Origin of the sequence: Psychrobacter sp. (genome assembly GCF_041554015.1) — a bacterium.
Lineage (GTDB): Bacteria > Pseudomonadota > Gammaproteobacteria > Pseudomonadales > Moraxellaceae > Psychrobacter.
The window spans coordinates 1-57,671 of sequence record NZ_JBFFMS010000012.1 but is presented as its reverse complement, the minus strand read 5'-3'; the positions used below and the strand labels follow the sequence as shown (position 1 = coordinate 57,671).

At 43.4% G+C, this 57,671-nt stretch carries 46 protein-coding genes and 1 other RNA gene (1 of these 47 running past the window's edge); 14 read left to right on the top strand and 33 right to left on the bottom strand.

What is annotated here, in order from left to right; translation table 11 throughout:
* Positions 1-1,544, bottom strand: the 5' portion of a protein-coding gene (locus ABYU67_RS05335) for an inorganic phosphate transporter (protein WP_372843975.1). The gene continues 64 nt to the left of window position 1, outside the view; 1,544 of the gene's 1,608 nt are visible here — the first part of the coding sequence; its start codon is at positions 1,542-1,544; its stop codon lies beyond the left edge, outside the window.
* 646 nt (positions 1,545-2,190) lie between these two features.
* A complete protein-coding gene (locus ABYU67_RS05330) occupies positions 2,191-3,858 on the bottom strand; it encodes an ATPase (protein ID WP_372843974.1) in 1,668 nt (555 codons plus the stop codon).
* 275 nt (positions 3,859-4,133) lie between these two features.
* On the opposite strand from ABYU67_RS05330, the gene ABYU67_RS05325 reads away from it, so the two are divergent.
* From ABYU67_RS05325 to ABYU67_RS05310, 4 genes are all read left to right on the top strand, one after another.
* Positions 4,134-4,844 (top strand): hypothetical protein, encoded by a 711-nt coding sequence (locus ABYU67_RS05325; protein ID WP_372843973.1) that lies wholly within the window; start codon positions 4,134-4,136, stop codon positions 4,842-4,844.
* A gap of 75 nt (positions 4,845-4,919) precedes the next feature.
* Entirely contained in the window at positions 4,920-6,005 is a 1,086-nt protein-coding gene (ubiE, locus tag ABYU67_RS05320; RefSeq protein ID WP_372843972.1) for a bifunctional demethylmenaquinone methyltransferase/2-methoxy-6-polyprenyl-1,4-benzoquinol methylase UbiE, read from the top strand.
* A 128-nt stretch (positions 6,006-6,133) separates the two neighbouring features.
* Entirely contained in the window at positions 6,134-6,829 is a 696-nt protein-coding gene (locus ABYU67_RS05315) for an SCP2 domain-containing protein (RefSeq protein WP_372843971.1), read from the top strand.
* A gap of 56 nt (positions 6,830-6,885) precedes the next feature.
* Positions 6,886-8,547 (top strand): ABC1 kinase family protein, encoded by a 1,662-nt coding sequence (locus tag ABYU67_RS05310; protein ID WP_372843970.1) that lies wholly within the window; start codon positions 6,886-6,888, stop codon positions 8,545-8,547.
* Between the two features lie 230 nt (positions 8,548-8,777).
* Here the strand turns inward: ABYU67_RS05310 and ruvB are convergent, their stop codons facing one another.
* The 5 genes from ruvB to ABYU67_RS05285 form a co-directional block, all read right to left on the bottom strand.
* Complete coding sequence (gene ruvB / locus ABYU67_RS05305; protein ID WP_372843978.1) at positions 8,778-9,758, bottom strand: Holliday junction branch migration DNA helicase RuvB; 981 nt, start codon at positions 9,756-9,758, stop codon at positions 8,778-8,780.
* Between the two features lie 203 nt (positions 9,759-9,961).
* Positions 9,962-10,582, bottom strand: a complete 621-nt coding sequence (gene ruvA / locus ABYU67_RS05300) for a Holliday junction branch migration protein RuvA (protein ID WP_372843969.1) — start codon at positions 10,580-10,582, stop codon at positions 9,962-9,964.
* An 82-nt stretch (positions 10,583-10,664) separates the two neighbouring features.
* Positions 10,665-11,702: a class II fructose-bisphosphate aldolase gene (fba, locus tag ABYU67_RS05295; RefSeq protein WP_372843968.1), complete on the bottom strand. Its 1,038-nt coding sequence runs from the start codon at positions 11,700-11,702 to the stop codon at positions 10,665-10,667.
* A 457-nt stretch (positions 11,703-12,159) separates the two neighbouring features.
* A complete protein-coding gene (locus tag ABYU67_RS05290) occupies positions 12,160-12,546 on the bottom strand; it encodes a hypothetical protein (RefSeq protein WP_372843967.1) in 387 nt (128 codons plus the stop codon).
* 269 nt (positions 12,547-12,815) lie between these two features.
* Positions 12,816-14,018, bottom strand: a complete 1,203-nt coding sequence (locus ABYU67_RS05285) for a phosphoglycerate kinase (RefSeq protein WP_372843966.1) — start codon at positions 14,016-14,018, stop codon at positions 12,816-12,818.
* 338 nt (positions 14,019-14,356) lie between these two features.
* Here ABYU67_RS05285 and ABYU67_RS05280 point away from each other — a divergent pair, with 338 nt between their 5' ends.
* Entirely contained in the window at positions 14,357-14,686 is a 330-nt protein-coding gene (locus ABYU67_RS05280) for a TraR/DksA family transcriptional regulator (RefSeq protein ID WP_372843965.1), read from the top strand.
* A gap of 79 nt (positions 14,687-14,765) precedes the next feature.
* On the opposite strand, the gene ABYU67_RS05275 is transcribed toward ABYU67_RS05280, so the two are convergent.
* On the bottom strand, positions 14,766-15,434 hold the full coding sequence (locus tag ABYU67_RS05275; RefSeq protein ID WP_372843964.1) for a thiamine phosphate synthase: 669 nt from the start codon (positions 15,432-15,434) through the stop codon (positions 14,766-14,768).
* A gap of 152 nt (positions 15,435-15,586) precedes the next feature.
* On the bottom strand, positions 15,587-16,678 hold the full coding sequence (locus tag ABYU67_RS05270; RefSeq protein WP_372843963.1) for a serine hydrolase: 1,092 nt from the start codon (positions 16,676-16,678) through the stop codon (positions 15,587-15,589).
* Positions 16,679-17,076: 398 nt separating this feature from the next.
* Between ABYU67_RS05270 and ABYU67_RS05265 the strand changes: the two genes are divergently transcribed.
* The 3 genes from ABYU67_RS05265 (at position 17,077) to ABYU67_RS05255 (ending at position 21,373) form a co-directional block, all read left to right on the top strand.
* Positions 17,077-17,712, top strand: coding sequence for a response regulator (locus ABYU67_RS05265; protein WP_372843962.1), 636 nt, complete (start codon positions 17,077-17,079; stop codon positions 17,710-17,712).
* Positions 17,713-17,773: 61 nt separating this feature from the next.
* Complete coding sequence (locus ABYU67_RS05260; protein WP_372843961.1) at positions 17,774-19,504, top strand: PAS domain-containing sensor histidine kinase; 1,731 nt, start codon at positions 17,774-17,776, stop codon at positions 19,502-19,504.
* Positions 19,505-19,669: 165 nt separating this feature from the next.
* Positions 19,670-21,373 carry a sigma-54-dependent transcriptional regulator gene (locus tag ABYU67_RS05255; RefSeq protein ID WP_372843960.1) on the top strand — a complete coding sequence of 568 codons (1,704 nt, stop codon included), beginning with the start codon at positions 19,670-19,672 and terminating at the stop codon, positions 21,371-21,373.
* 36 nt (positions 21,374-21,409) lie between these two features.
* On the opposite strand, the gene ABYU67_RS05250 is transcribed toward ABYU67_RS05255, so the two are convergent.
* Positions 21,410-22,984 carry a S41 family peptidase gene (locus tag ABYU67_RS05250; RefSeq protein ID WP_372843959.1) on the bottom strand — a complete coding sequence of 525 codons (1,575 nt, stop codon included), beginning with the start codon at positions 22,982-22,984 and terminating at the stop codon, positions 21,410-21,412.
* 288 nt (positions 22,985-23,272) lie between these two features.
* Positions 23,273-24,931 (bottom strand): 2,3-bisphosphoglycerate-independent phosphoglycerate mutase, encoded by a 1,659-nt coding sequence (gene gpmI, locus ABYU67_RS05245; protein ID WP_372843958.1) that lies wholly within the window; start codon positions 24,929-24,931, stop codon positions 23,273-23,275.
* A gap of 237 nt (positions 24,932-25,168) precedes the next feature.
* Between gpmI and ssrS the strand changes: the two genes are divergently transcribed.
* Positions 25,169-25,364: non-coding RNA, 6S RNA (ssrS, locus tag ABYU67_RS05240), on the top strand.
* A gap of 135 nt (positions 25,365-25,499) precedes the next feature.
* Here the strand turns inward: ssrS and ABYU67_RS05235 are convergent.
* Positions 25,500-26,108: an FxsA family protein gene (locus ABYU67_RS05235; protein ID WP_372843957.1), complete on the bottom strand. Its 609-nt coding sequence runs from the start codon at positions 26,106-26,108 to the stop codon at positions 25,500-25,502.
* Between the two features lie 153 nt (positions 26,109-26,261).
* Here ABYU67_RS05235 and ruvC point away from each other — a divergent pair, with 153 nt between their 5' ends.
* Positions 26,262-26,846: a crossover junction endodeoxyribonuclease RuvC gene (gene ruvC / locus ABYU67_RS05230; RefSeq protein ID WP_372843956.1), complete on the top strand. Its 585-nt coding sequence runs from the start codon at positions 26,262-26,264 to the stop codon at positions 26,844-26,846.
* 109 nt (positions 26,847-26,955) lie between these two features.
* Here ruvC and ABYU67_RS05225 read toward each other — a convergent pair whose 3' ends face one another.
* The 5 genes from ABYU67_RS05225 to ABYU67_RS05205 all read right to left on the bottom strand — a co-directional run bounded on the left by ABYU67_RS05225 (position 26,956) and on the right by ABYU67_RS05205 (position 32,665).
* Complete coding sequence (locus tag ABYU67_RS05225) at positions 26,956-27,843, bottom strand: META domain-containing protein (RefSeq protein WP_372843955.1); 888 nt, start codon at positions 27,841-27,843, stop codon at positions 26,956-26,958.
* Positions 27,844-28,194: 351 nt separating this feature from the next.
* Positions 28,195-28,857 carry a glutathione S-transferase family protein gene (locus ABYU67_RS05220; protein WP_372843954.1) on the bottom strand — a complete coding sequence of 221 codons (663 nt, stop codon included), beginning with the start codon at positions 28,855-28,857 and terminating at the stop codon, positions 28,195-28,197.
* Positions 28,858-29,119: 262 nt separating this feature from the next.
* Positions 29,120-29,758: a peroxiredoxin gene (locus tag ABYU67_RS05215; protein WP_372843953.1), complete on the bottom strand. Its 639-nt coding sequence runs from the start codon at positions 29,756-29,758 to the stop codon at positions 29,120-29,122.
* Positions 29,759-30,025: 267 nt separating this feature from the next.
* Positions 30,026-30,781 (bottom strand): phospholipase D family protein, encoded by a 756-nt coding sequence (locus ABYU67_RS05210; RefSeq protein WP_372843952.1) that lies wholly within the window; start codon positions 30,779-30,781, stop codon positions 30,026-30,028.
* A 144-nt stretch (positions 30,782-30,925) separates the two neighbouring features.
* Positions 30,926-32,665 carry a glutamine--tRNA ligase/YqeY domain fusion protein gene (locus ABYU67_RS05205; RefSeq protein WP_372843951.1) on the bottom strand — a complete coding sequence of 580 codons (1,740 nt, stop codon included), beginning with the start codon at positions 32,663-32,665 and terminating at the stop codon, positions 30,926-30,928.
* 371 nt (positions 32,666-33,036) lie between these two features.
* Between ABYU67_RS05205 and ABYU67_RS05200 the strand changes: the two genes are divergently transcribed.
* Positions 33,037-33,552, top strand: a complete 516-nt coding sequence (locus ABYU67_RS05200; protein ID WP_372843950.1) for a peptidylprolyl isomerase — start codon at positions 33,037-33,039, stop codon at positions 33,550-33,552.
* Positions 33,553-33,625: 73 nt separating this feature from the next.
* Positions 33,626-34,480, top strand: coding sequence for a UDP-2,3-diacylglucosamine diphosphatase (locus ABYU67_RS05195; protein ID WP_372843949.1), 855 nt, complete (start codon positions 33,626-33,628; stop codon positions 34,478-34,480).
* 134 nt (positions 34,481-34,614) lie between these two features.
* Here ABYU67_RS05195 and ABYU67_RS05190 read toward each other — a convergent pair whose 3' ends face one another.
* The 3 genes from ABYU67_RS05190 to surE form a co-directional block, all read right to left on the bottom strand.
* A complete protein-coding gene (locus ABYU67_RS05190; protein WP_372843948.1) occupies positions 34,615-35,919 on the bottom strand; it encodes a lytic murein transglycosylase in 1,305 nt (434 codons plus the stop codon).
* A 93-nt stretch (positions 35,920-36,012) separates the two neighbouring features.
* Positions 36,013-36,816: a LysM peptidoglycan-binding domain-containing M23 family metallopeptidase gene (locus ABYU67_RS05185; RefSeq protein WP_372843947.1), complete on the bottom strand. Its 804-nt coding sequence runs from the start codon at positions 36,814-36,816 to the stop codon at positions 36,013-36,015.
* A 225-nt stretch (positions 36,817-37,041) separates the two neighbouring features.
* Complete coding sequence (gene surE / locus ABYU67_RS05180; protein ID WP_372843946.1) at positions 37,042-37,839, bottom strand: 5'/3'-nucleotidase SurE; 798 nt, start codon at positions 37,837-37,839, stop codon at positions 37,042-37,044.
* Between the two features lie 482 nt (positions 37,840-38,321).
* Between surE and ABYU67_RS05175 the strand changes: the two genes are divergently transcribed.
* Together ABYU67_RS05175 and ABYU67_RS05170 are read left to right on the top strand one after the other, a co-directional pair.
* On the top strand, positions 38,322-38,756 hold the full coding sequence (locus tag ABYU67_RS05175; RefSeq protein ID WP_372843945.1) for an MCR_0457 family protein: 435 nt from the start codon (positions 38,322-38,324) through the stop codon (positions 38,754-38,756).
* A gap of 536 nt (positions 38,757-39,292) precedes the next feature.
* On the top strand, positions 39,293-40,459 hold the full coding sequence (locus ABYU67_RS05170) for a D-alanyl-D-alanine carboxypeptidase family protein (protein WP_372843944.1): 1,167 nt from the start codon (positions 39,293-39,295) through the stop codon (positions 40,457-40,459).
* A gap of 129 nt (positions 40,460-40,588) precedes the next feature.
* Here the strand turns inward: ABYU67_RS05170 and ABYU67_RS05165 are convergent, their stop codons facing one another.
* The 13 genes from ABYU67_RS05165 to ABYU67_RS05105 all read right to left on the bottom strand — a co-directional run.
* Entirely contained in the window at positions 40,589-42,445 is a 1,857-nt protein-coding gene (locus tag ABYU67_RS05165) for a sensor histidine kinase (protein WP_372843943.1), read from the bottom strand.
* Positions 42,446-42,674: 229 nt separating this feature from the next.
* The gene (der, locus tag ABYU67_RS05160; protein ID WP_372843942.1) at positions 42,675-44,117 is read right to left on the bottom strand and encodes a ribosome biogenesis GTPase Der; all 1,443 of its coding nucleotides are present in this window, start codon (positions 44,115-44,117) and stop codon (positions 42,675-42,677) included.
* Positions 44,118-44,533: 416 nt separating this feature from the next.
* On the bottom strand, positions 44,534-45,742 hold the full coding sequence (gene bamB, locus ABYU67_RS05155; protein ID WP_372843941.1) for an outer membrane protein assembly factor BamB: 1,209 nt from the start codon (positions 45,740-45,742) through the stop codon (positions 44,534-44,536).
* A gap of 266 nt (positions 45,743-46,008) precedes the next feature.
* Entirely contained in the window at positions 46,009-46,803 is a 795-nt protein-coding gene (locus ABYU67_RS05150) for a YfgM family protein (RefSeq protein ID WP_372843940.1), read from the bottom strand.
* 51 nt (positions 46,804-46,854) lie between these two features.
* Entirely contained in the window at positions 46,855-48,159 is a 1,305-nt protein-coding gene (gene hisS, locus ABYU67_RS05145; RefSeq protein WP_372843939.1) for a histidine--tRNA ligase, read from the bottom strand.
* Positions 48,160-48,223: 64 nt separating this feature from the next.
* Entirely contained in the window at positions 48,224-49,339 is a 1,116-nt protein-coding gene (gene ispG, locus ABYU67_RS05140; RefSeq protein WP_372843938.1) for a flavodoxin-dependent (E)-4-hydroxy-3-methylbut-2-enyl-diphosphate synthase, read from the bottom strand.
* A gap of 91 nt (positions 49,340-49,430) precedes the next feature.
* Positions 49,431-50,246, bottom strand: coding sequence for a helix-turn-helix domain-containing protein (locus ABYU67_RS05135; protein ID WP_372843937.1), 816 nt, complete (start codon positions 50,244-50,246; stop codon positions 49,431-49,433).
* The gene (gene pilW / locus ABYU67_RS05130) at positions 50,243-51,196 is read right to left on the bottom strand and encodes a type IV pilus biogenesis/stability protein PilW (protein ID WP_372843936.1); all 954 of its coding nucleotides are present in this window, start codon (positions 51,194-51,196) and stop codon (positions 50,243-50,245) included. The genes ABYU67_RS05135 and pilW overlap by 4 nt, the downstream gene beginning before the upstream one ends.
* Positions 51,197-51,298: 102 nt before the next feature.
* On the bottom strand, positions 51,299-52,606 hold the full coding sequence (locus ABYU67_RS05125) for an RNA-guided endonuclease InsQ/TnpB family protein (protein WP_372843935.1): 1,308 nt from the start codon (positions 52,604-52,606) through the stop codon (positions 51,299-51,301).
* A gap of 316 nt (positions 52,607-52,922) precedes the next feature.
* Entirely contained in the window at positions 52,923-54,164 is a 1,242-nt protein-coding gene (rlmN, locus tag ABYU67_RS05120; protein ID WP_372843934.1) for a 23S rRNA (adenine(2503)-C(2))-methyltransferase RlmN, read from the bottom strand.
* A 416-nt stretch (positions 54,165-54,580) separates the two neighbouring features.
* A complete protein-coding gene (gene ndk, locus ABYU67_RS05115) occupies positions 54,581-55,012 on the bottom strand; it encodes a nucleoside-diphosphate kinase (RefSeq protein ID WP_372843933.1) in 432 nt (143 codons plus the stop codon).
* 302 nt (positions 55,013-55,314) lie between these two features.
* A complete protein-coding gene (locus ABYU67_RS05110) occupies positions 55,315-56,604 on the bottom strand; it encodes an adenylosuccinate synthase (RefSeq protein ID WP_372843932.1) in 1,290 nt (429 codons plus the stop codon).
* Positions 56,605-56,788: 184 nt separating this feature from the next.
* Positions 56,789-57,671 (bottom strand): ATP phosphoribosyltransferase regulatory subunit (locus ABYU67_RS05105; protein ID WP_372843931.1); only part of this gene is annotated, 883 nt, incomplete at its 5' end.

Sequence of the window (57,671 nt, the reverse complement as noted above, 5' to 3'; positions counted from 1 at the left end):
ATAACCCATGCCAAACCAATCGGCTTCATCAGCGCCCAGTTGGTGTCTCTATTAACGATACCTATACCAAGTACAGCACCGACTAAGGTATGGGTACTTGATACTGGTAGACCCATCGTCGACGCGCCCATTACAACTGCAGCAGCAGCGAGCTCAGCTGAGAATCCAGACGCTGGATGCATTTTTGCCAAACTGGTACCGACTGTTTGAATCACTTCTTTACCAATAAACCAAAGACCTACAATCAATGCCACACCAAAGGTGAGCATCACAGCAGGCGGGACAGCCGCTTCGGTTGAGATACTATTAGTACGGATGACATCCATAATCGCAGCAAACGGACCAACAGCGTTGGCAATATCGTTCGAGCCATGACTAAAAGCAAACGCTGATGCGGTAAAAACTTGCATCCAGCTAAACATAATAAATGTGGCTTTGGTCAAATCCTCTTTGTGCTTACCGCGGATACTCTTAGTATAAATATAGGTTGCAAGCCATACCAATGCTGCAATCATCCCCATGATTAAAAAGCCTTGCAACGTCGTCATACCATTATTGACGTTTTTAAGACCTTTGAAAATCACCAAAGAGGCCATGACCGCGCCGCCTGCAGCCGCAATGATAGGCACCCATTGCTTAAGTGCTTTTAAGGTATCAAGGCTGCTGCGCTCATTTTCAATCTCATAAAGCTCTTTGTAATAGTTTGTCTCTAGATCTTCAACGACGCAGTCATCATCTTTATAGATTTCTTGGTCGCGGAGCATCGCTGAGGTATAAGCCAATTGCTCAGACTCAGTTAAACCATCCAAATACTCTTTATGGGTTTGCTTTAAGGTTTTCTTATTGTCTTTTAGAGTCGCAATATGCGCCTCTGTTTTATCGTTATACTCGATGATGTTTTTCTTAATCTGTCCATATAACAGATAAGACAAAACGCCTCCTAATAGCGGTGATAAAACCCAAGAGATGGCGATTGTGCCAATCTTGCCCCAATTCACGGTTGATAATGCCATCTCAGTACCACCCAAGGTGATACCCAAGACAATCGAGCTACCAACCACACCGCCAATAATCGCATGCGTGGTCGAAACCGGCAGACCTTTTTTGGTGGCAAACAACAGCCAAAATGCAGCAGCGATGAGCGCTGACAGCATGACATAAATGAACTGGTTGGGCGTAACCGACAGACCATCTAAATCGACAATACCGCTACGAATCGTATCGGTCACTTCACCGCCTGCCAGCACAGCGCCTGATACTTCAAATATCGCCGCAATACCCAGTGCTTGCGGGATGGTTAATGTCCCTGCACCGACTGAGGTACCAAAAGAGTTGGCGACATCGTTACCACCGATATTGAATGCCATAAAAACACCAAAAGCAGTGGCGACAATAAATAGTGTCGTCTGCTGATGCATGGTGTAATCTAGACCCCACCACAAAAAGTAGGCGGTCATTCCAATCATTAAAATGGCAAAAAATAGATTGATTCTCATAGAGCCGACTGATTTTGTTGGTCCTGTAGAGCTGCTGCTAATACCCATACGTTGATACGTCCTGCGTAAGCTGATTGAAATTATTGACAAATGATGACATTGCGCGGCCATGGTTGATGTGATTATCATCAACCAAAATTACAACACTATGCGCGCAACGCTGTTCTTTGAAATACAATTTTAGAATATCGTGTTAAGAGCGCTGTCTAAACGCTCTGACACCTTCTTTACTGTCTTATCTCAGCGATTATAGCCATTTGCCAATAAGCATTTGAGCTGAATAACAACCAAAAACTGGGATAAAACATATAAATGAAATGCCATAAAGCCGCAAGTGGTATTGCCAAATCATCTGATTAAAGCATCTTGCGGCTTACGTTGTTATGATAATAGCGCTCTTTTAGACCCGCTATTTATCGTGCATAATACATTGATATTAAAGATAAATAAACAAAAGACAAAGTTATTTTAATAAATAACAACGCTCATTACGCGCCTATTATATTAAATATAGACGCATAATGCATGATGATATTACAAGATTTGTAACTGTGAATATAAGATCTAAGAAATATAGGCGTTAGCTTAGAAGTGATAGGGATGTTTTCTAGAGTCTGTCATCTACTTATATTTTGTACTATACACACGAAAGGCATAATAAGACTTATATAGCATAGTAATAGCAAAGCTGTGTTTAGCTAGTAGCAAGCAGCGTGGATAGCTGCTCGATAGCATGGTCTAACACCGCTAAACGTGCTTGGCGCTTATCATTATGAGCGACTACACACCACGGGGCATTCTTAGTATCTGTACGTGCCAGCATATCGGCAGCAGATTGTACATATTCTGACCATTTATCACGGTTGCGCCAATCATCGTCGGTCAATTTAAATTGTTTGTATGCAGTCTCTTCACGTGCCTCAAAACGCTTGAGCTGCTCTTTTTTATCAATGGCAAGCCAGTATTTGATGACCAACGTACCTGACGCTGCCAAGGCGGCCTCAAAACGATTGATTTCATCATAAGCACGCTGCCACTCGTTGTCCGTGGCAAAGCCTTCAATACGTTCGACCAAGACCCGCCCATACCAAGTACGATCAAAGATACCAATGCGGCTGATGCGGTCTGTTTGCTCATTCGGAAGCTTTTGCCAAAACCGCCATAAATACGGATGCTGTAACTCATGGAGCATAGGCGCGCCAATATTATAAATTTGATATTCGCGTGGATCAAGGGGTGCCACCAGTCTTTTGATAGCGCCGCCCTTGCCAGCCGCATCCATACCTTCAAAGGCGAACACCACGTGCTGGCCTTGACGCGCACGTAACAGCTCTGCCAAGCGCGCCTGCTTCTTAGCCAATGCCTCATTATAGTCAGATTTATCAATCTCGGAATCTTCGATATCAGTCAGTAGCTTAGGTATTTTTACTGGTTCAAACTTGATTGATTGCGACTTTACTTGGTTATTATGAGTAGCATTTGAATCTTGCGCTTGATCTGCCTCTACATGGCCATCTATCCGGCTACTGACCAGTGCCTTTTGCATCGCCTGTAAGACTTCATGACAAAAATGTATGGCTGCTTGCGACTTATCAGCGCCATCGATGATTACCCAATCGCCTTGCTGGCGTAATAAGTCGGCTGCTACCTCATTAAACTTATTCACTATCGCCACATCATGCCAATCAATCTGGTACAAAAATTTTGGATCTGGCTCATCGTCATTTAGCCTCTCCTGTAAAGTCTCGATATCGACATGAAACCAGCACTTTAGCAGCTGGGTTTGATTTGCCACAAGATCTTGCTCAAAAGCTTGCAGTTCCACCAGCTGCTGGCGTAAATAGTCCTGCCATTGACTAATGGGTAACGCTTCAACATCCGTATTCTTTTTATTTTGTTCTGATTTACCGCCCTCAGCGCTTGCCATGCGCATGACGTTATAAAGTAAGTCCGCATACCAGTTACCAAAATATACCATCACATCACCGTGGCGCGGTATGGCTTTGGTATGCGCCTGCCAAATGGGCTGGTGAGCTAAAGGACAAGAGCCAACGGTTGCTTCAACCTTAAGTAGGCGCGGATCAACCCACTGGCGCAGTTGCGTGACCGCAGTGCCCTTACCCGCCTGCTCCATGCCATTGACCAGTACCAGTAGCCCAACGGCTTTATCAGTGCTAGGTGTTGGCTGGCGCGTCGCTCGCAGCGCAAGCTGAGCTGTAACCAATGCCAATCGCAGCGCGTATTCATCAATGGAAAACTTGCTCAAAGGATTGGGCGTGAGATACTGCTCGACCACTTGCTTATCAAATACCGCGCGCTCATCTTCCGATGATTTATCCCTGTTATCCTTTTTTTTGCTCATGTGTATGCTCGCTATAGTCTTATCAAATAATGGGTTAAAATAACCGTCTAAAATAGCTAAGTTGTTTTATCATAGCACTGCGCCCATTTAGTAAATAACGTGGCTATGTAACAGTTTGGCATTTGTATTCTGCTTTATTTTCTTTTAAGGTGAACAAAATCTTGCGAGCATGCTTTAATAGCTGCCTATAAGTATAAAAACTGCGTGCTAGCTTACCCCATTGCTATCCCTTTTTTATTATCAACCTGATGACTATTTTTATAGGATAACCTGCCATGTCTGCTTTAGCCAATCTACAACAGCACTTAAACCGCTTTTGGGCGCTGCCACATCATGATGATGCTGCCTTAAATAAAAAGCTTAATGAGGTGCAGTCATGGCAACAAGAGCGCATCAAACGCACCCATAGCGCGCTGTTTGAACAACCAAAAAACCAGCTAATGGCAGATTATTTTTTAACACAGCTATATGGCGGTGATGAATTTAAAGTATTGGCAGAGCAATTGGAGCGTATCCTTCCTAAAGCTAAGAAACTTGAGCGTCTTGCCAAAGAGTCCTCTTTAGAAGCTGGCAGTATGGGTATTCAAGCATCTATATTGGCGATTGAGCTTGATTTACATTTGGCCGAGTGGCTGCTTGCGCAAGACTTGGCGGTTAATGAAGAGAATATGCTGCGCGCTTATCGTACCGTTGACGAAGCAGATGAGCGCCGCGTGCAGATTAATAATTTAAAAGAGGTCTGCTATCGTACTGACAAAGACCTAAATTCTTTTATGCTCAAAAAAGCCTTTGCGATGGCTAAAGGCACCGCCTATCGCTATAACTTTCAGCCGCTATATGACTTTATCGATTCAGGCTTTAAAGCCATGAAGCCTCTGAAAAGCGTGAGCAGTTTTATCGAACCGTTTTGTGAGCGTGAGCTTGAGGTGATCGATGAGGTTCATGCCATGGATAATGACGGTAAGCCCGCTGCGTTTGGTGTATGATAAGAGCCATTGTCTCAACAACTATTTGTATTTTATCTGACTAAAAATAATCATAAAAAATTATAGGACACCGCGATGACTGATCATGTGAATAATACAACGACCACTAACGGCCATATACAAGATAAATTGGTTCAAGACAGTATCACCAATAACCAAAATATCAGCGCGCAAGTAAAAGCAGGTCAAACTACTGCTGCAAGCGCTAATAGTGTCAATAACAATGACTTTACTCATGTTGAAGAATTACCCATAGGAACGCCACAAGGGCAACAAACGACTATGCCAAATGCCAATGCTACCAACACTCAAAGCAGCACTATAAACAACGCTGCACAAGCGACTACCCAAACGACCAAGCAAACGCTTTTTAACCAACGTGATGACATCAATAATCCACATACCCCTGAAACCGATGGTCATGAAGAAACCCATTTTGGCTATCAGACTGTCAATAAAGCAGAAAAGCAAGCGCGAGTAGCGGATGTATTTACCTCTGTTGCCAAAAAATACGACATTATGAATGACTTGATGTCCTTTGGTATTCATCGCTTATGGAAGCGTTATGCCATCAGCTTGTCTGGTGTACGCGCCGGTCAACAGGTGCTCGATATCGCTGGCGGCACCGGTGATTTAGCCAAGGTCTTTAGCCGTGAAGTCGGTCGCAACGGTAAAGTCGTGTTATCTGATATCAATGCAGCGATGCTAGAAGTTGGTCGTGAGCGCCTGATTAATGCTGGCTGTAATAACGTTGATTTTGTATTGGCAAATGCTGAAACCCTAGCGCCATTTGATGACAATAGCTTTGATCTGTTGACCATCAGCTTTGGTCTACGTAACGTCACCGATAAAGATGCGGCATTAAAATCTATGTACCGTGTGCTGAAGCCTGGTGGTCGCTTATTAATATTAGAGTTCTCAAAACCTGTCTTTGAGCCATTATCAAAAGCCTATGATTTATATTCATTCACAGCGCTACCGATGATGGGCAAGCTGGTTGCTAACGATTCAGAAAGCTATAAATACCTAGCCGAATCAATTCGTATGCACCCTGATCAGCAGACGCTAAAGCAGATGATGGAACAAGCAGGCTTTGAAAATTGTGATTACCATAATCTAACAGCGGGTATCGTCGCGGTACATCGCGGTTTTAAAGCCTAATTTTCAGCGTTGTATGACAATACCTAGCGACACCTAGCGATAAAAACGCCATTACGTCTAGTGATGGCAACTTATATTTATAAATAATGCGCGTTTTTAAGGCGCTTAACTGACTATGCGAGAGCCTCATGCTGACTGTTCTACTTTTGGCCGGTGCCGAAAAGCTGATTAATATGGCGATTGCCAGTGATGAGATTACCAAAGCGGGGCTCGCGCCGCTTGCTGGCAAGGTGCTGCGTCTTAAGATGGGCATGCCTGAGCTAAATTTAGATGTGCTATTTACCGATGAGCGCTTGCGTTTTGAGCCGGTGACGACTGAGAGCGTGTTTGAGCAAAGTGGCACGATGAATGAGTATCAAAAGGCCAGTATGGAGCGCGCACGTCTTGGTCATAGTCGCCCAGACTGCACCATTATCGTTGATAATCCTGCGCAGCTACTGAACCTTATGCGCGGCACCGAAGGCAATCTGCCTATTGAGGGCGATTACAAAGTGCTGATGCAGCTAAATCAATTAATAGCAGGCTTTGATCCTGATGTTGCTGGACAACTTGAGCCGTTTATTGGTAAACCGATGGCAAGCCAGCTGCATCTACTGATACCACAGCTTAAAGGCAGCTGGCGTCATAGCGCCAAACGCGCTTTTGATGATGTCAGCGACTGGGCAAATGATGTGGCAGGCAGTAGTGTGCCTGATTCCGTTGAGGTAGCAGAGGTGAATGATCTTAAACAGCAACTGTTAAAGCTGCGCGCCGATGTCGAGCGTGAAGAGGCTAGACTCGCCGCCATCAAAGATGAGCAAGCACGTTTGACCAATAGTAGATAAGATTTTTTTCTACAACGCCTATCTTATTTTGACTTTATCTAGAGTACTTATATCACATGCTATTATCCCATCGCGCCCGTTTACTTGAGCTATGGCGTATCGCCGCCACCTATCGTATTGACACCCATTTTCCTGTCGAAGAGGCGCCGCAGCTGCAACCCTTGGTGCGTCTAATCCGTATGCATCCAGCCGCGTGGGGCAAAAAACATCAGCCTAATGCGATCAAATACGCGCTTGAAGATATGGGCACGCTGTTTTTAAAGCTTGGACAATTGCTCTCGACTCGCCGTGACCTTGTGCCACCTGAGATTATCGCGCAGCTTATCCAACTACAAGATAAAGTCAAACCTTTTGACTCTGATGTTGCCATTGCCCAAATCCAAGACCCAAAGTATGGGCTTGGTCAATCTATTGGGGCTTTGTTTGCACGTTTTGACGTCAAGCCTTTAGCCGCCGCCTCTATTGCCCAAGTCCATACCGCCGCCTTACATGATGGGCGCGAGGTGGTAGTCAAGGTGGTTCGTCCTGATATTCGCACGACCATTATTGCAGATTTTGAATTATTGCGTGAGCTTGCTAATTGGGCATCGGCTCGTATTGAAGCGGCACGCGCGATACATATTATCGATATCGTCGAAGACTATCGTCAAGTTATGCTCAATGAGTTAGATTTGACGCTAGAGGCGGACAATACCACCCAGATGCGCAACAACTTTTTGGGCTCAGCATTGATGTATGTGCCAGAAGTCTATGATGCTAATAAAAACGTCATGGTCATGGAGCGCATACAAGGCGTCCCTATCTCCCAAGTTGAGGTATTTGATCAATTAGGCTACGACCGCGCAGCCTTAGCAGAAAAAGGCTTAACGATATTTTTTACCCAAGTGTTTCGTGATAACTTCTTCCATGCTGATATGCACCCCGGCAACGTCTTTGTAGAGACGCCACCAGTCAATACCTTGACTGCAAATATGGCAGCGGTTGACTTAGGGTATGAGCCGCGTTATATCGGGCTTGATTGTGCCATCATGGGTACGCTATCTAAAGACGACCAGCTTATCGTTGCGCGGATGTTATTGGCGGTGATGAATAATAACTTTAGCGCTATGGTTGATATTGTTAGCCGAGCAGGATGGATACCGCCAAATACCGACAAGCATGCCTTGATGCGTGATATGAAACGCACTGTCGGTCCAATGCTACAAAAATCCATTAACGATATCGATTTTGCTGGCGTCTTGATGCAAATCTTAGATATTGCCCGCCGCCACCATATGAGCATCCCGCCACAATTAATGCTACTGCTCAAAACCTTGGTACACGTTGAGGGTCTTGGGCGCGATCTATATCCTGATCTTGATATCTGGTCACTTGCCAAGCCCATCCTTAGCAGCTGGATTAAAGAGCAGCTAGATCCAATGCGTAATTTGCAGCATTTACGCCAGCAGTTGCCAGAGATATTGTTATCGGCAACTGACATCCCTAAGCTACTAGACCAAGGTTTACAAAGCCTTGCCGCGCAGGGGTCTCGTCAAGATACCCAATTGCGCGAGATTCAGCAGATTCGTGCTGATATGTTAAACGATCGTCGCCGAGATTGGCTGGCACTGGCAGGTTTTGCTATTTTTATTGCTATCGCCACGCAGGTTGTTGGCTGGTTGTCACCTGTTTTTTATATCCTAGCTATTTTGGCAGTGATATGGCGTATCCTTGCCTAAACCATGAATATAGTCAGCTTCATATAAAAAGATGCAATGGCACTGAGATGAGTTTTTTTTAGCATTATCCACTTTCTGATAAAGACGGCAATAGCCAATGTCTAAAACATCATAAAAAATGCGCCAACTTTTAATCAAAAGTAGGCGCATTTTTCATAGTGGTTATCTTTATAGGAGCTGTTTTTATAATGGCTGTTATAGCTTTTATAACAACAACTGTAGTTATAGAGCTATAGCATCTGATCAATCGCCATCTGCGTCAGTACGCGTCCACGAGCAGTCCGTAATACATAGCCCTGCTGGATAAGATATGGCTCAATCACATCCTCAAGCGTACCGCGATCCTCAGCCATCGCTGCTGCTACCGCTTCAACGCCAGCGGGACCACCATCAAAACGTTCATGCAATATCTCGATATAACGTCTGTCCAAATGATCAAGTCCGCGTCTATCAACTGCCAGCATATCAAGCGCACTGCTCGCTATGGTGCCATTGATGCTACCGTCGCCCCTCACTTCAGCATAATCACGGACACGGCGTAATAAACGATTAGCAATCCTTGGCGTACCACGAGCGCGGCGCGCAATCTCCACCGCACCATCTTCGCTCATCGGTACACGCATCAAACGAGCAGCCCGGCTGACAATAGTGGTTAAATCTGCAATATTATAAAACTCAAGTCGCTGCACAATGCCAAAGCGATCACGCAGTGGTGAAGTCAGCAGCCCTGCTCGCGTGGTCGCCGCAACCAAGGTAAACGGCGGCAAATCAAGCTTAATAGAGCGCGCAGCTGGTCCTTCCCCAATCATAATATCGAGCTGAAAGTCTTCCATAGCAGGGTACAGTATTTCTTCAATAACCGAACTCAATCGATGAATCTCATCGATGAACAGCACATCACCCTCTTCTAGATTGGTCAGCATCGCTGCTAAATCACCGGGGCGCTCAAGCACAGGTCCTGAAGTTGAGCGCAGGTTACCACCCATTTCACGAGCAATAATATTGGCAAGCGTCGTTTTTCCAAGACCAGGCGGACCAAAAATTAAAGTATGGTCTAATGCCTCGCCTCGTCCACGTGCCGCGCCAATAAACACCTCCATCTGCTCACGTACCACTGGCTGACCAATATATTCAGCCAATAATGCCGGTCGAATATTGGAATCAGGCGCATCGCCTGCCCCTTCGAATGGATTAATCAAACGATCTTGCATCATAGGTTTTATCATTATATTAAAAAAATTATTTTTAAAGACTAGGTAGTAAATAGCATAACCAAACGCTGCGTATAAGTCATGCAAAACATCATAAAGCAGCGACTAAAAAAAGCACAGCCCAAAACGAAAATAAGCGACAATGAATGTCGCTTATCGGTCAAGAATGATGGATACTCATGAATGATAGTAAGGGCAATGAATCAAAATCCTGACAACTGTTGCAATGTGGCTTTGAGCAACCCTTGCGTATCAGCAAAAGTATTACCATGGCTCTTAGCGGCTTTAATCGCTTGCTGAGCTTCTTTTTCTTTATAGCCCAAGCTGATCAAAGCGCCTTCCACTTCAGCCATAATACTGCCTTCAGCAGATACTGACACTGGCTGCATCGCAAATTCTAAATGACTGCTATCAACTTCGATATTTTTCAGCTTGTCTTTTAGCTCAATCAATAAACGCTGCGCAGTCTTTTTGCCAATACCAGGAATACGCATAAGGGCCGTTTCTGAATCTTGCTCGACATGCATTTTTAGCTCAGCTGCTGACATGGCAGACAGCATCGCCAATGCCATTTTTGCCCCAACGCCGTTGATTTTAATCAGTTGACGAAAGACATCACGCTCTTTACGATCGATAAAACCAAACAGCAGCTGCGCATCTTCACGCACATGAAAGTGCGTCCAGATGCTCGCTTGCTGATTCAGTTGCAACTGACAAAATGAGGGAAGCGGTAGCTCAATATCATAGCCTACGCCAGAGGTGGTCATGATACAGGCGGTTGGCGCCATCAAATACTGCACCTGTCCACTAATCAATCCAATCATGATTTATAACCTCTTATACGGACTATTATAAAAAGGGGCTAACCCTCACTTAACGAGCAAACACCTTATGTTACCCTCAAGCCTACTGGTAAAAACTCACCATACCTTCAAGGCTGATTGGGCGAATCTTATGTGCTTGACCCGCAGAACCAAAGGCTTCAAAACGATTGGTACAGATATCTGACATCGCAACCATAGACGCTTTAAAGTATTTGCGTGGATCAAATTCACTCGGATTTTCGGCAAGGAATTTACGGATAGCACCCGTTGATGCCAAACGCAAATCGGTATCGATATTTACCTTACGGACGCCATGCTTGATCGCTTCAACGATTTGCTCAACAGGCACGCCATAAGTCTCACCGATATTACCGCCATTTTCATTGATGACTTTTAGCCACTCTTGCGGTACTGATGATGAGCCATGCATGACCAGATGAGTGTTCGGAATACGAGCATGAATTTCTTTGACGCGCTCAATCGATAAGATGTCGCCTGTCGGTGGACGGGTAAATTTATAAGCGCCATGACTGGTGCCGATTGCAATGGCTAGCGCATCGACATTGGTGTCTTTAACGAACTGTTCAGCTTCATCAGCACTGGTCAATAGCTGCTCGTGATCAAGCACACCCTCTGCACCCGAGCCATCTTCTTCGCCTGCCATACCGGTCTCAAGACTGCCTAGACAGCCAATCTCGCCTTCGACTGAAACACCGCAAGCATGAGCCATTTTGACCACTTCACGGGTGACGCTGGCATTATAATCATAATCCATCGGCGTTTTGCCGTCTGTACCAAGCGAGCCGTCCATCATCACTGATGAGAAGCCAAGCTGGATTGAGCGTTGGCAAATAGCGGGTGACATGCCGTGATCTTGATGCATCACCACTGGAATATGCGGCCATTCTTCGATAGCAGCGATAATCAGGTGGCGTAAAAACGCTGAACCTGCATAATTGCGTGCGCCAGCACTGGCTTGTACAATCACAGGAGAGTCACAGGCGTCAGCCGCCATCATGATGGCACGCATCTGCTCTAAATTATTAACATTATAAGCAGGAACACCATAGCCGTGTTCAGCAGCATGATCCAAAAGTTGACGTAACGATATTAAGGCCATAAAACACTCTCTGGTTATATTTAAAAATAGTATTTTGAAGATGCTATTAAGGCAGCATTTTAGCAATATGACGCTGCCACATCTGCACTGCAGCATAGCTTTACAACATCGCTATGCGACATATATTTGCAGTGGATACCGCATGATAAACCAACAAAAAACACAGTTTCTTGCTGTTCATTATTACGCGGTGATTATAGCAAAAATTACCAGTGCTTCGTAGCGCTTAGCCAATTATTTGTTTGTCTACTTGGTTTTTCTATCTTATTTGAGGGGCTAGATGGTCAATCCTGTTCACAACTAGCCATAAAGTACTTTTTATAAACGAGATTTATAAACAAAATCGATTATTTTTGTCCATAAAAAAAGCCTTGGCTATTGCCAAAGCTTTTTTGTATTTTAGGGACTTACAAAGCAACTGCTGTATATCAGCAATGCTTAAAATTAAAACTACTGATTAGTACTGCTGCTCTGCTTCTACTGCATTTTCACTGGCTTTAGCTTCAACAGCAGCGGCACCGTCGGCAACCACTTCAGCAGTATTAGCAACGGCTTCATTTGCCCCTACCACAACCGCTTCACCAGTATTTTCTAATGCATTTGTAGCAGCAGCGCCAGCAGTTTCAGCGCCTTCGGCAACTTCAGTACCTGCGTCTTGGGCAGCAACTTCAGCTTCAGCAGCAGCAGCTTCGGTATTTGCAGCCGCTTCTTCAGTGTTTACTGCCGCGTCTTCAGCAGCAGAATCAACTGTCGCTTCTGCGTTCTCTTCGGTTTGTTGGCTACATGCAGTGATGGCAAAAGTACCAGCAAGAACACTAGCAAGTAATAAATGACGTTTTAACATAAAAAAATCCCTCATAAATAAAGCATGTCAAATACATGGTTTGCGCTATTTTATATAGTGCAAATTAGACATGCAATAACAATTTTCAGTATAGAAACAAATAATTACCACTTAATAATAATAGACGGCTATACCTACTTGTCGCCCTAAAAAACAAGGAACAACAAGGTTTGTATGATAGCCAAAATATTACTGATACAGCGTACCTTAGATATTGAGGCTAAGTTGTACGCCTAATGTTACTCATCTGCTAGAGTCTCGTTAAGAGGTTATTTAGCAATCTGTAAGGCCGCCACTGCTGGCAAAACTTTACCTTCTACAAACTCTAAGAACGCACCGCCGCCCGTTGACATGTAGCTGACGCCAGCTGCGACTTGATATTTATCAATCGCAGCAAGGGTATCACCGCCACCGGCAATCGAAAAGCCTTGGCTGTTTTTGACCGCTTCTGCCACGATTTGAGTGCCCTGACCAAACGCATCTACTTCAAACACGCCAACGGGACCGTTCCATAAGATGGTTTTGGCATTGGTAATTGCTTGTGCTAATTTCATCGCACTGTCTGGCGCGATATCTAATATCATGTCATTGTCACCGATGGCATTAACAGGCTTGATGGTAGCAGTCGCCTTTTGCAATGAGCCGGTAAAATCTGCAAAATCAATATCATTCTTATCAGCAACGACTACGTATTCAGGCAGTAAAATCTCAGTTTTTTCCATGATTTCACGCGCTGTATCGAGCAGATCTGCTTCATACAGTGATGCACCAACGCTATGACCTTGGGCTGCTAAGAAAGTATTGGCAATCCCGCCACCGACAATAATCTGTGAGCACACTTTGGCCAAGCTATGCAGCACTTCAAGCTTGGTAGAGACTTTTGAGCCACCAACGATAGCAAGCATCGGCTGTGCTGGCGTTTCAAGTGCTAAGCTTAGCGCATCAAGCTCCGCTGCCAATAAAGGACCTGCGCAGGCTATTTTACCAGCTTGGTGCATGGCTTGAGTCACGCCCTCTGTTGAGGCTTGGGCACGATGTGCTGTGCCAAAAGCGTCCATCACAAACACATCACATAAGTCAGCATATTTTTGCGCGAGGGCTGCGTTATTTTTCTTTTCGCCTTCATTAAAACGTACATTTTCTAGCAGTACGACGTCACCTGCTTTGATAGCGACGCCTTGAGTGAGGTAATCACTATTGAGGGTTACAGGCGCTGATAATTTTTCGCTTAAATAGTCAGCCACGGGTGCTAACGAATACATGGTTTCAGGATTACCTTCTGTCGGGCGTCCTAAATGCGAGCAGACGATTACTGCTGCGCCCTTCTCAAGCGCCATCTTAATCGTCGGCAGGCTGGCTTGTAAACGTGCGTCACTAGCGACCTTACCTGCTTTAATAGGGACATTCAGATCTTCACGAATCAACACTACTTTATCGGTCAAACTCAGCTCGCTCATACGCAAAAAATTCATTACCTGCTCCTATGTATCATCTATTATTAATCTGTACGACGGTTAGCTTTTGTTACATCTTTAGCAAATTTATGTCATCAAATCCTATCGCTGCTGGTTTTTTAAAGCGTACCTGGTTAAAAAGTAGCTAGTTAAAGCGTACCTAGCAAGAATTTAAGGCGGTGTATTCTAACAGTTTTCTGATGGGCTCTCATACGTAAGCTCAGATAAATTTTGCCCTAAGCAGTTTTATTAACTTAAAACAGTTTCAGTAACATTTTGTGGTGGCACTGAGCTAATCGGCTATTTATGATAAAGAAGATATTTATAGAATAAAAATAATCTATTAGGAGAAAATAATGAAGATTGACCTTAAAACTGTCAAACAAGAGCTATTAAAACTTAAAGAGGAATATGAAACTCGCATTGCTAAGATCGAGGATCATATCCAAAATCCACAAGATGATCTTAACGAACATTGGGAAGACCAAGCGGTTGTTTATAGTCAAAATGACATGCGTAAGAATTTGATGGTTGAAGCGCAGCAAAGTCTGATCTATGTAAATAATGCCTTAAGTCGTATTGAAAATGGCACTTATGGCGACTGCGAGGTATGCGGCAAGCCTATCGAGCCACAGCGCTTGCAGGCATTGCCTTATGCGACCTTGTGTATGAAACATGCCAAATAGCGTGTAGCCGCTAGTGCCAAATATACCTCTTAACTAATAAATACCTTAGCAAGCAGGCACACTTCGCTATTGCCATGTATTACGCCCATGTATTAAGCGCCTGCTGCCACTCCTTACAACGAGCAGCGATTTTATGTACCGGTAAATCCATGATATCGCCGACGACTGCCACATAAGTAATAGGCAAACCTGTTAGCTCAACCACATTCTCTGCACTCAATCCCCCGATGACACATATATCAATACCTTGCTGACAACCCTCTATCAGCTGCTGGCGCGATATGGTATGAGCATGAGGTTTAGTATTTGACGCAAAGACTGCACCCATGGCGGCGTAGCTTGCACCATCAGTCTTTGCCTTTCTAATTAGCGCCATATCGCCATGACAGGTACGACCAATGATCTGATCGGGTGCTATGCAATGTTTTGCCACGCTGATATCACCGTCTTGCTGCCCTAAATGCACACCAACCCCAAGCTTTTCTGCCAAAGTAATATCATCATTGATGACGACCGGCACATGATAGCTCTTAGCCAAATTGACGATCTGCTGAGCTTCTTGATACAGCATAGATTCGCCATTTGGCAATGCCAGTATTTGTTTACGGCGGATTTGCAATAGAGCAATTATCCCTGTTGCCAGAGCCGCTGCCAGTTTTTGATATAAAAGTGCAAAGTCATCATCATTGGTAAGCAGATATAGCTTGGGTATACTATGAGAAACTTGAGGAATCAAAGTCTGCTCCATGTATTACTCCTTAAAATCAACACAGTTTTTGGCACAAAAAATAAGAAAAAGGCCGTTATATCGCATAACAGCCTTTTTATCAATTTATCAACGTTTCGATATTTCAACGTTTCAATATCTCTTGGTGATACCACGCTAGGTAATGATAAGCTTTATACCGTACGGCGTGTTGCCAAGCTATTTAAGATATTTTTGGCATCGCCCCAGCGCGTTGCTGAGCTATTAGCACCTAAAATAACGATAATAGCAGGACGATTATTGACGCGGGTTTCCATCACGACGCAACGACCTGCTTCATTGATAAAGCCAGTTTTTGAGATACCAATCGGATAGCTACCATCACGAACTAGGCTACTGGTGTTATTGGCTCTATAAGTGCGGTTACCACTTGAGAAGTTAGAAACGAAAAAGTCATAGCTCTTGGTAGTAGAGAAACGACGAATCACATCATAATTACCAGCAGCACGTACCAGTTTTACTAGGTCATTTGATGAAGCAACGTTACGCTTATCTAGACCTGTTGGGTCACCAAAGAAAGCAGTGGTCATACCTAAATCTTGCGCTTTACGGTTCATCGCACGTATAAAGGCGTTATAACCACCTGGATAATTACGGGCAAGACTTTTAGCGGCAGGGTTTTCAGACTTCATCAATGCCATTAACAACATCTCAGCACGGTTTAGACGATCGCCTGACTTAAGATTGGAGCTGGCGCGCTTTGGACCGACGAAATCTTCTGGATCAAGGGTGAGCTCTTCACGCATATCAAGACCGGCGTCCAAGACGACCATCGCGGTCATGACTTTAGTAATACTGGCCATTGGACGAGCAATATCAGCATCTTTTTCGTAAATAGATTCACCCGTTTCTGCATCGATAACCGCAACACTGCGCGAATCGGTGCTGATCGGAATCATATTGCTGCTGCCAAAACTGCCACGATAGGTGGTGTTATAGCTATTGCTAGTATTGTAACTGTTGTTATTACTAGCAAATCTAGTCGTATTGGTAATGTTGGTGGTGCCAGAACCGTTGTCTATTTTTTTAATTGTAGAGCTGCTGCCAGATCTCGACATGATACTGCGCGCTTCTGACAAGCTATCGGCACCGCCCCAACTCAGGCGAGCACTAGACTCGGCACTGGCGCTACCATTAATTGTCAGTGCGGCTTGTGCGACACTGCCCAAACTCAATGAAATCATAGCAGCGATTAATTGCTGTTTGGTTAATGGTAGTTGCTTCATTCTGCCTCCTGCTCACGTGCTATCGTCAGTTGCATACCGACTGACGACAACGACGTACGTAGCCTTTGTAGGTGTGTTTGTAGATACTCACATAGAGTTTTTGTATTTTTAGTGTATCATGGTTTGCATTTAAGTTTAATGTAGTAAATCAATTAGATGGCATTTTAACGTCACATTCAAATTTTACTACACTTACTTGATATTACAGCAATATTACTTAACATTAGCGCAATATAGCATTACATAAGCGCGATTACACTTTATAACGCCTCAGTTATTCCCCTATGGCGCTTATATAGTGGTTTTTTTATATGGAAATGAGTGTGATTAAACAAATAAATTGATTAAGATAATTTAGCAGGGCACCTTTATTCTGACAGATAAAAAAGAGTATGACTATGATTCGAGTATTGGTAGTAGATGATCATGATTTGGTGCGGATGGGTATCAGCCGTATGCTGGCAGATAGTGCGGATATCGAAGTCGTTGGCGAGGCGGACAGCGGTGATATGGCGATAAAGATGGCAAAGCAGCTACGTCCTGATGTGATATTACTAGATGTAAATATGCCCAATATTGGCGGGCTTGAAGCGACCAAACGCTTGATACAGCTGGATATGGGCATCAAAATCTTGGCGGTTAGTAGTATGTCCGCTCAGCCTTATCCCTCCATGCTCATTAAAGCGGGCGTCAATGGCTATATTACTAAAGGCACGCCTTTGGATGAGATGATAAAAGCGATCAAAAAAATCTATCAAGGGGGTCGATATTTTAGCCAAGATGTCGCTGAACAACTGGCTGACGTACTTTTATCTGATAATGCCAGCTCACCTTTTGATTTACTCAGTGATCGTGAGAAACAAGTGGCAATGATGGTGGTCAACTGTCAAAGCCCTCAACAAATCGCCGACCAGTTATTTGTTAGTGTCAAAACCATCAATACCTATCGTTACCGTATTTATGAAAAAGTAAATGTCGATAGTGATGTAAAACTGACCCACTTAGCCATTCGCCATGGTCTTATTCAACCTTAATGCTCAAGCACCCCCTTTATGCTCAAGCATCCCCTTTATCAAGTAAATTAGTTATCAATCCATGAATGCTGCCAAAACTGCCTCGACGCTTATTGCTGCGATTACTGACTATCTGAAGCAAGATGATATCTTGCCTGTGCCGCAGTTACACAAGCTTGGGCTCATCTATAGCAGTTATCGTTTTATCGTCAGCTTGTTTTTTATGCTGATGGTCTATATTACGGTTCGCACTGATGGCAACCAATCATTGCCAAGTTTCTTACAACAAACCGTGCTCAGCTTTTACGTGCTACTGAGCTTGATTTTGCTCGGACTGTTTTATACCGTTAACAGACATATGCGCCGGCAGCTGGCATTTGGACTGGCCTTAGATGTCATTATTCTAAGCCTCCTACTCTATACCGCGGGCGCACCCGATTTGCAGCTGACCATGTTATATATGGTGGTTGTCGCAGCAAGTTTTATGCTATTGCATAGCTCACAGGCGTTAATTATTACATTGCTTGCCATTATTTTTGTGATTTATCAGCAGTTTTTTTATGCCATTGCCAATAGTATGAGCTTGGCAAATTTGGGTAATGCGCTACTGATGTCAGGCAGCTTTTTGGCAGTCGGCGGTCTAAGCTGGTCAATATCTCAGCGCTTGGTACAGCTTGAAAAAGTAGCGGTTCGCCATGCCAAGGAAGTTGAGCGCTTAAATAGCATCAATCAAGAAGTCATCTCTCAAATGGTCAATGGTGTCATCGTCATTGATGATAAACAAGTGGTCTTAGCTAACCTTGCAGCTTATCAGTTACTTAGCATTCCAAACCGTCATAACATACAGTCAAAACCAGTAGCCGCCTTTGAGCAGCAACTGAGCGAACAACATCTGCAGTTGTTGAATGCGTGCTTATCAGTAGCAGCAGGGCTCACGCGTACTTTTATTTATGAGCTGCCAGCTGTTGCCAATTCTTCTATCATTGGCAAGCTGCGTGTCGATATTATTCCGTTAAAAGATGACAGTAAGCTCATTATATTAGAGGATTTACGCCGTGAACAAGCCAGTGCACAACAATTAAAGCTTGCCTCACTCGGACAACTGACCGCCAGTATCGCTCATGAAATCAGAAACCCTTTGGCGGCCATCTCCCAAGCAAGTCAGCTATTGATAGAAGAGGTTATGGAAAGTGAGATAAGTACTGACAACCTTCTAACCCCTGCCGCTAGCACTGATATAGGCAGCGATATGACTGGCAATTATGAGCTTTATAAAATGATATTTTCGCAAACAAAACGCGTCAATCGCATTATCGAAGACGTCTTAAAGCTGTCGCGCCAGCAGACCGCCAATCAACAAACCATTGTCCTTGCTGATTGGATGCCTGTATTTTTAGACAATTATTTTAAAGGACACGATGTCTTTTTACATATTCTGACCCAGCCTAGCATCTCTTTTGATACCCATCACTTAGAGCAGGTACTTATCAATTTAATTAACAATGGTCTACGCTATAGTAGTTATGCTCACCCTCATGCCTTTGTGGAAATCGAAATTTATTGTGCCGATAACGATGTTATAATCGATGTTTTAGATGGCGGTACGGGCGTTAATACTGATGATCTGCCCTCTTTATTTAACCCATTTTTTACTACCGAACAATCAGGTACCGGGCTTGGGCTATATTTGTCACAAGCCTTTTGTGAGGCCAATCAGGCGCGCTTACTGTACATTCCTGAGCATCAAAAAACCTGCTTTAGGCTGATTTTCCCTGCTATTCATAGTGACGTCGTCAGCCCAACTTTTATCTAAAGGTTCAGCACTGGCTTATAAAAAACATTCCAACAAAATATAACGTAAAAGGATTTATATAATTTATTAAAAAATACCTATAACCCATGCCGTTATTAAAGTTAATAAATCCCTAAAGAGTTATTTTTAATACTTTTGTAGCACTTGAAAACAATGAGATGACGTATGACAACCACCGCACTAGTCGTCGATGACGAAGTAGATTTATGCCGTTTGATGCAAATCACCCTAACCAAAATGGGTATCAAAAGTGATGTTGCTTATACGTTGTCGCAAGCGAAATCGTACTGGCAAGAAAATGACTATGACTTTTGTCTAACCGATTTAAAGCTCCCTGATGGTTCAGGACTTGAGTTGGTCAAATATATCAGTGCCAACTCCAGTAAGCCCATTGCGGTGATTACGGCACATGGCAGTATGGATCTCGCAATTGATGCACTAAAGCTCGGCGCTTTTGATTTCGTTAATAAGCCGCTTGAGCTACCCCGCTTACGGCAGTTAGTCGAAAACGCGCTAAAGGTTATACAACAGGACCTGACTGCCAAATCCACGCCGCAGCGCTCACCTGAACAGCAGATGCTTGATCAGCGCCTGATTGGTGATTCAGCGGTCATGCATCCTTTAAAAAATACTATTTTAAAATTGGCGCGCTCACAGGCACCCGTATTTTTATCAGGGGCCTCGGGCACGGGTAAAGAAGTGGTTGCGCGGCTGATTCATGATTTAAGCCCGCGGCGTGATGGCAGTTTTGTGCCGGTCAACTGTGGGGCGATCCCCTCAGAGCTGATGGAGTCAGAATTTTTTGGTCATAAAAAAGGCAGCTTTACGGGTGCTGTTGCCGACAAACAAGGACTGTTTCAACAAGCCAATGGCGGTACGTTGTTTTTAGATGAGGTAGCAGATCTGCCTTTGGCGATGCAAGTAAAACTCCTGCGGGCTATTCAGGAGAAGACAATACGCGCAATTGGTGATACCAAAGAGGTGCCTGTTGATATTCGCATCTTGTCAGCCACGCACAAAGATTTAAACCAGCTGGTGCAGTCAGGTTCATTTAGACAGGATTTATATTACCGTATCAACGTGATTGAGCTTAAATTACCCACACTCAATGCACGCCGCGATGACATACCAGTATTAGCCGCGCATTTTTTAACGCTGATTGCTGAGGAGTGGCAGTTAGAATCGCCGCCTTTATTGACTGCAGAGGCGTGCATGCGACTCCAACAGCATGACTTTGCGGGCAATGTCCGTGAGCTGCGTAATGTACTTGAACGTGCCGTCACTCTAGCAGAAACTTCAAGCATCGATATCAATCATCTTGGCTTATCTGATCTTGATACTCATCAACAAGCTCCTATACCTCAAGGAATCAATAACACATCTGACTTAATAGAAACTATAGATAAGAATAATCATAAACCCTCATCTATTAAAAACGATTACAATCAGCAAGTAGCGTCTAATCTGCATCCTTATCGTACGATGACTCATCATTATGCGGCAGTAAAGCCGTCTTCGACAGCTGCTACGTTAGCGGATTCATCGCCCTCTGTAATAGGTGTGCAGCAGCCATCAGTAAATAAAGATGCAGATAGTGATAAGATCAATGCGGTGAGCAATCTTGATGAGAGTATTGTTAGTAATACTGATTCGTTAAGCGGTAGCGCGATAAAAAGCGCCGTCAATGCTCAGCTACCAGCACAGGGATTAGAGCACTATCTTCAAGAACAAGAAAGACAACTTATTATCACGGCGCTCAAGCAAACTGGCTGGAATAAAACCCAAGCCGCTGAACTACTAGGAACAACCTTTCGCTCCTTACGTTATCGGATGAGCAAACTTGAGATTGCAGAAGATCAAACGGAATAAAGCGCTTTGCATTAGGACTGCCACCAAACCATCAAATTAGGGCTTTTCCTTAGTTGTCGGCTTTTCAGTCACGTTCTCTATGATATTATTGTTGTTAATAACCGTATTTTTAGGATCAGGATTTTTTTCAGGACGTACAAATCGAATACCTGAGCGAAGCGCTTTCTTGCGTAATAGATCAAGCGCTTGCTGCTCCCACATGCTTTCACTGCCCGATAGCGCAATATCAGGCTCTACCCCAATACCATCTATCTTTTTACCTGAAGCAGTCATGTAATTGGCAACCGTGAGCTTGACTGCTTGCTCATCGTTAAGCGGTATCACTGACTGTACCGAGCCTTTGCCGTAACTGACTTCACCTAAAACGGTCGCACGCTTTTGCGCCTGCAAGCTACTGGTCAACACCTCGGCCGCTGACGCCGAATAGCGATTTTGCAGCACCACCACTGGCAGTGCCTCAAGTAATGCAGCCCCTCTAGTCGACAATGTACGCGAATCCGATTGGCGACTCTTTATCTGTACGACATCCGTATCTGACATAAATAGGCTGGCAACGCTCACAGCGGATGCCAATACCCCGCCTGGGTTGTCGCGTAAATCTAATAATATTCCTGTCACAGGCTTATCTAAATCAATCAAACTTTGCAGCAATTTTTCACGGCTGTTATTTTGGAACGCGGGCAAGCGAATAATGGCCATACCGTCTACAAAACGAGTCTCAATGATTTGAGGATGGCTATTGTTACGCTGTAACGTAGTGACATGTTTACGTCGCCCTGCTTTCGACGTTACGACATCTACCTGCGTCCCTGCAATCCCTGTTAAGAGCTGCTCAATATCATTGCTTTCTTCATCTTCCCCAAGCTTAAACTCATCAACTTGGTGTAAATAATCACCGACGGTGATGCCCTTTTTATCAGCAGGTGAATCATTAAGTACCTCAGTGATGACCCAGTAGCCCAAGGCGGATTGATACTCAACTTTGATGCCAATATCGCCGACATCACCTTCTGTAAAAGCCCGCAGATTCTCATAAGATTCAGCATCCAAAAACTCCGCATGGCTATCAAGCTTGGTCAACATGCCGCTCATGGCATTATTAAACAGCTCTTCATCATTGACCGTATCCACATATTCGCGGCGCACCAAATCAATCAAAGCCACAAATGTCTTTAACGTTTCAGGAGAAATCGCATTTAATGATACTTGAGCCACGTCTGCCGGAATGTCGGTATTAATAACAGCTGATCCATCGTTGAGCACGCTCTCATCCGCCACACTATCGATCAAATCATCAGCTTGGTCAGCAGATTCAAGCATATCAGCAATATCTGATAAATCGTCTGCGCCGTTATTTAAGGGCACAGTATCTGTATTTAAGCTGATGAGCTGTAAGCTTGCCGTATGACTTGGGTTGTGCACTGCCACCGTATTTTTGACAGCCGCTTGCGCTGATATAGCCATCATACTTAAGCCCAGAGCACCTACCATAAGCATCGGCTTTAAAAGGCTAGCATCAGTAGATACCCTATCTAATGGCAGCTCTACTCTATTAGAGTGCAATAAAAAAGGACGACGATTAATAGCCCTGATAGGATTGTTAAAATGCATAAAAACCACCTGAAAATTTGTCCAAAGTTAAGCCATCATTATTATAAAATTGTTATATGGTTATTATTGAATAATAGCCCACAGGATAGCATCAAGCATTCTTGTAATAATAGGAGAGTATTGCAAGTAACTTAGGTGAAATGTTAGACAAAATGTAGCAACAAAAAAAGGGAGAGCTTATCAATAGCCTTCCCTTTCGGTATCACTCGTTCCGCGCTGACATATAACGTAGCGACTTTCGTGGCAATCGCCTATGTTAGAGATTTTCAGTGCTTGAATACAGTTTAACTATTCAGCGCTAACCAACAGACTTTCGCCTGTCATCTCTTTTGGCGCTGCGACATCCATCAATGCCAAAATAGTTGGTGCGACATCGCTCAGCTTACCGCCACTACGGACTTGCATTTTTTTCTCACCAATATAAATCAGTGGCACATGCTCAGTGGTATGCTGAGTATGAACTTGACCACTTTCATAGTCTTGCATCTGCTCGCAGTTGCCATGATCGGCTGTAATCAGCATATCACCACCCGCAGATTTTACTGCCTCTGCCACGCGCCCAACGCAGATATCTAACGCCTCTACCGCTTGCACTGCCGCATCAAAAATACCTGTATGACCGACCATATCGCCATTAGCATAATTGACAACTAAGACGTCGTATTTACCAGATTCAATCGCTTCAACCAATTTATCAGTCACCTCAGGCGCACTCATCTCAGGCTGCAAGTCATAAGTCGCCACATCCGGTGACGGTACGAGAATACGAGTTTCGCCTTCATACTCTTCTTCACGACCACCGCTAAAGAAGAACGTCACATGAGCGTACTTCTCAGTTTCAGCGATACGCAGCTGGGTTTTACCTTGATCTTGCAAATACTCGCCAAGGGTATTGGTCAACGAGGTTGGATAATAAGCGATGCTAGTCTTAGTACTGTCTGCCAAAACATCAGAATATTTGGTCAACATCACAAATGATGCAAGTTTTGGCTGTTTATTGCGGGCAAATCCTGAAAACTCGTGATCAGGCAATACAAAAGCTTGCGCAAGCTCACGGGCACGATCAGCACGAAAGTTCATAAAGATAAGCGCATCATTATCATCAACGGTATAAGGCACCTCGTCACGCCCAATGACGACCGTTGGATTGACAAACTCATCAGTTTCACGCGCTTTATAAGCCGCTTGTACTGCGCCATCTGCACGAGTGGCTAAACGATCGGCTTTACCTTCCGTAATCAGCTCATAGGCTTTTTGCACGCGATCCCAGCGATTGTCACGATCCATCGCATAATAGCGACCGATAATACTAGCAATCTGTACGCGACCGCCTTCATAATGGGCATTAAGCTTTTCGATATGATCACGCAGACGATTGATATATGTATCCGCCGATTTAGGCGGTGTATCGCGTCCATCTAAAAAGCAGTGTACAAAGACATTTTTGGCACCATGTACCAACGCTGAATGACACATCGCTTCGATATGGTCTTGATGAGAATGAACGCCACCATCTGATAGCAAACCCATAATATGTACATTACCACCAAGCGTATTGGCAGCTTTTACTGCATTGACCAAAGCTTCATTTTTATAAAAATCACGGTTGGTAACCTCACTTGAGATACGGGTTGAGTCTTGATAAAGGACACGCCCTGCACCCAAATTCATATGCCCAACTTCTGAATTACCAAACTGACCATCTGGTAAACCCACATCTTCTCCTGATGCTGATATCAATCCGTGCGGATATTGCTCATAAATCTTGTCTAAATTTGGCATATTAGCCGCAGCGATGGCATTGTCTTTGTCGTCTTCACGATGCCCAAACCCATCTAATATCATTAAAACACGCGGCACTTTTTTATTGTTTTCGCCATCTTGCTGCTTGTTTGACTGCGCCTGATTGTCATCAATAGATTTTGATTGTTGCTGGGTGTTGGTCATGAATTACCGCTCCTCAAGTGAATGAACGCCTATAATGCTGTATTAGGATGTATAAAGTCCCCTATATTAGCACACATCTTGAAATAGCTGAAAAATGAGCCTGTAAGTCAACAATTGATTACTTTATAAGCAGATAGCTCTTTAATTAAACATTCATCACAATATTACCAATTCATAAAACCACGTAGTAATCTGTAATTCTGGCTTGCAATCACTCAAACCATTGGTTAAGATAATTATATTCTGAAGTGTTGGCTAGCAGATGTTTATTCCCTGAGCCGATAATGCTTTACTAGGATGTGGTACCTATTGCTTCATTGTGTATGCCTGCACCGCTTGCGGTGTATCAGGAAACCTGCCGAGGCAGTGACGCATCCGCCCTGAACTTCACGGTTCATGGGTCACCATCTTGCGGCGGCACTTCGGTTGTTATATTCGGTTCATTGCGATTTGCTCTTATAGGCAATACCTATTGATACATAAGCAATAACCACTAAAAAGCCCCTTTTGTCATTGACGAAAGGAGCTTTTTTTATGTTTAATTATTTAGCTAGTTATCGAAAAATAATTATTCATCATTGGCAGACTTGGTGATTTTCTTCACATCTTTAGGAACCGTTTTTGCCGTACCATCAACGGTGGTATGCTGTTTAAACACATCACCGAACGGGTTTTGCTGCTGACCAAACGGGTTCTGATTATTCATACCACCAGCGCCGCCAAAGGGGTTTTGACCACCCATTCCGCCAAACGGATTTTGTCCGCCGCCCATCTGCTTTGCCATCATCTCCATCATCTTTTGCTGATTGTTCATGACATAGTTATTGGCAAAGTCTTTGAGCTTTTTCTGTACGGGCGGCAATATCACCAGCAATGCCAGCAAGTCACTAAGCACACCTGGGATCAGCAGTAAGATACCAGCGGCTGCCATAGCGACACTTTTAATCATGGTTGATTCTTGTGGGCGCATCGCAGGATTCATCATACCACCCGCTTTCATCTGCTGTGCCATCGGGTTAAGAGCCGCCATGCCTTTACGCAGGAACGAGATACCGATAACGGCGGCGATGATAAACCACATAAATACCCACCAGCCACTCGTAAACTGAGCAAGCAAATACCAAAGTAGCATCTCGATAATAAACCATACGATGGCAATACCAACTATCTGACCCATAAAGTGTCGTCCTATAAGATAAAATCTAAAAAATTGAGCGCCATGCAAATTAAGATGGCTAACATATGATGTATATGGGGATTGATTGCTATACTATCAAACTTACGGCTAATTTTTAAGCCATAAAACAAAATGTAAGCAAGACGGAATACTATGGCAATTATTATTGGGATTGATCCGGGTTCACGTATGACCGGCTATGGGATCGTCCAGCAAACAGGTGATAAGCTCACCTATATCGATGCAGGTACCATACGTACCGATACCAAAGAGATGCCAGAACGCCTAAAGCGTATTTTCAATGGTTTAACGCGTATTACCCAGCACCATCTAAAATATGCCGACGAGCCTATTTATACTGCTATCGAGCAAGTATTTATGGCAGAAAACCCTGATTCGGCGCTGAAACTTGGGCAAGCGCGCGGCGCTGCTATCGCGGCGATGGTAGCATTAGATTTGGAAGTATCAGAATATACGGCACGTCAAATCAAACAAGCGGTCTGCGGTTATGGAGCAGCAGCAAAAGAGCAAGTGCAAGAGATGGTCTGCCGGATACTGGCTTTAGACTTTGTACCACAGCAAGATGCTGCTGACGGTCTTGCCTGCGCCATCTGCCATGCGCACTCAAGCCATTCAATGAACAAACTCATATTAAATAGCGCCATGCGCGGGCGCGGTGCTTCCAAGAAAAAGGGGCGCTGGCGTTTGACAGAAGAAGATTTGGGCAACTTGCGTTAAAACGCTTATTGGATAGGCACAAAAAACACGCGCCTTTTTAGACGCGTGTTTTTTTATGCCTATCTCATATTACTATTGAACATGGGTGGTTAATAGTAAGCAGTCAGCCCTACTCTACGACTGAGCTTTCGATCACAGCATCCAATACATAAGCATACTCTTCATCTGCTGATGTCTGGTCGCTGTCTAACTGATAGCGTTGTAAGCGTAGTACTTCATTATGCTCACCATCATGCTCATAGCCATCGATCTCACCATTAAATATTGACCACTCGCCTTCACCTGTTTTGATACCTTGGTCATCATATGTAATTGGCTTTACTTGCAAACACATTTTTGAGCTACTGTCGGCACAGGGTAGCATTTTTGCATTCACTGCCCAAAATAAGGTTTCGCCTTTGGTATTGTACTTGGCTTGGGAGGTCAGTCTGCCTTTCCAAGTCAATGTGACATTATTGCTGGTCACCTGCGTTAGTATTGGGTTTTCGCCCTCAGTAACACTTAGCTCACTAGTACCTTGCATCAAGGAATCTAAACGATTCTCTGCTTTATTTAGATTCTCGCATAGCATTTTGGTACTCATGATGTCTTCAGTGGTTATTGTATGACCTTGCAGCTCATAACCGGCACTCATCGTGTTACAGCCCACACCGTAATTTAGCGTATTATTACCTTGGTTTTGTTTAAACGATAAGACTACCTGATTTTTGATATCGACAAGCGTCGTGATGACAGGTCCACCACTTTTGTCATCGATATCAAGTAATGTCCAGCGATAACGCGCAAGATTTTCAATCATTTTATCTTCAGCACTCATCTCGCTTACCTTAGCTAGCGGCTCACTATCATTCTCTATATCAGCCTTTTCAGTGCTGATATTCGTCTCAACTGACTCACTACTTGTATCTGTTGGAACAGAAGCCTCTTGGCAGGCAACTAATGCCAGACTGAGCGCTAGCATACTTGGCAATAGGGCAGATTTAAAAGAGAGTGTCATGAAGATCATACCTTACAGTGATAACAGTGATACTTTTTGGTGCAACTTTTAACCCATTTAAGCTACAACATCTAACGATCACAACTAAAAAATAGAGATGAGTTAGGCTGTTTAAAGGGCATTTAGAGCGATAATAGTAGATAGTGATAAAAGGAAGATAATCTGACCACTATAGCCCTCGTATCTGATAGAGGTGTAACGAAGTGTTTAATTTTATAGATTCATAGTAAATATTACATATAGTCTAATGCTATTTTTGATATTGATTATAACAAAACAGCCTTACGTTGTTAGCAATTATCCTAATAACGTAAAGCTGTAACTCACGACATGTTCAAAAAACTGACGGTTTTAATCTTCTTCATGCACAGGTTTGGCTTTGGCCATGTTTTTGAGACTAAAACGCTCATTCATTCTCTGGTAAAAACGCGCCAGATTGTCACCTTGCTCGTTGGGGTTAACTTGCAGAACCTTGCCAAAATCTAAGCCCAAATACAGCACAATATCCGCAAAGCTCAACTGATCACCGACCAAATACTCATGACCTTCTAACATGGTTTCAAAATAAGGCAATGCTTTAACAGCGCGCGCGATAGAGGGCGCGACAAACTCTGGTACTTGTTCAACGCGCTGCGCTTTAGACGGATGGCTGTGCTGAAAGGCTAGCATAAAGTTATATAATACCTCAAACTCTGCGATACGGCGCATCGAGCATACTTGCGCACGCTGTACCACATCATTGCCCATCACCGAGCGCTCACCATAGACACGGTCTAGATATTCGCACACTGCTTGCGAGTCATTGAGGACAGTACCATCATCTAATGTCAAAACGGGTACAGTTTGCATAGGATTTATTTTGGTGAAGGCCTCTGACATTTGCTCATTGGCAGCAAAATCAATATCAATCACATCGAGGTCATCCATATCATCAACATCAATACCTTTTGACGCTAGCAAAATAAGTGCTTTACGTGGATTGGGTGCTGTACGGGTGACATATAATTTTTTCATAAAAAACTCCTTGTAAAGTGGGCTTAAGAGTAACTCGGCACTGCTATCCTTTATTATGATTGTTGTCTCATCAAGTATTAACGTGAATGATTCCTCTCTAAAACATCCATACTTAATTTAATAGTTATAGCGTACTCTGCTTATCATAGCAAAGCCTTATTTAGCTCATGCTGTAATGTTAAGCCAAATAGCAGAAAGCCCCACAATTTTGCATTACGGGGCTTTTTAAATCAGCTCTGAATCACGCTCATGCTCCAGCTTATTACTTATTAGGTGCAGGCGTGGTACGCAGATACGGCTTGATTTCTGTATGACCTTTTGGATATTTGGCAGCGATATCTTCGTTTTTTACACTTGGCGGAATGATAACGTCATCACCATCTTTCCAGTCTACTGGCGTTGCGATGTTGTATTCATCAGACAGCTGTAAGGCGTCAATCACACGGATAATTTCGTCAAAGTTACGACCACAGCTGGCAGGATAGGTCAGCGTTAGGCGAACCTTTTTGCTTGGATCAATAATAAAGACGCTACGTACGGTATGGGTACTGTCCGCATTTGGATGCATCATGTCATACAGCTCAGCAACTTCTTTATTCGGGTCAGCGATGATAGGGAAGTTCAGTTCAGTACCTTGAGTCTCCCCGATGTCTTTTGCCCATGCATGATGGTCATCAATACCATCAACAGAGATACAAATAGGTTTTACACCGCGCTTTTGGAACTCGCCATTTAACGCAGCAGCACGACCTAGCTCAGTGGTACATACGGGGGTAAAATCAGCTGGGTGTGAGAAGAAAACCACCCAATTGTCACCCGCCCATTCGTGAAAATTGATATCACCGTCGGTGGTCGTGGCGTCAAAATTTGGTGCGGTATCGCCTAAACGTAGATGTGCCATGCTTGATTCCTTATTTATGATTTATGATTGTGATGAGCGCTATTATCAAATGCTATCGACGCGCCCTCTTATTATCAACGACATACTTAGTGATAAAAAGTCATACTAAACATATCAGAAAAAACTGACTTTATCTTAACAAACTGGTTATGAATGTCTTGTGACGGATTGTAATGCGGTTATTCCTTTTATTACTAATACCGGGATAGCAAAACTATCCTTTGACAATAGAGTAAAAGCTTAAACAGTAATAAATTAGATAGACAGTTATATCACCATTCCTGAATCCCACAAGCAAAACTCGCCAAACTTTCCACGCTTACTCGTCCCGCCTGCGGCACGTCCAGCATCTGTTAATAACAGCTCCCCTTCTTGTTCTTGTAGATAACCAACTGCCAATAACTTATCATTTAATTCTTGCGTCTTAAAGCCTAGCTCTTTGGCAAGCTTTGCCGTCGTTAACTTAGAATAATTAGGTGCTGCTGCTTCTGTAGGTCTAACAGAATTAGTTCCTGTAGCGGTTTGAGAAACGCGCTCAGAACTAGGGTTGTTATCAACATTATCATTAGGCTCAATTACTTTTTCAAGTGACATTCTGACTTCATCACTGATACGGATAATACGCTGGGCTTCCTCATAAGTATCGGCATAGAGTTTGGCATCTTCATTACGATAAATTAGCACGCCCATCTCATTATTATTGACTTGGCTAAATTCATAAAGGTTTAAGCTGGTAATAATGCACTCATTTTCATTTAGGTAGCACTTTGCATGTAGGTTTTTGCAAAAACTGGTACGAATAAAAGTTAGATTTTTGAGCCAGTTTATCTCTTCAGGGTGTAGGTCGTTTTTACCATAAACAATACGAATATCAATTTTAAGACGATTACGGTCTTCTAGTAGCTCTTTGATACGTTCATTCAGCTTTAGATAGGGACTAATAATAATCAATCTGTCAGACGCATTTTTAATCAACTCTTCTAAATGATAAGTTGTACCACTGCTGTTTAAAAACTTTGCCATTTTTACTACCCTCACTATCTAATATTACCATTTATGCTTATTCACAAAAAAGCCCATCCCTAGCGTACTAGAAATGGGCTGCATTGCAAACTACTATTGTTCAGTATTTTCTTACAAATACTTATCCACCATGCTAATGATATATTAAGCAGGTTTATAACTATCACGTAAGCTTACGATTTGGTTAAATACTGGCTTATCACTGCTGTGATCTTCACTATCAGAGATAAAGTAACCTTCACGCTCAAACTGAAAACGCGTGCCAGCATCAGCATTGACCAATGATGGCTCAACCACTGCATTTAGCTCAGTCAATGAGTTAGGATTTAATGCTTGATGGACATCAGCGACGCTGCTTGGGTCTTCAGCGCTAAATAGCTGCTCATACATACGTACGGTCGCTGGTACGCCTTGGCTGGCTGATACCCAGTGAATGACGCCTTTTACCTTGCGACCTTCAGGGTTGGTGCCCAAAGTAGCCGGATCAATCGTGGCTTTTAGCTCAATAACATTACCGCTATCATCTAGGATGTGCTCAGTTACAGCCAATACATAGGTATTACGCAGACGAATCTCGTTTTTTTCTGGTGACAGACGCTTATAACCTGCTGGCGGCTCAATTTCGTAATCGCCTTGATCGATATACAAGGTTTCAGTGAAAGGAATCTCACGCTCGCCCATATCGACGTTAGGATGGTTTGGCTGAGTAAGCCATAGCGTTTGAGTTGTATCATCAAAACGCGCTTGGACGCTATCTGCCTTTTGCGATTCCCAGTTGCTAACGGCATCGCTAAAATTAGTAATCGTCACTTTTAATGGCTTGAGTACTGCCATACCACGCGCTGTGGTGGTCTCTAACGACTGACGGATGCTAAATTCTAATAAACGAAAATCAACGACGCTGTCTACCTTGGTCACACCTACGCGCTCACAAAAATCACGTAAGCCTTCTGGTGTATAGCCACGGCGACGCATGCCAGCGATCGTCGGCATACGTGGATCATCCCAACCGCTGACGATATTTTCATCAACCAGCTGCTTTAATTTGCGCTTGCTGGTTAAGGTATGGTCAACATTTAAGCGGCTAAACTCATACTGATGCGGCGGCTGCTCAAAACCCACTTTTTCTATTGCCCAATCATAAAATGGACGATGATCTTCAAACTCTAACGTACATAGCGAATGAGTAATGCCCTCGAGCGCATCAGAGAGCGGATGAGCAAAGTCATACATCGGATAAATACACCATTTATCACCGGTTTGGTGATGGGCTTGATGCATAATGCGGTAGATAACAGGATCACGCATATTCATATTAGGGCTTGCCATGTCAATCTTGGCGCGCAGAACCGCTTTGCCTTCAGCATATTTGCCCTCTTTCATATCATCAAAGAGTTGCAGGTTTTCTTCAACACTGGCATCACGATGCGGCGACGCTGTGCCCGCTTCATTAAATGAGCCACGATTTTCTTTAATTTGCTCAGGTGACTGCAAATCTACATACGCATCACCTTGCTTGATAAGCTGAATGGCCCAGGCATGAAGTTGGTCAAAATATCCTGAGGCATGGTACGCCTCTCCTGCCCACTCAAAGCCGAGCCATTTTACGTCGTTCTCGATGTTATCTATGAAATCCTGCTTTTCAGCGGTTGGATTGGTGTCATCAAAACGCAAATTACAAATACCGCCAAACTCTTTTGCTATCCCAAAGTTTAGGCAGATAGATTTAACATGACCCAAATGCAAGTAGCCATTTGGCTCAGGCGGAAAACGGGTGACAATCTGTTGGTACTTTTGCGCATTAACATCATCACGAATGATATTACGTATAAAGTCGTTTTTTTGTTCGTCTTTTTGTACATGGTTGCTTGAGTGCTCACTCATCGGGCATTGCTCCTAACGCAAAGGGTCCATTCGTGCGACGTGCTATCACGCCTCACGGAAAGTTCAAAGTATGTCGTAAAATAAAATGGTCTGTTAAAATAACAATCAGTCAGAACAATACATCTGGCTAAAGAGAATCTTAACCATAAAAACAGTGGGTTATCACATTAAGCGCTGAAGAGCGTTTAATAAATAGGCTTAAAAATCGGTAAAGTTGCGTTATTCTATCAGCTTTTGCAAAGGCATTAACAGCCTGATACATGACACAGGATAAAAAAGCCGTTAGACTAGCCATAACTTTTTATCCACCAACTTTTTATCCACCACTTAACAGCGCCATTTGAGGCGCTATAATCAAAAAGGAATATCTCATGGTAGACATGCCACCAGTAGTAGAACTTGACACCAGTATGGGTGCAATCACCATCGAACTCAACGAAGAAAAAGCCCCAAAAACTGTTGAAAACTTTTTGAACTATGTAAAATCTGGTCATTATGACAGCACGATTTTCCATCGCATCATTGATGGCTTTATGATTCAAGGCGGCGGAATGGACGCTGACATGAATGAAAAAGCGACCAATAAGCCAATAGAAAACGAAGCGGACAACGGTCTAAAAAATGACAAAGGCACCATCGCAATGGCGCGTACGCAAGACCCACATTCAGCGACCAGTCAGTTTTTTATTAACGTAAAAGATAACGACTTCTTAAACCACTCTGGCAAAAACATGCAAGGTTGGGGTTACACCGTATTTGGTAAAGTAACCAGCGGTATGGATGTGATCGAAAAAATGAAAGGCGTTCCAACCGGTCGTTTTGGTATGCATGCAGACGTACCAACAGAGCCAGTCGTTATCAAATCAGCGACCATTATCACTCAGTAATCGTTATTTAATAGCCATTACTCAGTAAACGCTTATAATATGTTACTGCTTAACATTATAAGGATACAGGTAAATGCAAACTTTTAATCATCTGATAACGACCCGCCCTCATGAGGTACGGCAAGTTTTGATTAGCGATTTGCATTTATCGCCCCAAGAGCCTGCCCTAGTGCAGGCTTTTTTGGCGCTGCTCGATGATTGCCTTGCCTTGCCTACGCTCAAACGCTTATTTATATTAGGGGACTGGTTTGAGGTCTGGCTTGGGGATGACTTTTATCTAACTTTATCAGAAGAACAAAGACAAACTCATTGGCTCACCCCCCTTATCGCTAAATTAAAAAAACTGCGTATCGAAGGTTGTGAGATTTTGGTCATGCATGGCAATCGTGATTTTTTGTTAGGGCAACCATTTTGTAATCTATTCGGTGGCGAGCTAATTAACGAGCCTTATACCTTGACGGTAGGACAACAGAGGTATCGATTAGAGCATGGAGACGCGCTTTGTACTGATGATAAAAAGTATCAACTTTTTCGTAAAATCATGCGCAATCGTCTGACGCAGTGGTATCTGCTGAATAAATCGTTAGAGAAACGCCTGGCAATCGCCGACAATATGCGCCAAAAAAGCCAGCAGAATAACGTCAATAAAGCGGCGCATATCATGGATGTTAACGAAGCCGCAGTGAATAAGGCGATTTATAGCTTTGACGCTCTACTACATGGTCATACCCATCGTCCTGAGATCCACCAAAGTAATGAAGGCAAAACTCGTTATGTCCTTGGTGACTGGCGACTGTTAGAACATGATACTCGCCAGCTAAAAGTCAGCGCGGTGATTGGTGCGGTAGTATCAGATATAGATACTGATAGTGACGCAAATGATGATAATACTGAATTTGACTTATTTGAATTTAAAAGGCTTATTTAAATCTCTCAACCATCACTGTCATTTTTGTATAAAAAAACTCCGCTATAGAACGGAGTTTTTTATTCATTGGCGTTATTATCGTTAAACAACCAGCGCACATAGCGGTTGTCCAACAATAGTGATATTACTCTATCTCACCAACCTGCTAACGAAGACGCACTGCGCTGAGTGATAAAACCATCTGGCGTCTGACCGTTGGCAGCTTGCCAGCGCTGGAACGCATTGCGAGTATTGGTACCTACGATACCGTCAGCACCCTTGGTATCGTAGCCCAAGCTTGTCAAACGCTGCTGTAAATTGCGTACTTGCGATGTCGATAACGGACGCTCATAACGCGGCCATGATTTTTGTAATCCACCTTCTCCGGCAAGCGCCTTACCCAATAAGCTGACACCAAGCGCATAGCTTGATGAATTGTTATACACCTTTATCACATCAAAATTTGGACTAAGTAGCAATACTGGACCGTCTTTACCAGCGGGCAACCACAACTCCATTTGAGTGTTACCATCCAAGGACACATCAGCTATGGTATCGACACCCATCGACGCCCATCTAGCAGCAGGCTGCTTAGTTCCAACCAAGGTGTAATCAAATGACGCTGGAATGGTGGCTTCATAAAACGGTGCCAAACCACGTACCCATCCTGAGTTGCTCAAATAATGAGCCGTAGATGCCAAGGCGTCGCTCGTCGACCATGGGTTACGATGACCATTACCATCGCCATCGACCCCATGCTTAAGCCAAGTATCAGGGATAAACTGCGTCTGCCCCATGCCACCTGCCCAAGAACCGTCTAGCTGCGACCAAGACACATCACCGCGCTGCAATAGGGTCGCTAATGACAGTAACTGAGTTTCGGCAAATTCTTGACGGCGACCATCATAAGCAAGGCTGGCAAGTGAGCTTGGAATACTACTATTACCAGTCACCACGCCATATGACGACTCCATGCCCCAAATCGCAGCAACGATTTCGGCATTGACACCATACTGCGACTGCAGCTGCGACAAAAATGCCCGCTGCTCAGCAAATTTACGCTTACCGGTGCTCACACGTCCATCTGATACTGCAGAATCGACATATTCCCATGGCATTTTGGAAAACTCTGGCTGCCCTGAGTCAAGCGAGATAACTTGCTGATTTAAATAAGCAGAATCAAGCAGACGACGAATGGTAGACGCATCATGCCCAGCTGATATAGCACGCATAGAAAAGTCAGACTTCCAATCAGCAAAGCTGTTGTAGCTTGGCTTAGCAACGACCGTGGGCTTAATCACAGGGGCGGGAGTCGGCTTTACTTGAATGGTTTGAGTCTGGGTAATTTGTACGTTACCTTGACGAACCGGCTTATTAGGCTGCTGCATCGCCTGCTGACTGGTACAGCTAACCATGACTAAAGCGGGGAAAAAGGCAAGGTAATGTTTATGTAATCGCATAAGAGGTCTCAAGTATCCGTAAGTAAGGTGGCAGTGCTGTAATACTGCAATGCGGCTTAGATAATTCCATTTAATCGCCAAATGGTCAGAAGTTTAACGTCCTAGTACCGCTCGTGGATCGATAGGATTGCCATTTAAGCGTACTTGAAATTCCAACCCTACTTGGTTGCTCTGACCACTACTGCCCATATTGGCAATACGCTGACCGCGCTGTACCGCTTCACCTTCTTTGACCAGTAATGCACTATTATGCGCATAAGCAGTGATATAGTTGTCGCTATGACGAATCATAATCAGGTTGCCATACTCTGGCAGACCATTGCCCGCATAAAGAACCGTACCCGCTTGGCTTGCCTGCACGGGATCGCCGACGTTGCCCGCAAACCACATGCCCATTGTACCCGATGCAGCATCAAAATTACGGGTGATCTGGTTACGAGTCGGATACTCATAGCCTGACGTGGCATTGGCAGTTACTTCATAGACAGGGGGCTGTGAATAGTTAGGCGTGTTTGTCACAGGCGGGGTATAAGTAGGTTGTACCGGTACAGATTGAGCATTGTAGCGGTTACTGTTATTGGCGCGCGCAGGCTCACCTTGCCATAGTTTGAGCCACTGACCACTATAAATGGTATATTTACTGTCTAAGCCATTTAGCGCACCGATTTGACGGTAATTAAGATTATAGCGCGCCGCTACTTGACTGACCGTATCACCACGCTGCACACGATGATAATTAGGAACGCCTTGATTATTGGTAATAATCTTCGGTCCCGCTTGGTTGGCCGTTTGATAAGTGGGTTTGGTGGCACAGCCTACCAAGGTTACTGTAGCAGCAGCCATCGTACCCATTAATGCCACTGTCATAAATCGCGATCCAGCAATAAGCTTCTTCATTCAAGGTTTCCTATTCTTTGTGTTACGGACAAACTCCTTGTGCAACTCACAAGCATTTTGCTAACTGTTATACCGTTTAATGTCTCAGATATCAGCATTGATCATCGGATAATCAATGCATTTTTTAATGTCTTACTATAGTAACGCTCATCATCACGTCAAAATCCTATCAAACCCGTATTGTAAAATTATTATTCAAAAATAAGGAATAATAAATCACTTAAGTTATAAGATCGATGCTGATAGCATATCGATTGTGGCGGCTGGCGTATGGTGCAAACGTACAGGCGATAGACTAATATAACCTGCGGCAACTGCCTGATCATCGCTCATAGTCGTGACAGATGACTCATGATCAGTATCGTCCGCCACTGTAGCCTGACGCTTGCGTAGCGACAGCCAGTACGCATCTCTCCCGCGTGGATCGACCACATGATGGACAGGCTGTGCTATTGGACGATGCCCAAGCGTTGTCAATTTGCGACCTTTAATCTCATCAGCCGCGCCCACATCAGGAATATTAACGTTTAATACGTGATAGGGCAAATTTTTGCAAATATCCAATATGGACGTATCTGTTAATAATTTTACAATCTCACTTGCTGCTGTGCGATATTGACGCGCGTATTCTTTCGCACCGCCGCCTACCAATGAGGTTGCAATAGCAGGTATGCCAAATAGTTGAGCGGTTAATGCCGCCCCAAAAGTGCCTGAAAATAAAACGTCTTGGCCAAGATTGGCTCCCGAATTGATCCCCGTAATCACACAATCAAAATCAGTGTCAGGATACAACTCATTTAATGCCAAATAAATACAATCAGCAGGTGTACCATTGACAGCAATAAAGCCAGATGGCAATTGATGCGTGTATAAAGGTGCGGTGATACTTAGAGCACTGGCGCAACCACTTTGCTCACTATTTGGCGCAACCACCATAACCGTGGCAATAGTAGATAATGCCTCATACAATGCCTGCAAACCGGGTGCATACACCCCATCGTCGTTGCTTATTAAAATCTTCATAGTTACTTAATCTATTTATGAATGACCGTTCATCCACTTCTCTATGTTAGTTACATAAAGTTGCTATAATCGTCGCTATTGCGATTAAAAACGCTGTTTCCAAAAATAGGATAATAGAGGCTTACATTGCAGATAGCTGTGATTGTGTCGGGCGATTATACCCTAATAGACCATGGAGACGAACCCGCTCTTTATAGATAAACTGCATAGCAGGCCAATTTTTTAGCGGATGTGTTCATAACAAAGCCCTGATTTTGTGGCATTAAAAACTTGCGCTGAGGTTACACTAGGCTACAAGCCACAACATTTACACCTGATACTTTTATGTTGAAGTAACTTGCCGGTTTATAATACGGCTATGTTGCTGAAGACCTGATTTGGCTCACAATATCTCTACACATAAAGCAATATTTTATGTGACATTTGTTTTTTTACCCATTAACATAGCACCATTAAATAAAGATAAGCGAGCGTGATACTGAATGAAAAATCAATCGATATTATCTGTGACTTCTATGATGGCAAAGAGTGCCTCAAAAGTCGGGCTGGCAGCATTGATAACATCTATTGCGATGCTGTCTCAAGCCACAAATGCTGCACCCAACTCTGCGACAACCATACCTTTAGACTTATCCGGCATCAATATTACCAAACATGAAATTGCAGTGATGCAAGTGTTGTCAGAGATATGTCCGTCCATGCTAAATGCCAAGCAAAAGCAGCGTTTTTATAAGTCTTATAACGTGCAGCTTCACGAGTTGATGCCATCTTTAGAAGACCCGAAAGCGGCTATCCAATACCTATCTACTCAGCAAGATTATCGTCAAATCTTGCAAGGTATTCGCAGCTGGACCATGGGTTTTTCTAAGCAAGACAATAAAGCATTGTGTGAAGATTTAGCAGATGCGCAATACTAGTATTAACCCATGATTGTCACTTTTTGCATCAACACTTGGTGTTATAGGTAGTTTTTTGATCCATAGGTAGAGGATGAAGAGTCAAAGAGATAGATGTCACTATAATTAATGATAATAACCTACTGGCTTATCTCTTTAGTACTTTCATATTAGTTCTACCATATTAGTGCTCACATAAAGCAGTTAAACAAGCAGGTTTTAAGCACTTGTTTGTTTAGATGATTTGTTAAAAAAAGCTTGCTGCTCTTCTTGTTAAATAACAGGAAGAGCAGCAAGCTTTTTTATAAGCACTCTTATAAAGTAAGGCGCTTTATTTTTGGTAACCTCTTATTTTATTGTATTTATCGTTTCCCCATCGGTCGGCATTTTGCTAAGATAAGGCGTTAATTTTATGTCCGTTGTTTGAGTCATCTCTACTCCTAAAAAATCCATGGTTGAACCTAAGATTTCATACAGTCTGCTAAAGCTTGTATATAAATGGAGTATTGGGGATAAGCGACAGATACATTTGGTTTTATGATGCGGTGTAACAATCTATGACAGTAAAGCGTGTGAAAAAACAGCTGGTACAGCTGATAGTGGGTGTCAGTGTTTCTATGGGTGCAGTGATGGCAAATGCAGCCATACAGCCACCTGAGATGGAAAATACTGCATATGTATTAATGGACTATAATACGGGTGAGATTTTGGCACAGAAAAATGCCAATCAAGCCTTGCCGCCAGCGTCTTTGACCAAAATGATGACCAGTTACATCATTGAGCAGCGTTTAGCGTCAGGCGATCTTAAAGAGACTGATCAGGTATTGATGAGTCCAAGTGCTTGGTGCCGTGGTAGCAGCAGCCAGTCGTGTATGTATGTTCCGGTAAATAAGAGCGCAAGCGTCATCGATATGTTACGCGGTATTATTATTCAATCAGGTAACGATGCCTCAAAAGCGATGGCTGAGCATATCGCGGGTAGCGAAGCATCATTTGCTGTCTTGATGAATGAGCAAGCGCAAAAGATTGGTATGAAAAATACCCATTTCGTCAACTCTACTGGTATGCCTGATGAAGGTCACCAAGCATCTGCTTTAGATTTGGCTAAGCTATCACGCGCTATTATCAAAAACAGTGGCGATTACTACAGCATCTATTCAGAAAAAGAGTTTACCTATAATGGTATCACTCAAGGTAACCGTAATGCTCTACTTGCCACAGACCCTACTGTTGACGGTCTAAAAACTGGCCATACGGATGCTGCTGGTTATTGTTTAGCAGCCTCAAGCAACCGTGAGGGTATGCGCCTCATCTCTGTCATTATGGGTACAAAAAGTCAGCAAGCACGTGCTGATCAGTCACGTGAATTACTCAACTGGGGTTTTGGCCACTTTACCACAGTCACTCAGGCACCTGCTGGACAATTCGTCAGTAAAGTGCCGGTCTGGTTTGGTGAAGCCACAGAGATAGAAGTCGCCACTGGTGATAATCTGCAGATTCTAACCACTAAGACCCAAAAGAATAAAATCACAACTGTGGTCGATATTCCTGAAAGCTTAGAAGCGCCTATTAAAAAGGGTCAAGAAATCGGAAAAATGATGGCTGTTATCGATGGCAAAGCCGTTGCTTCTGTGCCTGTGATTGCCACAAGCGATATTGAGCAATCAGGTTTTATGAGCCGTATCTGGCAACGTTTTTCTCGTTGGGCACAAAACTTATTTTAAGCACAGTTTTTAAGCACAGTGAAGCGTGCTGAAAGAACACCCTTAACATGAGTTAAAGATAAAAAAGACGTCTCATATCGAGGCGTCTTTTTTATGTCTACTTACCTTGTATGTTTACGTATTATAAGGTCATGCCCATGTCAGCCAACTTTTTAGTAAATCACTCAATGCTTTGTCCTCGTATTTAGCAACCTCGCAATAGTCGATACCAGCCGTCTTTAGGCCAAATTCAAAATCGGCTAAATACTGTGCTTGCTGCTGTGGATACCAAAATACCAATAGCGTTCGATACTCTGTCTCAGCGGCACGAATGCGACTTGCCAGTAACGCAGCTTTTCTTGGGAACACATCTTCTGCAAACATCAGCATGTCAAATTGTGTTTTTTGCATCTCATCGATGATGAGCTGTTCATGTTGATAGCAGACAACCTCAGCCCCTAGATGCTGTAGCTCGTCTACCAACAATCCTTTTTCATGGTAATAAAAATAAATGACTTTTAAGCCATGCAAGTGTTGCTGCTGCTGAGACTGGTGCTGGTTGGACAGAGGAATCGTCACGGTAAAAGTTGTACCAACGCCTAAGGTGCTCTCCACCTCAATACTGGCTCCCATCAGCTGAGTCATTTGCTTAACCACTGGCAGACCAATCCCCGAGCCTTCGTATTGACGCGTCTGCGATGAATCTACCTGAAAAAACGGATTAAAAATATCTTCAATAAAATTGCTATCAATACCAATACCGGTGTCTTTCACACTAATCTGCCAGCGATTGCTGGTATCAAAGTGGATCAGTTGCGAAGCAATCGCGATTTGACCGGCTGGGGTAAATTTTATGGCATTACTGATCAGTATCGCTAATATCTGCTGTATCCTTTCGGCATCGCCTTCTAGTATATAATCGGTATGATGCACCTGACTGACTAACGTTAAGCCTTTTTTCTTAATAGCGGGCTCAAAATCTGCCAATAGGTCAGCAATTAGCTGCAATGGGTTAAATTCATGTACATGTAGACTGATTTGACCTTTTTGGATTTGATTCAACTGAATGATTTGCTCCAAGGTTACCACCAGCTTGTCACTGCCCTCTTGAATAATATCGACTGCATCCTTTTGCTCATGACTTAACTTGTCATCATCCAATAGCTGCAAGCCGCCGACAATCGCATTTAGTGAGGTTTTTAGCTCATGGGTAATCATACTTTGGAAATTATGCAGCTGCACATCAAGCGACACATCTTTATGATGCAATTGCTGCTCAAAAACCGCCAGCGCCTGATAGTCTTGCTTGGCAATTTGGAGACGATCAAATAAGGCAATAAAAGCCTGTTTAATCTTTGTCAATTCCTGAAACTCAAAACGCTGCTGAATCAAAGGCAGATGTTCAAGCTCTGGATTTTTGATAACCATATCGCAGGCTATAGTCAAATTGGCGATATCTTTTGAGGGCCAATTGAGCTTACGCAGGATAAACAGTGCCCACATGATTGCCAATAACGTTGTGATAAGCCATAGAGGTAGGTTCTTTTTGACCCAGTTTTCACGCAGCGTTGCTACATTTAAAGTGATGTTAAGATAACCAACCAAGGCGTCTTCTTTAGGGGAGATAATTTTGTTGGTAGGATCGCCTACAACTGGATAGTTAAAGCTTACCCTATTAGCAAATAATGCATTCTTCCAATCGTCTCTTAATTGATTGGCATCAACAATGGGCTGAGAGGTGGTATAAAATAAAATACTTTCAATACCTTGCTCTTTTTTTGATAAAAACTGCATTTGTTCATCGACGATATCGGTGGAATCCTCTATCGATGCGCTGATAGTCAGTAACACCGCCAAGTCCTCAATATGCTCGCGTGTGTCTTTATAATAGTGAACAAAGCCATAGATAAAAGATATTAACAGACCTGCCAATACAGCCAGAACCATGGTCTGGATGATGGAGTGCCAGATAAGCGTAGGAATGGTTTGATGCCGACGGTTGTTCATATTGCTCAACTGAGTTAAGACAACTGCTGATTATAGTACAGGTATTTTATAACGGTTATAAGTGAAAACTGATATTTTAAGGCAACTAATGAATAGTGCCCTAAATTGCAAAATGCCATGACAACTGATACAGCCGTCATGACGAAGCACATTTAAAAAGCCTGATAAATAGTATCAAAGGGCTTTTATCGGCTAGCTACTACCACCCAAAAGCGCAAATATGATTGCATTAACGCTTTTTATCTTTGTTGGTAAATCTCGGCTTATCTTTGGTGGTAAATTTCTGCGCACGATTACGTTCACGTTGACGTAACTGTTGGGTTTTGGCTTTGGTTGGCGTATCGCTTTTATTAGCATACGGGTTTTCATTCAGTTTAAAGACCACGTTTAGTGGCGTGCCTTCTAACTTAAATACCTGACGGAATTGATTTTCAAGATAGCGCTGATAGCTCTTAGGTAACGAACCAGTTTGATTACCATGAATGACGATAACGGGCGGATTGTGTCCACCGATATGCGCATAACGCAACTTAATACGGCGACCAGCGACCGTTGGCGGTGGATTGGCAGTAACAGCATCTTGCAAAATCTGCGTCAAACGGTTGGTTGATACCTCAAACATTGACGATTGATAAGCACGCAAAATAGACGGATATAAATTGCCCACGCCCGTACCATGTAATGCTGAGATCTGATGGACTTTTACATAAGGAATAAAGTTAAAACGGCGATCCATCTCAATCTTGATATAGTTCTTTTGATCAGCAGTCAGACCATCCCACTTATTAATCGCAACCACTAGCGCACGACCTGCATCCAACGCATAGCCAATCATATGCAAATCTTGATCGACAATACCTTCATGAGCATCAATAACAATAACGGTTACGTTAGAGTCTTCAATCGCTTGTAAGGTTTTGATAACTGAAAATTTCTCAACTTTTTCATCGATTTTACCACGGCGACGAACACCAGCCGTATCAATCAATACGTAATCTTTACCTTCACGCGTATATGGGATATAGATACTATCACGAGTGGTACCTGGCATATCAAAGACGACAACGCGGTCCTCACCAAGCAAACGGTTGACTAGCGTCGATTTACCAACGTTTGGACGACCGATAATAGCAAGTTTCAAACCTCTTGGCTCGACGATATTTTCTTGACTCGGCATATCAGCAGTCAATACTTCGAGCAAATTGCCAACACCGCGACCGTGACTTGCTGCCATCGGATAGGGTTCGCCCAATCCTAACGCATAAAACTCAGCAGGCGCTGAATCATGCACGCCATCTACTTTATTGGCAACGACATATACAGGCTTGCCAAGGGTATGTAAAAACTTACCAATCTCAGCATCGGCACCAATCATCCCTGCGCGTGCATCAACCACAAATACAATGATATCGGCTTCATGAATGGCAGTATACGACTGCTCAGACATATAATCATCAATATCGCCTCTGCCATCGTCCGCTTCACCAATACCACCGGTATCAACGACAATAAAAGCTTTGTCTTCGTAGGTTGCATCACCGTATTGACGGTCACGAGTCAATCCTGACAAATCAGCAACCAATGCCTGCCGACTTTTAGTGAACTGATTAAATAAGGTGGATTTACCGACGTTTGGACGACCAATTAAGGCGACCACAGGCTTGATACTCATGGGTTACTCTCAGTGAAAGGCACAATGACGGACAGTGCAACTACTTAGATACAATCTCTTTTGCAACGTAAATTTACCGTTATAAAAAAGCAAAAAGTAGCAGCCGTTGACCGCAAATTTAAATGAATGATAAGATAAAACGATAGTCAGAAAATAGTTCTTGGCTATCTTACAATGAATAAATGATATTCAGAGGAATGCATCATATATGGATATTATCTGTCGCTATTATATATAGATAACGTCGATAATGCACCGGTCGCATAGCGTACGCGAAAGCCGATATGTAAACAAGCAATTTTACAAGGCATTAAACGCTGACTATGCAGCGTTTTCTGTTTATTGTGATAATAAGCTACTTATCTAATAAGTAATATAGGAAAGTATTTATTAGATAAGACTGCCAATAATCAAGATTAGCGTGCCAACTGCCAAATCGCGACTTGACCAGAGGCGCTTTGGGTCATTAAGCGGCTGCCTTGCACTTGCAAATTGGTCAACGCGCCCTTGGTTTGGACGCGGCTGACAATCTTACCCGTGGCTGGGTCAAATAAATGCACCACCCCATCAAAGTCGCCCACAGCGATATAGTTGCCAATCATTACAGGATTGGTCAAATGGCGATAGGCCAATTCTTCACTTTCCCATAATACAGCACCATTACTGCGGTTATAAGCAACCACTTTACCGTCTAAGCTTGTCGCAATCACTTGCTGCTTATTGACCGCAAGCGCTTTTAAACTGGCAAGCTCATTAACAAACAATACCTGGTTCGATGCCATATCAATACCGAGTAGCTGACCACTATAGCTAATGGCAAATAACTGGTTGTTATCTACGATAGGCATACCATCAACGTCGCTCATACGTTCAACTTCGCTGCTGCCTGTACCGACACCAACGCGTCTTGACCATAATGGCAAGCCATTATCTACCGTGATAGCATGCAAGCGTCCATCTGCAGTCGCCAGCAGCGCCGTCTTAGCATCTAGCAAGGTTGGTGCAGCGCTACCACGTACACTGATCGCTGGAACTTGGGTAGCAAACTGCCAAACAGACTGACCTGTCTGCAGTGATAAGCCATGTAGAAAACCATCATTAGCTGACAAGATAACGCGGTTATTGCTGATAAGGGCTGGCGTTAGCACAGAACCGGTAAGCTGCTGTTGCCAGCGTTTTGCACCTGTTACGCTATCAAATGCCATAACCTGACCACCGCGCGTACTGATAATAGCAGTTTGACTTAGCTCGTCCACTGCAACGCCACCGGTAATCTGGTCGCCAACATTCACTGACCATAAACGCTGACCTGCTTTGTCAAAACCGACCAAATCCCCACCGCGCGAGGCTGTAACGATTTGCGAATTGGCATAGCCGACTTGTAAAGTCAGTGGATCTTTTCTACTGACATTTTTATTACCAAGGTCAGTACTAAAGACCGGCTGCAACACACTAACAGGTTGGACGATTTGTACCAATTTTACAGGGTCATTGACAACTGGCTTGATACCTCGATTACACCCAATGACCGCAGTTGCCATCACTGCAATTACGGCTACATGCATGACCGTTTGGCGCATGGTCTTGGCTTTGATGGTTTTGTTAAAGCGAATAGCTTGAGTCATTATAGGTCTCACTACAAATAAATTAATCATTAATAAATTAGCATTTAATCAGGGTCAAAAAATAATAATCTCTAAAAAACCACCTCTAAAAATAGGTGTTGGTTATTATCATTTCTCTGACTGATTAGGCTACTTCCTTTGTAGAACGTGTTGAGATGCTGCCATATCTATCAAAATCGGTACTAACATTATATTTATAAAGTCTTTATATTTATAAATTTTTTATCACACAATACCTTTATTATCCAATACTGAGTCCTAACAGATTATGCACCAGCATCACTATTTGCTGCTACTGAGTCTTCGCTCACTGCTGCTTGCGGTGTTGCCGTAGGCTCTTGAATAATGCTGGTTTGCTCAGCGATAGGCTCAGGTACGATACCCAAACTTTCCATCTTTAATGCCAATACTGCACGATTTTCTTGACGCTCACGTAATAAGCTCCAAGCATTATTGTAAGATTTAATTGCTGAATCTGTATTGTCTTGTGCTAAGTAGATATCGCCAAGTAATTCTTGCTGACTGGCTTCAAATGAGCTTGGCATATCACGACTGGCTTCTGTCAATGCCGCTTTTTCATCACCTGCTGCCAAGAGCGTAGACGCATAGCGCAAACGCGTAATTGCCTCTAGACCTGCATCACCCAAATCGATAGCCAAAGCTTTTTTAAAGGTCTCGCCTGCTCCCTTAAAATCATCACTATCGACTTGTTGACGCGCTTTAATCATCAAAGCTTGCCAAGCATAGACTGACTCTCCATGCGTACCAACTAAGGTCTCGATGTTTTTATTTAGCTGAGTACGGCTCTTTTCTAGCGACGCTTTTGCCTCGGCTTCCAGATCTGGATTTTGCGCTGCCAAGCTGACTTCTTCATTAAGGCGTTGAATATCTGCATATTGATCAGCTGCAACAGTATCGACACGCGCATGATTATCCTGCCAATAAGTCCAGCCAAAATAGGCGGCTAACGCCAATAAAATCACGGTGACAATATAGCTGCCATACTGCTTTAGCGCTTGCATTGAGTTGTCTGCATTCGGCGAATTAGGGGTCAGAGCCATATACTTTTACCTGATAAAATTGTTATTAAATTGCTGATGCTACACTCAAGGCTATTTTTGGCGACAGAAGTTGTCTTTATCCGACAACCAATCTTGTGCCACTGTTTTTTGTTCGCCAGTTTGCATGTCTTTGATGCTAATGGTTTTATCATCAATCTCTTGCTGGGCGATAATAACGGTTAACGCAGCACCTGACTTATCCGCTTTTTTCATTTGGGCTTTTAAGCTGGTGGCACTGGCCATTTTGACGCGCACATCTGGGCGACTATAACGCAGATTTTGCGCATAACTCATACCTGCATTAAACACCTCAGGATGGGCAACCACAAAGACATCACAAGCAGGCATATCAGCAATAGGCGCAACAGCATCCATAAGCAGTAATAAACGCTCAAGCCCCATAGCAAAACCAACCGCGGGCTCAGATTTAACCGGTTTATTATCGCCTTTACCCTCACGGGTATCAGCAGATTTTAGCTGGCCAATCAAGCCGTCATAACGACCGCCAGCACAGACCGTCGCTTGACTGCCAAGCTTGTCAGTCACCCACTCAAATACCGTTTTATTATAATAATCAAGACCACGTACCAGATGCGGGTTGATTTCAAAGGTAATACCAAGCTCTGTCAAATACGCTTGTACTTGCTCAAAGTGCGCCGCGCTTTCTTCGCCCAAAAAGTCAGCAAGCTTCGGCGCATCTACCAATAGCGCTTGGGTACTCGCCTCTTTACTGTCTAAAATACGTAGTGGATTGGTCGTTAGGCGACGCTTGCTATCCTCATCTAACTGCTCCTGCTTGTCAGTTAGATAAGTAACCAATGCTTCACGATAAGCATGACGCTCATCAATCTCACCCAGACTATTTAGCTGCAAACGCATCTCATCTTTTAGCCCCAGCTCTTGCCACATCAGATGAGTCATCGCAATCAGCTCGGCATCGGCGTCTGGCAAGGCACTACCAAAGCTTTCAACACCTATTTGATGAAATTGACGATAGCGCCCTTTTTGTGGACGCTCATAGCGGAACATTGGACCGATATACCAAAGCTTGGGCGTATCGCCGCGTAGTAGATTGTGCTCGTTCACCGCTCGTACTGCCCCTGCTGTACCTTCAGGACGCAAAGTAAGCGGCGTTGGTGGATCAGATTTATCGGTGAAGCTGTACATCTCTTTTTCAACGATATCTGTAGCACCGCCGATAGCGCGCGCAAACAAATCAGTTTGTTCAACGATAGGCAAGCGAATATGCTCATAACCGTATCTGCCCAGCACATCAGCCAATATAGACTCTAGATACAGCCATTTTGCAGATTGTGCAGGCAAAATATCATTAAACCCTTTAATTGCTTTAATCATGGTACGGTCATATCCTTTAAATTTTAACAAACAGCGCTATCATTCTTATGGGTAAAACATCTTCTTATCTGACGCGAATGATCTCGTTTTCTCGTTTTTTGGCCAATTCTTCTGCATGGGCGCGTACCATGCCTTCTATCTCATTAACCAAATTATCAGTATTAATCAAATGGCTTTTTTCGCCCATACGATAAACCAAGGATTTCGGTGCCGCGCCAACAATACCGATATCCGCCTCTTTCGCCTCACCCGGACCGTTTACTTTACAGCCAATCACTGACAAATTCATCGGCTCGCGAATATCTTCTAAACGCGACTCTAGCGCAGTCATAACTTTAATCACATCGAACTCTTGACGTGAACAACTTGGACAAGCAATAAAGTTTACGCCATTTGAGCGAATATTGAGTGATTTTAAGATATCAAAACCGATTTTAATCTCTTCTTCTGGCTCAGCTGCCAATGAGATACGAATCGTATCACCGATACCGTCTAATAATAAACCGCCCAGCGCAATAGCAGACTTGACCGAACCAGTACGATAAACCCCAGCTTCAGTAACGCCTAAATGCAGAGGATTATCGATTTGTGCTGAGATCAGACGGTACGCATCCATGGTCAAAAATACATTACTTGCTTTGACTGATACTTTATATTGATCAAAATTTAGACGATCTAAGATATCAATATGACGCATTGCTGATTCAAGCATCGCTGCGCCATTTGGCTCTTTATATTTACGCTGAATGTCTTTTTCTAAAGAGCCTGCATTAACACCGATCCGAATAGGGATATTGTAGTGCTTAGCGCAGGCAACCACTTCGCGTACTTTGGCGTCACTACCGATATTACCCGGATTGATGCGCAAACAATCTGCACCCGCCTGTGCAACAGCTAAGGCAATTTTGTGGTCGAAATGTACATCTGCTATCAAGGGTACGCTGACCAATTTACGTATTTCACCAAACGCCTTGACTGTGTCCATGGTCGGGGTAGAAACTCGCATTAAATCAGCGCCTGCTTCAACACAGCGCTCAATTTGGGCAACAGTCGCTGCCACATCACAGGTATCGGTATTGGTCATACTTTGTACACTAATCGGCGCATCACCACCAATCGCGACATCACCGACATATATTTTCTTAGTAAGACGACGGTTAATAGGCGCTGACGTTGACATAGACAAACCCTTTCATGAAAGCAGTAAGAACGTGAATAACAATAAAAACAAGGCGATACTATTTACTTTAAAAAATGAAGCACTTAATCCATTAAGGCGTCAATTCAAAACTGGCTTGATTGCCTGTTGCATAGCTACTTAACGCAACAGATTGCTGATTCATCATCAAGCTTACGTTATTAATATTATCAATCTGCACATTAAAAGGTGGCATACCTGACAACTGATAATCACCCGCATTCTGTGAGCCTGCGATCAAGCTACTACCAGTAGCATCGGTAATAGTAACGACCGCAGCATCGGTCAACTTAACATCCAAAGTAGCAGGAGCAACGTCATTGCCGCCTAAGTTTAATGCTGAGCCTGACGCGCTCACACCTGTAACGTCGGTATCGATGGCTGCGCCTTGTGCCTGTTCGACGGCTGAGATATCTTCAGCGCCAGATATAGGCTGCTCGGTATTTTCCTTACTGGCATTACTGACCAGACGGAATAGGAAAATTGCTAAAATAATGACACCGACAACTGCGATGATAAGCAGTGGATTAAAGCGAATGCGATTGTGGGTATCACGCTGTAGCGTACCCATAGGGCGCAGTGGCGACTTAGTATTGCTGGCTGAAAGCGACTTTAGCTCGTTTGGATAGGCGGCATCAAAACTACTGGCGATCCTAACTGGATCAAGACCCAAGTACTTGGCATAGTTAATCGCAAAACCGCGGGCAAACGCCGCCTGTGGCAAATCTGCAAAATCTTCATTCTCTAACGCTTGCAGGTGACGTTTTAGAATAAACAATTCATTTGCCGCATCGTCCAAGCTTACCTGCTTAGCTTTGCGCGCTTGCTGCAACATGGCACCAAATGATCCCTGAGCGTTAAAGTTTGTATTTGATGATGGGGTGGTCATTTCCATGGTGCCTCTGGATTGTTAAGCCAAGTCTTTAGTTGTTTTGCTTCATCACTTAATGGATAAGCAGATAGAAGTTGCTGTGCCAATTGTTGGCGTGTCTGGATGTTTTTTTGTACTGCTGCCAATTTGATACCTTGTAATAGCAAGCGTGGACTAGTACCCTGCCCTTTTACTAATATCAATGTCTCATCATAGAGTCTTTGTGCTTGCTGAACACGCTGCTGTTCAAGTAATAAATCAACCAGTTCAATATGGGCAATGATGCTATTTGGATTGCCATCTAAAGCCCGTAAAAAAGCCTTTGCTGCTGCAGGATGGTCATTGAGCTGAAGGTAGGTTCGCCCTAAATTCTCCAACGCACCAATACGACCTTCGTAGCCAAGGGCAGCGCCTGCGATTTCAAACTGCTCTGCGGCCTCTTTATAGCGCTTCATCTGCGATAAATAGACGCCATAATTATTGTGTGCTTGATCAAAATCTTTATCAAGCGCAATGGCTTTTTTAAAATACTGATCGGCTTTTTCAAGATTTAGGCGACTGCCTTCTTGCTGCAACAAAACGCCCATCATATCATAGGCGGGCGCATGACGGCTATCGGCAGCAAGGGCTTTTTCCAGCTGTCTTTGAGCAGCATCAAGCTCGTTTTTGCGGATATATTGTGCAGCAAGTGTCGTTCGAACGCGAGCAATTTCTTGCTGATCCAATTTACGATTGTCATTGGGTTGCGTTGAGGTCTGATACGGCGTACCTGTAATGAAATCATTGGTTGGCGTGCTTTGACAACCAATCAAGAATCCAGACAACAACGTACTAAAGATGCCTACAACGTAAGCACGCCTTTTATTATTATGAAAGACTGTAAAGCCTAATCGTTTTATCACAGGACAAAAGGGTCTTTTATAGTTGAACTGATAAGAGTTTTTAGAAGTCATCATGGCTACCATCATAAAACTATAAGTCAATGCGTTCGATCATCGAGGCATCAGTTTATTGACATACTCACCCCACTTTCGCATTGCTCAAGTGGAGGATTCTAAGAGCAAAAGCTCTTAGGCGACTTCCTCACGGCTGTCACAAGTTTTCTGTATCATCGGGTGACCTTTACCGCATCCTCCCTCCGCAGACAAAACGGCATGTCCTGCCGATAATATGTTACGCGCCGCATTAAAGTCGGCATTTGCAACATAAGTGCATTTAACACACTCAAATTTTGCCTGAGTCTGTCTATTTTCTTTGGCAACATGTTTGCAGTTAAAACAAGTTTGGCTGGTGTACCTTGGATTGACCTTAATCACTACTCCACCGCGCCAACGTTGCTTATATCCAAGCATATCAATTATCATGCCCCAACCTTGATCTAGGATTGATTTATTTAATCCTGATTTGGCTCTGACATTACGACCTTTATTGTTCATCGTACCGCTTGCCGACCTCGACATACTGGCTATTTTTAAGTCCTCAACGACAATCATGGCGTGGTTTTTGCTGATCGTGGTCGTTACTTTATGCAAGTAGTCGTGGCGAATATTAGCAATATGGCTGTGAAGTTTTTGGATTTTGTGGTTGTGCTTTTTCCAGTTTTGACTGAATAGATCTTTTCTACTTAATTGACGCTGTAATTTTGCAAGTTTGACTTGATTGGCCTTAAAGCTGTTTTTGGGATTGATGACTTTATTTTCTGAGGTAGTAATAAGTTTGGTAATCCCTAAGTCAACGCCTAGTATGCTTTTAGAGTGGTGAATTGGGTTTCGTAGTAGTTCTCGCTCAGTACTAAATGATACATACCAGTGCCCCGATTTCTTGCTGATGGTGACGCTTTTAATACTACCAACAATTTCTTGCGATTTTCTAAATTTTACAAAACCAACACCGTTAGGTAGCTTTACTCGATTGCCCTCAACACGGCAGTATTTATCAAATTGCACCAAGCGAATTGAGTCGCGGCGATCTGCTTTACGCTTAAATTGCGGCATTAAAGGTCGATGCTGAATTTCTGTACCATCAAGTAATTTAACAAACTTAGGCTTTCTAGGCTTCTTCTTATTTTCTTTAAATCTAACATGTACTTTGGGATCAAAAAATCGTGACCAAGCTGACGCGAGATCACGAACTTTTTGTTGTAGAGATACGGCGTTAGATCTGGACTTTAAAAAAGAAAATTCAGGATTGTCCTTTATTTCAACAATCTTGTTAACTAAATTAATAGCGTTAATAAATTCATTTTTAGCAAACATTTCAAATGACATTGCCAACATTTTATTCCAAACAAAACGCGCAGAGTCAACAAGGCTGGTTAATATGACCGCTTGCTCTGCATTAGGACTAAGCCTAAATTTGTACGCCTTGTTGATTTTCATCAAATACTCTTTATCAATGAACAAATATTCTATATGTTTAACGCTATACAGATATGTCATTTATTTTGCTCTTAATGAATAAGCTGTGTGAAAAAGACTAAAAACTATCCGAAATTTACCTACGCCCTAGCTCGGTTGGAGCCCTCTTTATTGCTTAGTTAGGCCGATAGTAACACGACACGCTACTACAATAAATTGCTGATTAGTACTACCTGCATAGTAGAGGCTACAAAAAACACTATAATAAGATTTTTTTAATATATTAATTCGTCTGTAGCTACGTCAGGTAGCTATAGCAGTCATTTTCACCATCTTATCAACTGTTTTCGCGATCTTTAATACTTTGCTGCCAAGCAGCTGAGCGACGCGTTCTGTCAGCGACTTGTCCAACCAATTGACCACAAGCGGCGTCAATATCATCTCCGCGCGTTTGGCGAATGGTACAAACAAAGCCCGCCTCACTTAAGATATTGCTAAAAGCGTGAATGCGATTATTACTCGACTTATCATAGTTGGCATGAGGGAATGGGTTAAATGGTATCAGGTTAATCTTACTGGGTAAATCGCCCAATAAAGCAACCAATTGTTCAGCATGCTCATTGCTGTCATTAACCCCATCAAGCATGACATATTCAATGGTCACATGTTTTTTATGGCGTGGATTGACTTCAAAAACATAATTTCTCGCGGCCGCCATCAGCTGCTCTAGTGGGTATTTTTTATTAATAGGTACTAGCTCATTACGCAGCTCGTCATTGGGCGCGTGTAATGAAATCGCTAAAGCTACGTCAAGCTCCTGTGCCAACTCATACATCTTTGGCACCACACCTGAGGTTGACAAGGTAACACGGCGCTTTGATAAACCATAAGCATGGTCACTGAGCATCAATTCCATCGAGCTGACAACAGGACGATAGTTTAATAGCGGCTCGCCCATGCCCATCATGACCACGTTAGTCACGTTGTTTTCCCATAAGCTATGGTCAACGTTGTCTAAACTGTCGTTGTCATCGCTCATATAAGAGGCATTTGCTACCCATAATTGTCCGAGGATCTCAGCCGCTGTTAAATCGCGCTCAAAGCCCTGCTTACCGGTACTACAAAAGCTACAGTCTAGCGCACAGCCTACTTGCGATGAGATACACAAGGTTTTACGACCGTTTGACTTACTATCATCAGCAGGAATCAATACCGTCTCAACCAACGAGCCGCCAGTCACCTCAAACACCCATTTACGTGTACCATCATCACTATATTGGCGATGAATAACTTTTGGCGGAACAACACAGGCATTGGCTGATAACTTATCACGCAATGACTTACTTAAATTGGTCATTTGCTCAAAATCCGTCACCCCTTGCTGATATATCCACTTAATGACCTGTGTCGAGCGAAACGGCTTCTCGCCAATACTCTTAAAGTATTCCGCCAATTGCGCTTGTGTCATACCCAATAGATTGGTTTTCGCCTGTGCTTCGTCTACCAGTTTTATACTCTTAGCAGTCTTAACTGGTATGTGTTGGTCGGCAGTTTGGATAGGGCTTTGAATAATTGACATAATAAATAACCTTTTTGCATTTGCTGATATAAGCAATGCAATTATTGAGATGGGTGTTGCTAAACGTACTCAAATGATGAGCGCATGAGCAATCCGTTATGAGCGCATTTTTATCGATATATTTATAAATGTCTGATAAAAACATGCTGACAAGGGATTGATAATGCTTAATAAAACTAATTATGAGGGGGAAAGTTAAAATTTCAATATATAGCCCGACTATTATAATAGCTAAAACGGCTTATACCAAAAGATATAAGCCGTCTCGCCACACTAATAATTTATAGTCAATTTTATAAGCTATTAGTGCATAGTGAATCAAATATAGAGCAGGTACAAGAAAGACGAGCGCCTATTGTACATTGAGTACATTAAGCGAGTCTGACACCGTAACAGACTATATTTGCTTTACTATATTAACGCGTACGTGCACAAACTTCTTCTTCATTGAAGAAGTAACTGATTTCACGTGCTGCTGATTCTGCTGAATCTGAACCATGAACGGCGTTTTCATCGATGCTGCTTGCAAAATCAGCACGGATAGTGCCTTCAGCGGCTTCTTTTGGGTTAGTAGCGCCCATGATATCACGATGCTTAGCGATCGCATTTTCGCCTTCTAGTACTGATACCAATACTGGACCTGACGTCATAAATGACACTAGGTCATTATAAAATGGACGTTCAGCGTGCTCAGCGTAAAAACCGCCTGCTTTTTTATCATCAAGTTGCATCATTTTAGCGGCAACAATTTTTAGACCTGATTTTTCAAAACGGTCGTAGATCGCGCCGATGTTGTTGCCAGCGACTGCGTCAGGTTTGATGATAGATAAAGTACGTTCGTTAGCCATGAAAAGCTCCTGATATAATAAGTTAAATAATTTATGTTGTCTGTGACCACTACGCTAAGCGCATTTGATTATGCCTATCCAATGCGGATAAGCTGTGCAAAGATACTGTGCTCAGCGAATGATTGTTGCCTATTATAATGATTAAGCGTATAAATGATAGGGTTAATTTATGGTGATAACTTACACCAAAATAAATTGAGCAAGCTTTTACCGCTCATCCATCTTCTTATTTACCAAAAACAAAACCCCAATGTTTGGCATCAGGGTTTTGTAAATAACACAGACAATATCTTTATGACCAATTAAGCATCATACGGATCACGTAAAACGATGGTCTCTTCGCGGTCAGGACCGGTTGAGATGATATCAACTGGGCAACCAATTAGCTCTTCGATACGTTGGATATATATTTTAGCGTTTTCTGGTAGGTCGTCATAGTTGGTGATACCAACGGTTGACTCGCTCCAGCCTTGTAGGGTTTCGTATTTAGGCGTTACTGATTCATAGAATTCAGCATCATGGGCGCCAGCACATTCAGTTTCAGGTAGGTTATAGCCAACACCGATTAATAACTCTTCTAGACCGTCTAATACGTCAAGCTTGGTTAAGCAAATACCTGACATAGAGTTCAGTACCACAGCACGGCGTAATGATTCAGCATCGAACCAACCACAGCGACGGGCGCGACCAGTCGTTGCCCCAAACTCATGACCGACTTTGGCTAAATGGGCACCAACATCATCAAACAATTCCGTTGGGAACGGACCGCTACCAACACGCGTGGTGTATGCTTTAGTGATACCCAATACATAATCTAAATATAATGGACCGATACCCGTACCAGTTGATACACCGCCTGCGGTTACGCTAGAGCTGGTGACAAACGGATACGTACCATGGTCGATATCAAGCAATGTACCTTGCGCACCTTCAAACATTAGGTTCTTGCCAGCAAGACGCAACTGGTTCAAGTCTTCAGTGACATCGGTAACCATGCCTTTGATTTCCTCGCGCCACTCTTTACAAAGCTTAAGCGTCTCATCAAAATCAATCGCCTCAACTTTATAGTATTGAGTCAATTGGAAGTTATGATATTCGATTAAGTTACGCAGTTTTTCTTCTAAGTCATCGCGGAACAAGTCAGCAAGCTTGATGGCACGGCGCGCAACTTTGTCCTCATAAGCTGGTCCAATACCACGACCCGTCGTACCGATTTTACCAGTACCGCGCTTGGCTTCACGCGCTTGGTCAAGGGCCACATGATATGGCATGATTAGTGGGCAGTTAGGAGAAATACGTAGGCGCTCACGTACCGGTACGTTATTGTCTTCTAGATTTTTCATCTCTTTTAATAACGCGTCAGGTGCTAGTACCACGCCATTACCGATAAAGCAGGTTACGCCTTCACGTAAGATACCTGATGGGATCAGATGTAAGATGGTGGTTTTGCCATCAACGACTAGCGTGTGACCAGCATTGTGACCGCCTTGGAAGCGAGCGACAGCTGAGGCTTTTTCGGTGAGTAAATCGACGATTTTACCCTTACCTTCATCGCCCCATTGGCTACCTAAAACTACGACATTCTTACCCATGATAAATCCTTACCTTAATATATTGAGGTGTGTGCAATAAGTGTTTAAAACTACCTATCAAAACAAAAGTAATGCTAAAAACGATACCTTGAACAGCGTACGTCTTTAGCGACTTAATGACTAGATATCTTTTTATCATAAACGCTTTTTTTAAAGCATTGATAAATATTAAATGTTTTTAGAGTTAAACCGCGTGAAGCTGCCATTGATTATCAACAAGGCTTAAACGATGGGTCATCCCCACTGGTATATCTTTTGCCGTTAATGGCAAGGTCACGCGATAACCCTGCTGACGCAAGCTTGCCACTTGCTGTAATAATAGCTGCAGCTGCTCACTGTCTAAGTTATTAAAAGTCTCATAATCGACCAGCACGATGATAGGCGCATCAAGCTGAGTATGCGCAAGCAGGCGGCTGACATCCATACTAAAGCCTGTCGCTTGGCGCGGCTGATTGGTGGCCAGCTGATTACTTTTCATCCCATCAAAGCGACCACCACGTACCAGCGGCTGGGTCTCACTATTGATATAACCGTTAAACACGATACCCGTATGATAGTGATAACCTGATAGCTCGGTGACATCGATACTGACCGCACACTGCCACTGTGCCTGCAAGTGCGCTTTTAGGCGCTGCAGCTCATCGATAGCGGTGACGATTTGGGTATCTTGCTGTGCATTCTCTGACAGTTTCTCAAGCAGATGGGCAATATCATGACCAAAGCGTGCCAAGGTATAAAAATCGCTTCCCATCGGCAATACTTGGCAAACCTGCTTAAGCTCTGGCAAGTTTTTATTGGCATAAAGCTGCATCAACTGCTCAGTATCGCTATCAGATAATACTGCTAATGCTGCTAAGCGCTTAAATATTGCCACATGACCCAAATCAACGTGCAATGTCGCACTCATATCTAAGCTATTAACCATGCTAAACAGCACATCTATCAGCTCGATATCAGCAGTAATGGACTCACAGCCAAATATCTCAGCACCTAATTGCAACGGCGTACGTGAGCCAAAAAGACCCGATGGCAAGGTATGAATGACATCGCCTGCATAGCAATAACGC

What these genes read in the sequence shown, in the direction of transcription:
- ABYU67_RS05330 (WP_372843974.1), bottom strand. Translation starts at nt 3,858, where the DNA reads ATGAGCAAAAAAAAGGATAACAGGGATAAATCATCGGAAGATGAGCGC.
- ABYU67_RS05325 (WP_372843973.1), top strand. Translation starts at nt 4,134, where the DNA reads ATGTCTGCTTTAGCCAATCTACAACAGCACTTAAACCGCTTTTGGGCG.
- ubiE (WP_372843972.1), top strand. Translation starts at nt 4,920, where the DNA reads ATGACTGATCATGTGAATAATACAACGACCACTAACGGCCATATACAA.
- ABYU67_RS05315 (WP_372843971.1), top strand. Translation starts at nt 6,134, where the DNA reads ATGCTGACTGTTCTACTTTTGGCCGGTGCCGAAAAGCTGATTAATATG.
- ABYU67_RS05310 (WP_372843970.1), top strand. Translation starts at nt 6,886, where the DNA reads ATGCTATTATCCCATCGCGCCCGTTTACTTGAGCTATGGCGTATCGCC.
- ruvB (WP_372843978.1), bottom strand. Translation starts at nt 9,758, where the DNA reads ATGCAAGATCGTTTGATTAATCCATTCGAAGGGGCAGGCGATGCGCCT.
- ruvA (WP_372843969.1), bottom strand. Translation starts at nt 10,582, where the DNA reads ATGATTGGATTGATTAGTGGACAGGTGCAGTATTTGATGGCGCCAACC.
- fba (WP_372843968.1), bottom strand. Translation starts at nt 11,702, where the DNA reads ATGGCCTTAATATCGTTACGTCAACTTTTGGATCATGCTGCTGAACAC.
- ABYU67_RS05290 (WP_372843967.1), bottom strand. Translation starts at nt 12,546, where the DNA reads ATGTTAAAACGTCATTTATTACTTGCTAGTGTTCTTGCTGGTACTTTT.
- ABYU67_RS05285 (WP_372843966.1), bottom strand. Translation starts at nt 14,018, where the DNA reads ATGAATTTTTTGCGTATGAGCGAGCTGAGTTTGACCGATAAAGTAGTG.
- ABYU67_RS05280 (WP_372843965.1), top strand. Translation starts at nt 14,357, where the DNA reads ATGAAGATTGACCTTAAAACTGTCAAACAAGAGCTATTAAAACTTAAA.
- ABYU67_RS05275 (WP_372843964.1), bottom strand. Translation starts at nt 15,434, where the DNA reads ATGGAGCAGACTTTGATTCCTCAAGTTTCTCATAGTATACCCAAGCTA.
- ABYU67_RS05270 (WP_372843963.1), bottom strand. Translation starts at nt 16,678, where the DNA reads ATGAAGCAACTACCATTAACCAAACAGCAATTAATCGCTGCTATGATT.
- ABYU67_RS05265 (WP_372843962.1), top strand. Translation starts at nt 17,077, where the DNA reads ATGATTCGAGTATTGGTAGTAGATGATCATGATTTGGTGCGGATGGGT.
- ABYU67_RS05260 (WP_372843961.1), top strand. Translation starts at nt 17,774, where the DNA reads ATGAATGCTGCCAAAACTGCCTCGACGCTTATTGCTGCGATTACTGAC.
- ABYU67_RS05255 (WP_372843960.1), top strand. Translation starts at nt 19,670, where the DNA reads ATGACAACCACCGCACTAGTCGTCGATGACGAAGTAGATTTATGCCGT.
- ABYU67_RS05250 (WP_372843959.1), bottom strand. Translation starts at nt 22,984, where the DNA reads ATGCATTTTAACAATCCTATCAGGGCTATTAATCGTCGTCCTTTTTTA.
- gpmI (WP_372843958.1), bottom strand. Translation starts at nt 24,931, where the DNA reads ATGACCAACACCCAGCAACAATCAAAATCTATTGATGACAATCAGGCG.
- ABYU67_RS05235 (WP_372843957.1), bottom strand. Translation starts at nt 26,108, where the DNA reads ATGGGTCAGATAGTTGGTATTGCCATCGTATGGTTTATTATCGAGATG.
- ruvC (WP_372843956.1), top strand. Translation starts at nt 26,262, where the DNA reads ATGGCAATTATTATTGGGATTGATCCGGGTTCACGTATGACCGGCTAT.
- ABYU67_RS05225 (WP_372843955.1), bottom strand. Translation starts at nt 27,843, where the DNA reads ATGACACTCTCTTTTAAATCTGCCCTATTGCCAAGTATGCTAGCGCTC.
- ABYU67_RS05220 (WP_372843954.1), bottom strand. Translation starts at nt 28,857, where the DNA reads ATGAAAAAATTATATGTCACCCGTACAGCACCCAATCCACGTAAAGCA.
- ABYU67_RS05215 (WP_372843953.1), bottom strand. Translation starts at nt 29,758, where the DNA reads ATGGCACATCTACGTTTAGGCGATACCGCACCAAATTTTGACGCCACG.
- ABYU67_RS05210 (WP_372843952.1), bottom strand. Translation starts at nt 30,781, where the DNA reads ATGGCAAAGTTTTTAAACAGCAGTGGTACAACTTATCATTTAGAAGAG.
- ABYU67_RS05205 (WP_372843951.1), bottom strand. Translation starts at nt 32,665, where the DNA reads ATGAGTGAGCACTCAAGCAACCATGTACAAAAAGACGAACAAAAAAAC.
- ABYU67_RS05200 (WP_372843950.1), top strand. Translation starts at nt 33,037, where the DNA reads ATGGTAGACATGCCACCAGTAGTAGAACTTGACACCAGTATGGGTGCA.
- ABYU67_RS05195 (WP_372843949.1), top strand. Translation starts at nt 33,626, where the DNA reads ATGCAAACTTTTAATCATCTGATAACGACCCGCCCTCATGAGGTACGG.
- ABYU67_RS05190 (WP_372843948.1), bottom strand. Translation starts at nt 35,919, where the DNA reads ATGCGATTACATAAACATTACCTTGCCTTTTTCCCCGCTTTAGTCATG.
- ABYU67_RS05185 (WP_372843947.1), bottom strand. Translation starts at nt 36,816, where the DNA reads ATGAAGAAGCTTATTGCTGGATCGCGATTTATGACAGTGGCATTAATG.
- surE (WP_372843946.1), bottom strand. Translation starts at nt 37,839, where the DNA reads ATGAAGATTTTAATAAGCAACGACGATGGGGTGTATGCACCCGGTTTG.
- ABYU67_RS05175 (WP_372843945.1), top strand. Translation starts at nt 38,322, where the DNA reads ATGAAAAATCAATCGATATTATCTGTGACTTCTATGATGGCAAAGAGT.
- ABYU67_RS05170 (WP_372843944.1), top strand. Translation starts at nt 39,293, where the DNA reads ATGACAGTAAAGCGTGTGAAAAAACAGCTGGTACAGCTGATAGTGGGT.
- ABYU67_RS05165 (WP_372843943.1), bottom strand. Translation starts at nt 42,445, where the DNA reads ATGAACAACCGTCGGCATCAAACCATTCCTACGCTTATCTGGCACTCC.
- der (WP_372843942.1), bottom strand. Translation starts at nt 44,117, where the DNA reads ATGAGTATCAAGCCTGTGGTCGCCTTAATTGGTCGTCCAAACGTCGGT.
- bamB (WP_372843941.1), bottom strand. Translation starts at nt 45,742, where the DNA reads ATGACTCAAGCTATTCGCTTTAACAAAACCATCAAAGCCAAGACCATG.
- ABYU67_RS05150 (WP_372843940.1), bottom strand. Translation starts at nt 46,803, where the DNA reads ATGGCTCTGACCCCTAATTCGCCGAATGCAGACAACTCAATGCAAGCG.
- hisS (WP_372843939.1), bottom strand. Translation starts at nt 48,159, where the DNA reads ATGATTAAAGCAATTAAAGGGTTTAATGATATTTTGCCTGCACAATCT.
- ispG (WP_372843938.1), bottom strand. Translation starts at nt 49,339, where the DNA reads ATGTCAACGTCAGCGCCTATTAACCGTCGTCTTACTAAGAAAATATAT.
- ABYU67_RS05135 (WP_372843937.1), bottom strand. Translation starts at nt 50,246, where the DNA reads ATGACCACCCCATCATCAAATACAAACTTTAACGCTCAGGGATCATTT.
- pilW (WP_372843936.1), bottom strand. Translation starts at nt 51,196, where the DNA reads ATGATGGTAGCCATGATGACTTCTAAAAACTCTTATCAGTTCAACTAT.
- ABYU67_RS05125 (WP_372843935.1), bottom strand. Translation starts at nt 52,606, where the DNA reads ATGAAAATCAACAAGGCGTACAAATTTAGGCTTAGTCCTAATGCAGAG.
- rlmN (WP_372843934.1), bottom strand. Translation starts at nt 54,164, where the DNA reads ATGTCAATTATTCAAAGCCCTATCCAAACTGCCGACCAACACATACCA.
- ndk (WP_372843933.1), bottom strand. Translation starts at nt 55,012, where the DNA reads ATGGCTAACGAACGTACTTTATCTATCATCAAACCTGACGCAGTCGCT.
- ABYU67_RS05110 (WP_372843932.1), bottom strand. Translation starts at nt 56,604, where the DNA reads ATGGGTAAGAATGTCGTAGTTTTAGGTAGCCAATGGGGCGATGAAGGT.